Annotated in this window: 52 protein-coding genes, 3 tRNA genes, 2 rRNA genes and 1 other annotated feature (1 of these 58 running past the window's edge); of the genes, 6 read left to right on the top strand and 51 right to left on the bottom strand. The window is 47.0% G+C overall.

Translation table 11 applies throughout. From position 1 onward, the window contains the following. From BN3910_RS00285 to BN3910_RS00275, 3 genes are all read right to left on the bottom strand, one after another. Positions 1 to 1,106 carry the 5' portion of a glucose-6-phosphate isomerase gene (locus BN3910_RS00285; protein ID WP_066923036.1) on the bottom strand. It extends 169 nt beyond the left edge of the window, so only the first 1,106 of its 1,275 coding nucleotides appear in the window; it begins with the start codon at positions 1,104 to 1,106; its stop codon lies beyond the left edge, outside the window. Then, complete coding sequence (locus BN3910_RS00280; protein ID WP_066923033.1) at positions 1,103 to 2,194, bottom strand: PP2C family protein-serine/threonine phosphatase; 1,092 nt, start codon at positions 2,192 to 2,194, stop codon at positions 1,103 to 1,105. The genes BN3910_RS00285 and BN3910_RS00280 overlap by 4 nt, the downstream gene beginning before the upstream one ends. Before the next feature lie 75 nt (positions 2,195 to 2,269). After that, a complete protein-coding gene (locus BN3910_RS00275; RefSeq protein ID WP_066923030.1) occupies positions 2,270 to 3,421 on the bottom strand; it encodes a THUMP domain-containing class I SAM-dependent RNA methyltransferase in 1,152 nt (383 codons plus the stop codon). A gap of 295 nt (positions 3,422 to 3,716) precedes the next feature. Between BN3910_RS00275 and BN3910_RS00270 the strand changes: the two genes are divergently transcribed. Further along, positions 3,717 to 3,992 (top strand): FeoA family protein, encoded by a 276-nt coding sequence (locus BN3910_RS00270; protein WP_066923026.1) that lies wholly within the window; start codon positions 3,717 to 3,719, stop codon positions 3,990 to 3,992. Further along, positions 3,982 to 4,503 (top strand): methylated-DNA--[protein]-cysteine S-methyltransferase, encoded by a 522-nt coding sequence (locus tag BN3910_RS00265; protein ID WP_231862172.1) that lies wholly within the window; start codon positions 3,982 to 3,984, stop codon positions 4,501 to 4,503. Before BN3910_RS00270 ends, BN3910_RS00265 begins: the two co-directional genes overlap by 11 nt. 547 nt (positions 4,504 to 5,050) lie before the next feature. Here BN3910_RS00265 and BN3910_RS00260 read toward each other — a convergent pair. The 8 genes from BN3910_RS00260 to BN3910_RS00225 all read right to left on the bottom strand — a co-directional run bounded on the left by BN3910_RS00260 (position 5,051) and on the right by BN3910_RS00225 (position 13,163). Then, positions 5,051 to 6,079, bottom strand: a complete 1,029-nt coding sequence (locus BN3910_RS00260) for a sugar kinase (protein ID WP_066923024.1) — start codon at positions 6,077 to 6,079, stop codon at positions 5,051 to 5,053. 70 nt (positions 6,080 to 6,149) lie between these two features. Further along, entirely contained in the window at positions 6,150 to 7,112 is a 963-nt protein-coding gene (locus BN3910_RS00255) for a bifunctional 4-hydroxy-2-oxoglutarate aldolase/2-dehydro-3-deoxy-phosphogluconate aldolase (RefSeq protein ID WP_066923021.1), read from the bottom strand. A 91-nt stretch (positions 7,113 to 7,203) separates the two neighbouring features. Beyond that, positions 7,204 to 7,977 carry an enoyl-CoA hydratase/isomerase family protein gene (locus BN3910_RS00250; RefSeq protein ID WP_066923018.1) on the bottom strand — a complete coding sequence of 258 codons (774 nt, stop codon included), beginning with the start codon at positions 7,975 to 7,977 and terminating at the stop codon, positions 7,204 to 7,206. A gap of 13 nt (positions 7,978 to 7,990) precedes the next feature. Then, positions 7,991 to 9,508 (bottom strand): acyl CoA:acetate/3-ketoacid CoA transferase, encoded by a 1,518-nt coding sequence (locus tag BN3910_RS00245; RefSeq protein ID WP_066923015.1) that lies wholly within the window; start codon positions 9,506 to 9,508, stop codon positions 7,991 to 7,993. A gap of 19 nt (positions 9,509 to 9,527) precedes the next feature. Beyond that, positions 9,528 to 10,817: a TRAP transporter large permease gene (locus BN3910_RS00240; RefSeq protein WP_066923012.1), complete on the bottom strand. Its 1,290-nt coding sequence runs from the start codon at positions 10,815 to 10,817 to the stop codon at positions 9,528 to 9,530. Continuing rightward, positions 10,814 to 11,299: a TRAP transporter small permease gene (locus tag BN3910_RS00235; RefSeq protein WP_066923009.1), complete on the bottom strand. Its 486-nt coding sequence runs from the start codon at positions 11,297 to 11,299 to the stop codon at positions 10,814 to 10,816. Before BN3910_RS00235 ends, BN3910_RS00240 begins: the two co-directional genes overlap by 4 nt. An 18-nt stretch (positions 11,300 to 11,317) precedes the next feature. After that, complete coding sequence (locus BN3910_RS00230) at positions 11,318 to 12,397, bottom strand: TRAP transporter substrate-binding protein (protein ID WP_066923006.1); 1,080 nt, start codon at positions 12,395 to 12,397, stop codon at positions 11,318 to 11,320. A 61-nt stretch (positions 12,398 to 12,458) separates the two neighbouring features. Then, positions 12,459 to 13,163, bottom strand: a complete 705-nt coding sequence (locus BN3910_RS00225) for a FadR/GntR family transcriptional regulator (RefSeq protein WP_187367669.1) — start codon at positions 13,161 to 13,163, stop codon at positions 12,459 to 12,461. 283 nt (positions 13,164 to 13,446) lie between these two features. On the opposite strand from BN3910_RS00225, the gene BN3910_RS00220 reads away from it, so the two are divergent. Continuing rightward, positions 13,447 to 15,369, top strand: a complete 1,923-nt coding sequence (locus tag BN3910_RS00220; RefSeq protein WP_066922999.1) for an FAD-dependent oxidoreductase — start codon at positions 13,447 to 13,449, stop codon at positions 15,367 to 15,369. A gap of 1 nt (position 15,370) precedes the next feature. Here the strand turns inward: BN3910_RS00220 and BN3910_RS00215 are convergent, their stop codons facing one another. From BN3910_RS00215 to BN3910_RS00095, 25 genes are all read right to left on the bottom strand, one after another. Continuing rightward, positions 15,371 to 15,673 (bottom strand): DUF4143 domain-containing protein, encoded by a 303-nt coding sequence (locus BN3910_RS00215; RefSeq protein ID WP_066922996.1) that lies wholly within the window; start codon positions 15,671 to 15,673, stop codon positions 15,371 to 15,373. A 229-nt stretch (positions 15,674 to 15,902) separates the two neighbouring features. Next, positions 15,903 to 16,679 (bottom strand): dimethylarginine dimethylaminohydrolase family protein, encoded by a 777-nt coding sequence (locus BN3910_RS00210; RefSeq protein ID WP_066922993.1) that lies wholly within the window; start codon positions 16,677 to 16,679, stop codon positions 15,903 to 15,905. A 928-nt stretch (positions 16,680 to 17,607) separates the two neighbouring features. Next, complete coding sequence (locus BN3910_RS00205; RefSeq protein WP_066922990.1) at positions 17,608 to 18,570, bottom strand: LysR family transcriptional regulator; 963 nt, start codon at positions 18,568 to 18,570, stop codon at positions 17,608 to 17,610. A gap of 91 nt (positions 18,571 to 18,661) precedes the next feature. Then, positions 18,662 to 19,675, bottom strand: coding sequence for a M29 family metallopeptidase (locus tag BN3910_RS07945; RefSeq protein ID WP_066922987.1), 1,014 nt, complete (start codon positions 19,673 to 19,675; stop codon positions 18,662 to 18,664). An 84-nt stretch (positions 19,676 to 19,759) separates the two neighbouring features. Then, on the bottom strand, positions 19,760 to 21,037 hold the full coding sequence (locus BN3910_RS00195; RefSeq protein ID WP_197457207.1) for a dicarboxylate/amino acid:cation symporter: 1,278 nt from the start codon (positions 21,035 to 21,037) through the stop codon (positions 19,760 to 19,762). A gap of 269 nt (positions 21,038 to 21,306) precedes the next feature. Then, positions 21,307 to 22,581, bottom strand: a complete 1,275-nt coding sequence (locus BN3910_RS00190; RefSeq protein WP_066922982.1) for an ATP-binding protein — start codon at positions 22,579 to 22,581, stop codon at positions 21,307 to 21,309. 300 nt (positions 22,582 to 22,881) lie between these two features. Next, positions 22,882 to 24,216 carry a GntP family permease gene (locus BN3910_RS00185; RefSeq protein WP_066922978.1) on the bottom strand — a complete coding sequence of 445 codons (1,335 nt, stop codon included), beginning with the start codon at positions 24,214 to 24,216 and terminating at the stop codon, positions 22,882 to 22,884. Positions 24,217 to 24,273: 57 nt separating this feature from the next. Continuing rightward, positions 24,274 to 25,260 (bottom strand): ketol-acid reductoisomerase, encoded by a 987-nt coding sequence (gene ilvC / locus BN3910_RS00180; protein WP_066922975.1) that lies wholly within the window; start codon positions 25,258 to 25,260, stop codon positions 24,274 to 24,276. A 10-nt stretch (positions 25,261 to 25,270) separates the two neighbouring features. Beyond that, positions 25,271 to 26,521 (bottom strand): glycerate kinase type-2 family protein, encoded by a 1,251-nt coding sequence (locus BN3910_RS00175; protein WP_148417302.1) that lies wholly within the window; start codon positions 26,519 to 26,521, stop codon positions 25,271 to 25,273. Between the two features lie 217 nt (positions 26,522 to 26,738). Next, positions 26,739 to 27,881 (bottom strand): CdaR family transcriptional regulator, encoded by a 1,143-nt coding sequence (locus BN3910_RS00170; protein WP_066922972.1) that lies wholly within the window; start codon positions 27,879 to 27,881, stop codon positions 26,739 to 26,741. A 158-nt stretch (positions 27,882 to 28,039) separates the two neighbouring features. Continuing rightward, positions 28,040 to 29,059: an electron transfer flavoprotein subunit alpha/FixB family protein gene (locus BN3910_RS00165; RefSeq protein WP_066922969.1), complete on the bottom strand. Its 1,020-nt coding sequence runs from the start codon at positions 29,057 to 29,059 to the stop codon at positions 28,040 to 28,042. A 12-nt stretch (positions 29,060 to 29,071) separates the two neighbouring features. Continuing rightward, positions 29,072 to 29,857 carry an electron transfer flavoprotein subunit beta/FixA family protein gene (locus tag BN3910_RS00160; RefSeq protein WP_066922966.1) on the bottom strand — a complete coding sequence of 262 codons (786 nt, stop codon included), beginning with the start codon at positions 29,855 to 29,857 and terminating at the stop codon, positions 29,072 to 29,074. Between the two features lie 8 nt (positions 29,858 to 29,865). Beyond that, entirely contained in the window at positions 29,866 to 31,005 is a 1,140-nt protein-coding gene (locus tag BN3910_RS00155) for an acyl-CoA dehydrogenase (RefSeq protein ID WP_187367668.1), read from the bottom strand. Positions 31,006 to 31,126: 121 nt separating this feature from the next. Further along, entirely contained in the window at positions 31,127 to 31,906 is a 780-nt protein-coding gene (locus BN3910_RS00150; protein ID WP_066922959.1) for an enoyl-CoA hydratase-related protein, read from the bottom strand. A 2-nt stretch (positions 31,907 to 31,908) separates the two neighbouring features. Beyond that, a complete protein-coding gene (locus BN3910_RS00145; RefSeq protein WP_066922956.1) occupies positions 31,909 to 33,096 on the bottom strand; it encodes an acetyl-CoA C-acetyltransferase in 1,188 nt (395 codons plus the stop codon). Between the two features lie 229 nt (positions 33,097 to 33,325). After that, positions 33,326 to 34,678 carry an acetyl-CoA hydrolase/transferase family protein gene (locus BN3910_RS00140; RefSeq protein ID WP_066922953.1) on the bottom strand — a complete coding sequence of 451 codons (1,353 nt, stop codon included), beginning with the start codon at positions 34,676 to 34,678 and terminating at the stop codon, positions 33,326 to 33,328. A gap of 240 nt (positions 34,679 to 34,918) precedes the next feature. Then, positions 34,919 to 35,305, bottom strand: a complete 387-nt coding sequence (rplL, locus tag BN3910_RS00135; RefSeq protein WP_066922950.1) for a 50S ribosomal protein L7/L12 — start codon at positions 35,303 to 35,305, stop codon at positions 34,919 to 34,921. A gap of 49 nt (positions 35,306 to 35,354) precedes the next feature. Continuing rightward, complete coding sequence (rplJ, locus tag BN3910_RS00130) at positions 35,355 to 35,891, bottom strand: 50S ribosomal protein L10 (RefSeq protein WP_066922948.1); 537 nt, start codon at positions 35,889 to 35,891, stop codon at positions 35,355 to 35,357. 17 nt (positions 35,892 to 35,908) lie between these two features. After that, positions 35,909 to 36,047 (bottom strand) — a sequence feature (ribosomal protein L10 leader region). Positions 36,048 to 36,074: 27 nt separating this feature from the next. After that, a complete protein-coding gene (gene rplA / locus BN3910_RS00125; RefSeq protein WP_066922944.1) occupies positions 36,075 to 36,779 on the bottom strand; it encodes a 50S ribosomal protein L1 in 705 nt (234 codons plus the stop codon). Positions 36,780 to 36,824: 45 nt separating this feature from the next. Further along, a complete protein-coding gene (rplK, locus tag BN3910_RS00120; protein WP_066922941.1) occupies positions 36,825 to 37,250 on the bottom strand; it encodes a 50S ribosomal protein L11 in 426 nt (141 codons plus the stop codon). Positions 37,251 to 37,325: 75 nt separating this feature from the next. Next, positions 37,326 to 37,868 (bottom strand): transcription termination/antitermination protein NusG, encoded by a 543-nt coding sequence (gene nusG, locus BN3910_RS00115; protein WP_231862171.1) that lies wholly within the window; start codon positions 37,866 to 37,868, stop codon positions 37,326 to 37,328. Between the two features lie 17 nt (positions 37,869 to 37,885). Continuing rightward, positions 37,886 to 38,071, bottom strand: coding sequence for a preprotein translocase subunit SecE (gene secE, locus BN3910_RS00110; protein ID WP_066922935.1), 186 nt, complete (start codon positions 38,069 to 38,071; stop codon positions 37,886 to 37,888). Positions 38,072 to 38,080: 9 nt separating this feature from the next. After that, complete coding sequence (gene rpmG / locus BN3910_RS00105; RefSeq protein WP_066922933.1) at positions 38,081 to 38,230, bottom strand: 50S ribosomal protein L33; 150 nt, start codon at positions 38,228 to 38,230, stop codon at positions 38,081 to 38,083. A 249-nt stretch (positions 38,231 to 38,479) separates the two neighbouring features. After that, on the bottom strand, positions 38,480 to 41,206 hold the full coding sequence (locus tag BN3910_RS00100) for a cell wall-binding repeat-containing protein (RefSeq protein WP_066922931.1): 2,727 nt from the start codon (positions 41,204 to 41,206) through the stop codon (positions 38,480 to 38,482). Between the two features lie 749 nt (positions 41,207 to 41,955). Further along, positions 41,956 to 42,492, bottom strand: a complete 537-nt coding sequence (locus BN3910_RS00095) for an adenine phosphoribosyltransferase (protein WP_231862170.1) — start codon at positions 42,490 to 42,492, stop codon at positions 41,956 to 41,958. Positions 42,493 to 42,753: 261 nt separating this feature from the next. Here BN3910_RS00095 and BN3910_RS00090 point away from each other — a divergent pair. Continuing rightward, positions 42,754 to 42,827, top strand: a tRNA-Pro gene (locus BN3910_RS00090). 198 nt (positions 42,828 to 43,025) lie between these two features. Here BN3910_RS00090 and dtd read toward each other — a convergent pair. From dtd to BN3910_RS00030, 12 genes are all read right to left on the bottom strand, one after another. Then, on the bottom strand, positions 43,026 to 43,472 hold the full coding sequence (gene dtd / locus BN3910_RS00085; protein WP_066922929.1) for a D-aminoacyl-tRNA deacylase: 447 nt from the start codon (positions 43,470 to 43,472) through the stop codon (positions 43,026 to 43,028). 5 nt (positions 43,473 to 43,477) lie between these two features. Then, positions 43,478 to 44,194, bottom strand: a complete 717-nt coding sequence (locus BN3910_RS00080) for a transaldolase (RefSeq protein WP_066922927.1) — start codon at positions 44,192 to 44,194, stop codon at positions 43,478 to 43,480. A 100-nt stretch (positions 44,195 to 44,294) separates the two neighbouring features. Then, positions 44,295 to 44,368 (bottom strand) — tRNA-Pro (locus BN3910_RS00075). A 51-nt stretch (positions 44,369 to 44,419) separates the two neighbouring features. Further along, positions 44,420 to 45,670, bottom strand: a complete 1,251-nt coding sequence (locus tag BN3910_RS00070) for an NAD(P)H-dependent oxidoreductase (RefSeq protein WP_066922923.1) — start codon at positions 45,668 to 45,670, stop codon at positions 44,420 to 44,422. Between the two features lie 15 nt (positions 45,671 to 45,685). Beyond that, positions 45,686 to 46,744, bottom strand: a complete 1,059-nt coding sequence (gene mreB / locus BN3910_RS00065; protein WP_066922920.1) for a rod shape-determining protein — start codon at positions 46,742 to 46,744, stop codon at positions 45,686 to 45,688. Between the two features lie 3 nt (positions 46,745 to 46,747). Then, positions 46,748 to 47,944 carry a methionine adenosyltransferase gene (gene metK, locus BN3910_RS00060; protein WP_066922917.1) on the bottom strand — a complete coding sequence of 399 codons (1,197 nt, stop codon included), beginning with the start codon at positions 47,942 to 47,944 and terminating at the stop codon, positions 46,748 to 46,750. A 91-nt stretch (positions 47,945 to 48,035) separates the two neighbouring features. Then, complete coding sequence (ispF, locus tag BN3910_RS00055) at positions 48,036 to 48,527, bottom strand: 2-C-methyl-D-erythritol 2,4-cyclodiphosphate synthase (protein WP_066922913.1); 492 nt, start codon at positions 48,525 to 48,527, stop codon at positions 48,036 to 48,038. Then, positions 48,520 to 49,242 carry a 2-C-methyl-D-erythritol 4-phosphate cytidylyltransferase gene (gene ispD, locus BN3910_RS00050; protein WP_066922910.1) on the bottom strand — a complete coding sequence of 241 codons (723 nt, stop codon included), beginning with the start codon at positions 49,240 to 49,242 and terminating at the stop codon, positions 48,520 to 48,522. Before ispD ends, ispF begins: the two co-directional genes overlap by 8 nt. Positions 49,243 to 49,348: 106 nt before the next feature. Next, positions 49,349 to 50,734: an ABC transporter permease gene (locus tag BN3910_RS00045; protein ID WP_066922908.1), complete on the bottom strand. Its 1,386-nt coding sequence runs from the start codon at positions 50,732 to 50,734 to the stop codon at positions 49,349 to 49,351. Beyond that, positions 50,727 to 51,803, bottom strand: coding sequence for a COG1361 S-layer family protein (locus BN3910_RS00040; RefSeq protein ID WP_066922906.1), 1,077 nt, complete (start codon positions 51,801 to 51,803; stop codon positions 50,727 to 50,729). The genes BN3910_RS00045 and BN3910_RS00040 overlap by 8 nt, the downstream gene beginning before the upstream one ends. Before the next feature lie 15 nt (positions 51,804 to 51,818). Further along, positions 51,819 to 52,463: an ABC transporter ATP-binding protein gene (locus BN3910_RS00035; RefSeq protein ID WP_066923668.1), complete on the bottom strand. Its 645-nt coding sequence runs from the start codon at positions 52,461 to 52,463 to the stop codon at positions 51,819 to 51,821. A 181-nt stretch (positions 52,464 to 52,644) separates the two neighbouring features. After that, complete coding sequence (locus tag BN3910_RS00030) at positions 52,645 to 54,069, bottom strand: aspartate ammonia-lyase (protein ID WP_066923666.1); 1,425 nt, start codon at positions 54,067 to 54,069, stop codon at positions 52,645 to 52,647. Positions 54,070 to 54,356: 287 nt separating this feature from the next. Here BN3910_RS00030 and BN3910_RS00025 point away from each other — a divergent pair, with 287 nt between their 5' ends. Both BN3910_RS00025 and BN3910_RS00020 read left to right on the top strand, forming a co-directional pair. Further along, positions 54,357 to 54,758 carry a hypothetical protein gene (locus BN3910_RS00025; RefSeq protein ID WP_066922904.1) on the top strand — a complete coding sequence of 134 codons (402 nt, stop codon included), beginning with the start codon at positions 54,357 to 54,359 and terminating at the stop codon, positions 54,756 to 54,758. Between the two features lie 17 nt (positions 54,759 to 54,775). Then, entirely contained in the window at positions 54,776 to 56,683 is a 1,908-nt protein-coding gene (locus BN3910_RS00020) for an acyltransferase family protein (RefSeq protein ID WP_066922902.1), read from the top strand. A 367-nt stretch (positions 56,684 to 57,050) separates the two neighbouring features. Here the strand turns inward: BN3910_RS00020 and BN3910_RS00015 are convergent. From BN3910_RS00015 to BN3910_RS00005, 3 genes are all read right to left on the bottom strand, one after another. Beyond that, positions 57,051 to 57,122 (bottom strand) — tRNA-Met (locus tag BN3910_RS00015). A 38-nt stretch (positions 57,123 to 57,160) separates the two neighbouring features. Further along, a 5S ribosomal RNA gene (gene rrf, locus BN3910_RS00010) occupies positions 57,161 to 57,277 on the bottom strand. Between the two features lie 171 nt (positions 57,278 to 57,448). Beyond that, positions 57,449 to 57,671, bottom strand: a 23S ribosomal RNA gene (locus BN3910_RS00005); the annotation flags it as partial.

Here is a 57,671-nt window from a genome sequence, read left to right as displayed (position 1 = left end):
AGATGATTGGGCGCCGCGCCGTCATAATGCGCCTGACGCGTCGCTTCCATGGCCTGTTCATTCACCTCATGCATGGACTTGCCGGCAAGATAGTTCAGCCCGTCCAAATTATCCGCTGTACTCGGCACGGCCACATCCTTGTCGACTTCGGCAAACCACACTACCGTCTCAAAAAGGATGCGCGGACCTTCCTGAATCCACTGCCCCAAGGAATGCAGATCGGTTGTATTGCTGACGGATGCCGGAAAGAGACCTTTGCCCTCTTTGCCTTCACTCTCGCCCGCCAATTGTTTCCACCATTCCTGGATGTAGTGCATCTTCGGTTCATACGACACGAGAATTTCGATGTTTTTTCCTTCTTCCATGAGCGCCAAACGGGAGGCTGCATAGCGAAGCGCCGGATTCGTTTCAAAATTGGCCTCAAGTACCGTTTTTCGCATCGTTCTTGCGCCTTCAATCAATGCATCCACGTCGATGCCCGCCGCAGCAATCGGCAACAGACCTACAGCCGTCAGGACGGTAAAGCGTCCGCCGATGTCATCCGGAACAACAAAGGTTTCATAGCCTTCTGCATCGGCCAAAGTCTTGAGGGCACCGCGCTTCCGATCGGTTGTGGCAAAGATGAGAGACTTGGCTTTTTCTTTGCCGACATTTTCTTCAAGCAATGCCTTGAAATGACGAAACGCCACAGCCGGTTCAGTGGTGGTCCCGGATTTGGAGATGACGTTGATCGCAAAGGTCTTCCCCTTAAGATGCGCTAAAAGTTCCACGGTTTCCTCGGCGCTAAGCTGATTGCCCGCAAAAAGAATTTCCGGTTTTTCCTTTTCATACGATGGGGAAAGCGCCTCAATCACCGCACGGGCACCGAGATACGATCCGCCGATGCCGATGACCACCAGCGCCTCCGCTTCATTGCGAATACGTTTTGCCGCTTCACGGATGCGCGACAGTTCTTTTTGATCCACCTCTTCCGGCAGATCCACCCAACCTAAAAAGTCATTGCCCGCGCCGTTCTTTTGCACCAGCGTATTGAGGGCGGCCAACACCTGTTCTTTCTTTTCTTCCCGAGCCTTCGCCATTCCGGCCTGTGACAAGTCCAGCTTCATGCTTTCCTCCTTTGATTCTCAACATAGACAATCGCAATGTCATCCTTGAGTTGCTCTCCAGTATATTGGCGCAAATCGTGGACAATCGTCGGTAACGTGTTCTTTTTTGTACTGAGCAATAAACGGCGCAGATTTTCTTCGCCGTATTCGACGCCCAATGCATTCTTCGCTTCAACCGCCCCGTCGGTAAAGAAAAGAAAACGCTCTTCTTTATGCATGGGACGAACGTGCTGTTGATAGGTATACCCTTCCAGGGGGACCGGCGAAATGAGTTTGCCTGTGGCAAACAAAACATCCAAATCCCCATCGCTTTCCACCATTGGCAAACAATGATGCCCTGCATTCGCGTACGTCAAGGTGTTTTCAACGGTGTCAAAGACGGCATAAAACAGAGAAAAATATTGTCCGTCGTCCATTTGGATTTCGTAAAATCGATCGCGCAACGCATGCAAAACCTGTGCGGGCTCGCGAATTTTTTCTTCTTCCAGAATAGAACGCATGGTCTGTCGGACGAACATAGTCAAAATCGAAGCAGATACACCGTGGCCGACCACGTCGGAAATATAGAAGCCCAGGCGGCCTTTGCCCAGCGGCACAAAATCAAAGAAATCGCCGGAAAGCTCTTCACTGGGCATGTAGGCAAAGTCGAATTGCAAATGCCCGAATGACTTCATACGTGGCAGCATTTTTGTTTGGATGGTCCGCGCCAAGGCAATTTCTTTTTGCCATTTTCGGTCCCGGTTCATCAGCTGCATGGTAATGTTGTTCTGGATGGTGGTGTCGCGAAACACTTGTATGGCTGCAGCGACTTCGCCATCTTCATAAATAGGCGAATTCATCACGGAAAACACGTGTCCGGCAACACAAAACTCCGTTCTTGTGACGGTGTGCTCAAGAAACGGACCTGTTGCTGTGGACAGCGGAAAAATTGGCCTTCCCTTACTTTCTACCTGATTAAAACGTAAAAGCGCCTCGTTTTCAAAGAGAATACGTCCCCTACGATCGACGACGCGCACATAATCTTCCATCGCATTCAAAAGAGTGGTATCGGTAAGAAAGGTCTGCTCTTTTATTGTGGTATTTTTCATGCGCTCCTCCCTCGCCGTTCCCGTCATTATCTTATCATAGCGGAGGCCTTTGCGACGGAGAATCCGCACAGTTCATTAGCGAAACAATTTCGGATCGGGGCCTAAAAATTGATAATAGGTTGTTTCTTCTCCACCATTAAACAGTTTCCGTCGTCTGGTTGCTTCTCTTCCCGCTTCATGCAAGGTCAGCGTCTCGAAATCCGGCATAGCGGTGAGGACATACGTCGACCACGTGCGCAGGGTTAAAAATCGCCGTGCGAAGTCGCACATCAGCGCATCCACGCCTTCTACGGGAGAAAGACGCTTTCCGTACGGCGGGTTAGTCACAAGAACACCGAAGTTTTCATGGAATCCGACTTGGCGCATATCCCGATTCACAAAGCGAACCATATCGGAAACACCTGCCTCGTCGGCATTGTGCCGTGCGATGCGAACCATGGCCGGATCGATATCAAAGCCGAGCATATCGGCTTCAAGATCCGTCTTAACCGCAGCCAGCGCTTCGCGGCGCAATTCCCTATACCGTTGCGCATTGATCCACGGCCAATGCAAAAAGAGAAAAGAGCGATCAAGGCCCGGGGCAATGCCTCTTGCTTTGCGCGCCGCTTCGATCACGAGAGTACCCGATCCGCAAAAAACGTCGGCAAACGGGCGATCCGGTATCCAGACAGAAAGATCAATAAGCGCAGCCGCCATGGTTTCTTTCAGCGGCGCGCCACCTTTTTCCCGTCGATAGCCTCGCTTGAACAAGCCCTCGCCGGTCGTATCCAGACACACCACGCATTCGTCGTGGCGAATGGTCACGTCGATGGGAAACAGTGCGCCGTCTTCCGGAAAATGTTCCAACGCATCCCGACGCTGTAATGCGGTGACCACCGCTTTTTTGACCAGTTTCTGCACATCGGACGGCGAAGCCAATTGGGATTGTACGGTTTTCGCACGCACCGGAAAACGGGCGTCGCACGGCAAACAATCCGTCCAGCCCAGCGCCCTCGTCGCTTCGAACAACGCGTCGAAACTTTCGGCACGAAAACGTCCCACTTCCAACAGCACACGATCCGCACTGGCCAAATACAAGTTTGCCCGCATCACGTCCTCGACGTCACCGGCAAACAGTACATGCCCCTCTTCAATACGACAGGGGCCGAACCCGAGTGCTTCGCATTGTCTTTTTACCACCGCTTCCAGCCCGAAGGCCGCTGTAGCATGTATGGTCCATTGCGTCATCTGTCTTTCCTCCCGGTTCTATTCTGGCGTATTTGAGCGGTTTTTTCCAGTCAGACAGAGTCAAGTCACGAGGAAATGAAAAAATAAAGAGCAATTTCGACAATATAAGTTAACCGCTGTGAAAATCGCTCTTGACGTCAAGCACAACCCCGCGTAAAATCATGTTAGATAAAGCTAACTATCTCTTGGACAATGGACGAGTTTTTCGGTACCGTCCGGCACCTCTCGTCATGTACATAGAATGCTTTGCGTGAAGTTGTCGGCGAAACATAATCGCCATTAGAAAGGATGTATCATGAAACTGTTCTTAGCGAATCCGGGTGAAGCCTATGAAATAACACATATCGGAGGACGCGAAAAACTGCAAAAACAGCTGATGAATCTTGGATTTGTTCCCGGCAGTCAAATTCGATTGGTGAATGAAACGCAAGGAAACTATATTGTTGTGGTCAAGGAAACACGCCTCGGCATCAGTCGTGAGTTGGCGCAAAAGATAGATGTCGCTCCGGTCGCGGAAAGTGCACAGCCGTTTCTGCTCCAGGCGCGTCCATGCGCAGAACATGAAGGCTGAGGTTTTTCGGGTTTTCCCGACCACTCCCGTGATGACGGGATTTTATTCTTCTCCGCTCGGCACGATCCGAATCACATTCGATGAAAATGCTCTTCACGCACTGCGCTTCGAGGAGCATTTTTCCGTTTCTGGATCATCAAAATATTTGAACCAGCCCGTCTTTCAAGAGACAACACGCTGGCTGGATCTTTATTTTTCCGGTCATCAGCCGAATTTTCTTCCTCCTCTGACTAGCAACACTACGCCCTTTCGCCATATCATCTACGAAATTCTGCTTACAATTCCCTATGGACAAACTTTGACCTATGGTGATGTTGCCCTGCAGGCGGCAAAACGATTGAGCCGTCCGACCATGTCCGCCCAAGCCGTCGGTAACGCCGTTGCGCACAATCCCATTCTTCTCATCATCCCTTGTCACCGTGTGGTCGGTGCAAAGGGCGCGCTAACCGGTTATGCCGGTGGATTGAAACGAAAAGCACAGTTGTTGGCATGGGAGGAGCGCATGCGGTAATCATATTGATTTAAATAGATTCCTTGAATTACTTTTTCTTTTTATTCTCCAGCTTTCGGCCTTTTCTTTTCTCCGTCTGTCCCAATTGTTTTTTGTTAAGAAAAAGCAAAATACCCAATAATACAAAGGCTCCACAAGCAAGGCCTAAGAGAACGCCTGTCTTTCCCATTTTTTTCTTTCAATGTATTTGTGATAATAAGAAATAGTTTTTTTGATATTTCAGGTAGATAATGCTAAATAGTTGTTCAATGATATATTGGTAGATAATATCTGAAAATTTGGATGAAAAATATTTGAAGGAAAACCTTGCGGGTTGCATTATAGAATGAAATTAAGCCGTCCACCAATAACAATGAACGGCTTAAAATATAAATAAATCATGCATACTATTATTTTCAGACCTTCTTGAAATCAGTTTTTTGGTAAAAGGTAACAAATATGCTAAGAAGATCTCTATCCACCACCATTATATTTTTTCACCTGTAGATTTTCGATGAATTATGGAGAAAGCGCTAAAACCAAAAGCATCATAGGTCTACTTGTTGGCTTACCGTTGAATGCGTCCAGAACCATCGCCTTCAACAAGTTTTTGTACCTCTTCATACGTTACCATGTTGTAATCTCCTTCAATAGAGTGTTTAAGTGCCGATGCAGCTACAGCAAACTCTATTGAATCCTTAAGATTTTTTTTGCTTAGTAGAGCAAAGATTAATCCAGCACTAAAACTATCTCCACCGCCTACACGGTCAACTATTCTGAGCTCATGCTTCTTTGAAAAAATACATGCGTTAGAGTCCACATCATATAACATTGCCGACCAGCCATTATCACTCGCAGAATATGATTCTCTCAGAGTTATAGCAACCTTTTCAAAATCAAATCTCTCAGCAAGCTGTTTTGCAACACTTTTATATCCTTCCCTATTTATTTCACCTGCATAAACATCAGTTGCTACTGACTCAATTCCAAAAACATCTTTCGCATCCTCTTCATTTGCGATGCATAAATCAACATATTTACATAATTCCGACATTGCTTCACTAGCTTCAGCCCGGGACCAAAGCTTTTGGCGATAATTTAAGTCGCATGAAATCTTCACTCCATGTTTTTTTGCAGCTATACAAGCCCGCTTGCAGATTTCGACCAAATTGGAGCCTAGAGCAGGCGTAATGCCCGTAAAGTGAAACCAATCTGCTCCATCAAAAATATCATCCCAATCAAAATCATCAACTGTAGCTTCAGCAATAGCAGAATGTTCTCGATCATAGATACATAGACTTCCGCGCTGAGAGGCTCCTTTCTCATTAAAGTAAATTCCAACACGACTCCCACCTCGGGTAATTTTATCTGTATAAACCCCATAACGTCGTAAGGAGTTAACTGCACACTGCCCAATCGCATGAGAAGGAAGTTTTGTCACGAAAGTCGCATTAGCGCCATAATTTGCTAAGGAAACTGCGACATTGGCCTCTCCGCCGCCAAAAGTAAAAGAAAGACAATTTGCTTGTACAAATCGCTCATAATTATATGGTTGAAGACGAATCATTAGCTCGCCGAAGGTTACGATTTTAAACATTATTTTCTCCTTGTAATATGATGCAGTTTTTCCATAGTTAGAGTGAATATTAATGAATATCTTTCATACCTCATCGATTTACCAAATGAATGGCAAATCCTCCAAAGTTCCCCTTTATATATGCCAGCGTTGGGTCACCTTTAGAGTTGTAAGATATAGAACTAGAATCAAATTCTATCCCCTTACGAGATAAATGATACATTGCTCTTTTTACACTGTTCGTCTTAAAAGCTATATGTCCATTCTGACCAAATCCAGGTTGATTCATATACTCAATGTCATCACCTACAAACCAAGATTTTCTCATCTGTCTAGGTGAATATCCTAACAATGAACTAACATGTTCAGCCATTTCTTTTGCTTTCTTCTCACTATCGCAGTTTATACCAACATGAGCAAGTTCAATTCCTAACATTGTATGCACTGCTTCTTTACAAGTTTGTGTAATCTGCCTCCAGTCCTTTCTCTCGATTAAATCCTTTTTAACCATCCATGTTCCCCCACAGGCGATAATTCTATCAAACGATAAATAATCAATAAGATTTGTTAAATTGATCCCACCGGTGGGCAGCCACATTAAATCTGTGTACGGACCCGCCATAGCCATTAATTTTTTTACTCCTCCATTGTCTTCTGCTGGAAAGAATTTAACAACTTCTACTCCCATGGCCATAGCTTGTTCCATTTCGCCACCAGTCGCTGTCCCTGGAAGGATAAGTGCATTCTTTGATAATCCATATTTTACGATACTTGGGTTAAATCCTGGTGTAACGATAAATTCTGCTCCTGCAGTAAGTGCACGATCAAGCTGATCTCGTGACAAAATTGTACCTGCACCAACTAAAATTTCCGGTACTTCACGTTTTATTGCTCGAATAGCTTTTTCTGCCGAATCTGTGCGAAAAGTGATCTCCGCAACAGGTAATCCACCCTCCACAAGCGCTCTTGCTAATGGAACAGCATTTTCTTCTTCTTCAATAACAATAACCGGAACAATTCCTATTTTTGAAATCAATTGAAGCACTTCGTTCATGTTCAGCCCCCCCTACCTTTCGATGTTTACTATCATCTCTTTGTGCCTCCCATCGCGCATATATTATTTCAGATGATCTCCTCATCAATAGTTATTTTTTTCTTCTGTTCTTAAAAAACTCTTGGAGACGTGTCAATGTAGATTCTGAGGACATACAAACATATGAGGTATTTGCCTCTTCATATGCATTAACAGAAACATCCTTCTGATTGTGTGTGTTGATTATTTCCTTGACGAACTGTAGAACTTTTTCTTCATTGTTTAAAATTGCATCAAGAACCTCGTTGATCTTGGCATCTATCTCCTCTTTTTTACAAACGTGATTCACAATCCCCCATTCATAAGCTTGTTGTGCAGTAATTTGGTGACCTGTGAAAAACATTTCTTTTGCACGATTTTGCCCGATCAATTTAGCTAGACGATAACTTCCGCCCCAACCAGGCATAACTCCAAGCGATGCCTCAGGTTGGGCAAATTTTGCATTTTCAGTTGCGATAATCATATCGCACGCCATAGCAAGTTCCAGACCACCCCCAAGAGCATAACTTTCAACCTTAGCAATTACTGGAATAGGCAATTGTTGAATTTTGTTAAAAACACGATGCCCATTTTTAACCCAATACATGATATTATCCGCCTTTAATGTTTCTAGCGTATTGATGTTGGCGCCAACTACAAATGATTTTTCTGAGCCACTTTGCAAAACCGCCGCTCGAACTTCGCTATCCTTGCCTATTTCATCAATGACGTTCTCAAGCATACTCAGTGAATTCCAATCTAATGTACAAGGTCGATTATTGATTTCCTCAATGATAGTTATGTATGCGATATTTTCTCGCTTCGTCCATGTAATACGTGTAGCCATCTCATGACCTCCATTATTCAAAGATGGACTCTTCCATCTGTTTTAGATCCTTTGCAATTTCTGGACGAAATTGCATTTTGTTCAGGATGTCCTTTTCTAATTCGATACCTGGAGCAACTTCTGTCAACACCATTTTCCCATTAAGTAAGCGGAATACTGCCCGTTCTGTAACATACAATACAGGTTGCTCAATTTGATTTGCATATTTTCCGCTAAAAGTGATTTGATCAACCATTTCGACAAATTTATTAATCTGGCCTTCTTGCAAAATATTTAATTTATGGTCACTCACATTTACCTTCAATCCTTTTGCCGTAAATGTTCCACAAAACACTACTTTCTTAGCATTTTGAGAAATGTTGATAGCACCACCACATCCAGAAAGTAAATTGCCTGTTTTGCTGGAATTAATATTGCCCATCATATCTGCCTGAGCCATGCCAAGGAAGCAACAGTCTAGCCCGCCACCATCATAGAAATTAAATTGAGCCGTTTGGTCTATCATCGCACTAGCGTTGTGTGACACGCCGAATATAATCCCTCCCATTGGCATTCCGCCAATAATACCCTGTTCAACAGTAAAATTGAGTTGATCTAGATACCCTTCTTCTTGAGCAATAGATGAAATGCCATCCGGGATTCCTACGCCTAAATTTATAATGGCGTTCTTCGTTAGCTCCTTAGCAGCACGTCGAGCTATAATCTTTCTTGCTCCCATTGGTAATTTAGGCACTGAATCATACGGAGTAAAAATATTGCCGGCAAGCGAAGGATCATATGCTCGTTCACAAGTTTGTTGCTGTGAAGGATCTAAGACAATATAGTCCACATATATTCCTGGAATCACAACATCTTTCGCTTTGGCAGGATGTTCAGATAAATATTTTACTTGTGCAATCACTATTCCGCCACAATTATGCACCGCTTGAGCAAGAGATAATCCATCTAGAATAGCAGCCTCTTCTTCGTAGGTAATGTTCCCATTACAATCCGCCGTAGTTCCTCGAATCAACCCGATATCAAAATGTATTGATGGAAAATAAAGCCATTCTTCACCATCCAGTTCTAAAATTTTGACGTAGTCATCTTTTGTTGACTGGTTCATTTTTCCACCTTCAATACGTGGATCAATAAAAGTATATAAGCCCGTTTTTGTTATAACACCTGGCTTATTCGAAGCAACTGCTTGATACATTTGAGATAACACACCTTGAGGAAAATTGTATGCTTCAATTTTTTCTTCCTGTGCAAGTTTCGCCATTTTGGGTGCCATTGCCCAATGGCCAGCAACATCTCTCTTAATAAGACCTTCCTGAGCAAGGCAATCTGTGCCAATTCTCTCTTTATCCCCTATTCCGTTTGCATGATATAGGGTCAAATTTCTAGGGCTCCTCGTTTCCTTATAACGATTCGCTAATGCTAAAAGCGTAGCAGAAGGTTCACAAACCCCACCACCTGAGCCTAAAATTGCTATTGTCTGATTGTCTTTGATTAAAGAAACCGCTTCCTTAAGTGTGATTATTTTAGCCATTTTTACTTCCTTTTCTTTTTCAAAACCACTCTGGCCTTAGTAACTTTGGAAAAAACAATACAATATCCGGAAAAAAAGCCACTAATAATAGAACGAATAGAATGGCTATCAAATACGGCATAACCGCAGAAAAAGATCTCTCCACCGGAAGTTTCGCGATTGCCCCCGCAATCAAAAGACAAATTCCGTAAGGAGGAGTAATCAATCCAATCGCCAGAGTAATTACAACGACTAAGCCAAAATGAATCGGTGTAACGCCTATTGCTGTTGCCACTGGAAGAAGTACTGGTACAAACAGTGTCATAGCAGGAATGGCGTCCATAAAAGTTCCTAAAAACAGAAAGAACAGAATAGTAAGAATTAGAAACACTATCCAATTCATATGATAGGTAGAAAAAAATTGTTCGACCAATCTTGATACATTATAGTAACTCAGAAGCTGACCTAATGCAGTTGCAGTAGCAAGCGCAAATAAAGATTGTGCAGTCATGGTAATCGTTTCGATAAAAATCCCCGGCAAATCTCTAAGCTTAATTGTTTTAAAAACCACACATCCAAGAATCAAAGCATAAACACAGCCTACTGCAGCAGCTTCGGTTGGAGTAACTAACCCGAGAACAACGCCACCAATGATGATTACAGGGGTGATTAAGGATGGCAGATATTTGATCATCATTTTCAATACATCTAATAACGGGACACGTGTTGTACTAGGATAGTTATATTTCTTTGCGTGAAGATGGACAATAAACATTTGGGCAAGTCCAATTAAGATTCCCGGAATTATTCCACCTAAAAATAAAGCGCCAACAGATGCGCTAGCAAGACTACCATAAATCACCATCGGAATACTTGGTGGAATTATTACGCCAATGGTTGATGAAGCAGCAGTAACACCTACGGCCTCTTCTTTAGAGTATCCATTTTTCTCCATGCTTGGAATTAAAATTTTTCCAATTCCAGCGGTATCTGCTTGTGAAGATCCAGAAATGCCTGCAAAAATCATAGATACGAGAACATTGGCATGCCCAAGCCCCCCTTTAAAGTGCCCCACCATTGCAATCGCTACTTCAACCAATTGAGCAGAAATACCACCCCTGTTCATTAGATTTGCAGCGAGAATAAATAATGGAACGGCTAATAAAATAAAGGAGTTTAGTCCACTAAACATCTTCTGCGCTACAGTAACCAAAGGAACCCCACCAAGAAGGACTATACCTAAAAGCGATATTATTCCTAAATCATACGCAATCGGCATACCAATAAATAGGAGAAGCAAAAAGCAGAGAACTAATAAGATGACATTCATTTTTCTTTCTCCTTATTATAATTCTGGTACACTAGAACTAAATTACAGAGGCCATAAAAAGCCATTGTAGCACCGCAAACGATTAGAGATGACCAAATATATCTTTGGCTTATAAAGTTAAATGAAGTAAGATTCCAGTTCCAAAACTGTCTAGTTAATTGCACTCCACTTAACGCAATATATAGACTAAAGGCAATAACTAGTCCATAAATTGCCGTCTCCAATACAAGGTGTAAGGTCCCTTTTGCATTGGCACGTACGAACTCAAACGCAAAGTGTTCTTTGCGTTTGAGCTCAACCGCTGCGCCCATGAGGATTGCCCATATGAATGAATAGGTAGCTATTTCTTCCGTGCCTATCACTTTGATGAAAGGGATATAGCGTGAAAGAATTTGAAGAACAATACAGATCAGGAAAACAACGAAAAGAGCCATGCTAAACCAACTCTGAATTTTCTCAATGAAATCCGATGCTTTCTTCATTACAAATATCTATCTCCTTTACTTTTTTAGAGAATTGATGGTTTTTAACATCGCATCGAGCTCAAGCTTGTGAGCTGCATCTTCACGGATATGTTCAGTTTTTTCAATCAAAGGTTGCTTATCTAGTTGAATAAAATTAACTCCTGCGTCTATCATCATCTGTTTGCACTCATTGCTCATCTCAGCATCTTCTTCACGTTGCTTTTTAACAGCAATCTCTGCAGACTCATCTATAATAGCCTGGAGATCACTTGGCATAGAGTCATATTTTGACTTAGAGATGAGGAAAAAGCGCGTTGCAACATCATGTTCTGTCTCAGTGACATTCTTGCATACCTCATAGTGTTTTTGCTGATAAATCTGTGAGTATGAGTTTTCCGCGCCATCAATCACACCATTCTGTAACGCTTGATAGATCTCATTAAATGCCACAAATGTAGGTTGTACACCAAGCTCTGTCCAAAATGCAACCTGCGTTGGGCTATTTTGAATACGAAACTTAAGGTCTTTCATATCATCCATAGAGTGAACTGGTTTTATCGTATACATTGAGCGGACACCATCTTTGAAATACCCGAGGACATGAAACATTCCGGATTTTTCCTCGACAATTTTGCTCATTTCCTTGCCAACGTCGCCATCCATAACTTTTTCCCAGTGATCAACATCTTGGAAAAGATAAGGTACTGAAAGAAGGTCCACCTCGGAAACACTCTGGGCCATAAAGGATGGTGCGGAAATGATCACATCTACTGTGCCAGTGGCCATTTTCTGCACAAGTTCATCTTCATTTCCGCCTAATTCGCCATTAGGATGAACTTCAATTTCGATACGTCCATTAGACTTCTCTTCGACCTGCTTTTTAAATTCCATCATTCCAATGTGAAATGAATGTTTTTCAGTAGATACATGTGCTGCAATAAGTCGATATTCAGGCATTTTGGAGTCCAAATTGTCAGAAGCTTGTTGTGAATTTTCCGTCGTTTTAGTTCCACTTTCGCTGTCTATTTCTTGTCCTGTACTACTGCAGCCTGACATGATGAACAAGCATAGCACCATAATTAGCGACATCACCATTGTGCAAATGTTCTTTTTCATTTCAACTCCTCCATTTAATTTATTGTGTTTTTTGATGAAAGCTTATTTTATCTGTAAATAGTTAGCTCTCTTCATGTTTTTTCTTCTCGTTCTCAAGATTGTATGCAAGCATATCCTTTTTTGATCGCTGAATGTGCCTGCGCATCAATAATGATGCCAGCTCTTTGTCTTTTTGTTTTATCGCATTTAAAATGAGTCGGTGTTCTTCAAGTCCTGTACGTGAGCCGATGGTGTGTCGCGCTGTCAAATGGTACTGAATAATCGGCTCTTGAAGAATTTCCATAACTTTAGACATTAGAGGATTACCAGTTCCCATCGCAATCACAAGATGAAATTCCATATCAGCCTTATGAAAGCTTTCTATGTCACTTTGACATAATTCCATTGCGCGAAGCTGATCTTCCAGTATTTTTACGTTTTCTTGATCATAGCAATCGATGAACATCTGAACACAAGCTGGCTCTATTGCCTCGCGAAATTCAAGAATTGAAATTGTATCCTTTGGCCCAAGCAATAAATACGGAGTTAACTGATCCATTAATGTACCCGCATCAACATCATTAATATAAGTGCCATCTCCTTGACGTTTAGTTAAGATGTTTTTGGCGGCTAAATGTTCAACTGCCTCTCTAATACTCGCCTTACTTACGCCAGTTTTTTCTTGCAACTGATCTTCTGTGGAAATCTTCATGCCACTTTTCCATACGCCATTCCGAATATTTTTCTCAATGTACTCAATGACATGATCACTTGCACGCTTCTTCAAAATTATCCTCCTTTCTCCATTCATTGTCGGCAATCCTTTTCCTTTTGATAGCAAAAATTGATTTAACTACTATGTTCAGTTTAATCATCAGATGATTATTTGTAAAGGCCTTACAAAAGAAAAAAATAACACGCTCTTTTGACGTATATTTTGTATTTTTCGCTTGTTTTATTAATAATCCATTTACAAACATCTGATCATTTTGTATATTTGAATTAAGATGATAAAGCACTTTGTCTTATCTGTATATTGTCTTCTAAACATAAACGCCGAAGGAGAGAGAATGAAAATTCATTGTTTTGATACAATTATCGTAGGAAGTGGAGCCTCCGGATTTGCAGCTGCGGATAGATTATGGTCCTTTGGACAGAAAAACATTGCAATAATCACGGAAAGTATAAATCTCGGTACATCTCGAAATGCAGGTTCTGACAAACAAACATATTACAAATTGACATTATCGGGCGGTATGAAAGATAGTATCGATGACATGACGCAAACACTATTTGAAGGTGGATGCGTGGACGGAGATCATGCATTATGTGAAGCAGCACTGTCAACTCGTGCTTTTATGCATCTTGTAGATCTTGGTGTTGATTTTCCTTGCAACTATTATGGCGAATACGTTGGTTATAAAACTGACAATGATCCCAAAATGCGAGCTACAAGTGCTGGCCCTTACACTTCGAGGATGATGACTGAAGCATTACAAAACAACGTCGAAAAGAAACAGGTCCCAATTTTTAATCACTTGATGGCAATCAAAATTTTAAAAATAGAAGAACAAGCTTGTGGTCTCTTATGTCTTGATCTTTCTGCAGCGCATAAACATCATTGTGAGCCATACGTAGCATTTCATTGTAAAAATATTATCTGGGCAACAGGAGGTCCAGCGGCTATGTATGAGAATGTAGTATACCCCGTTGGGCAAAACGGTTCAACTGGAGTTGCTTTTGAGGCTGGTGCAGTCGGACAAAATCTCACTGAGTGGCAATATGGTCTCTCTTCAATAAAGCCGCGTTGGAATGTATCAGGAACATATATGCAAGCCCTTCCTCGCTTCTACTCGACAGATTCTAATTGTAACGAGCATGACTTTCTTTCAGATTATTTTTCGAATCGCTATGAGATGCTGTCATTGGTATTTTTAAAAGGTTATCAATGGCCTTTTGATAGTGCTAAAGTGCTTGATGGTTCCTCAATAATTGATATCCTGGTCTTTCTAGAAATAAAGAAAGGACGTCGTGTATGGTTAGATTATAAAAATAATCCATTTGAAAAAATAAATTATAGTAGCTTGTCAGAAGAAGCCTATCGATATTTAAAAAATGCTGGCGCATGCTTGGGTACACCTATTGATCGTCTAAAGCGCATGAACTCGCCTGCAATACAGTTTTATAAAAAGAAGGGTATTGATTTAGCAAAAGCTCCTCTTGAAATCACTTTGAGTGCTCAACATAATAATGGTGGACTTTCTGTAAATTGTTGGTGGGAGACCTCTGTTCCTGGTTTGTTCGCTATCGGAGAATGCAGCTCAACCCATGGTATATATCGGCCGGGTGGTTCTGCTTTAAACGCTGGTCAAGTCGGAGCTATTCGCGCTGCACAATGTATTAGCGCTCAAAAAAACATACTATTTTTGTCAGAGAAAGATTGGCTTGATTGCGTTTCCTCTCAAATTGCTGATGCTATTATGCCTGTTATGGTAACAGGCATAAAAAGGGATAAAAATTTTTATGATAACATTAAATATGCTCAGCATCGCATGACTAGATCTGCTTCCGCGTTTCGCAATCCTCAAGAAATGATTGTGGTGCTGGAAGAGGCGCAGAATGAACTAGCTCAGCTTCACCAAAATTATTACGTCAACAATAGTTCAGAACTTCATCTGGCATACAAGTATCGCGATATTTTAATCTCACAGATTGCATATTTAAGCGCAATGCTTAATTATTCTAATACGCAACATAAAAGCCGAGGAGGAGCACTTTACTATGATGCCAGTGGCTTTTTAGCATCAGAAAGGTTCCCTGAATATTTGCGCTATTCTGTAATAGACAATGTAATGTTTCAACAAATTCAAGAGATTAAATGGAATAGCGGAAATATCGAGATTTCTTGGAGAGATCCTCGACCCATCCCAAATAGAGATTTCTTCTTTGAAGATGTTTGGAGAGAGTTTCGCAATAGATTAGAAGCTCATTGATTCATTTCAAACACTGCTTAACATCTGAGTCACTCAAGTAATATGTAGTAGGAATGATCACAACGATCATCTCACCACACTTATCCCCATAGTGAAAAACATCGCCGTTGAGAGCATTGGCAAAGATACGCAAATCACGGACACACATCGTTTCAAACAGAAAGCCCAACATGTTGAGGTCCGCAATCAAATCCTTCGGACCGATACCAAGGGCAGCTACAGCGATGGAAGGAGCAACATAATAGCGCGTATCGGATGAACGAATCGCTTTTTTTGAGCGCAAATTGAGATTCCAAGCCGCCATTCTTCAATAAAATTACCACGATTGATGGGATTTTATTACCATACTTGGCGTAAAATTATTTCCACAATTGGCAATTCTTTATTGCCTTGGTTGGCTAACTTTAGTTGCCGTATTTAGCGATATTTTATTTCCATGATTGGCGAGTAGTCATTGCCATACATAGCGAATACGGACAACCATCGCAAAGAAAAAACCACGTCTTTTCATCGAAGACATGGTTTTCTTCCATCTAAAATCGTAGGGAAAGGCAGGTCAGACTGCCGTCAATTTTTTTGAATTCATCGGTATCCACCACTTTAACCGGATAACCGATGGTTTCAATATGCTTCTGCGTAACCGGATTGCCCTTGGGAACCAATACCGTACCATTCATCCATAAACTATTGATGGCGTATAGTTCCTCCCTGGGAACGACGAAGCGATCAAAGTCAGCAAAAGCTTCCTGGTCGTTCATTGCTTCGCTCACCAGAAGATCCCGATGATCCAAATAAACCGCAAAGTCCTTCAAATGCAGTCCTTCCGTTACGGGAACTGCGGTAACGGTATAGCCGTATGGTGCAACAATGTCGGAAAACTGACGTACACCTTCCGCATTGGTACGATCGGAAAGCCCAATGTAAAACTGCTTGCCCACTTGCAATACATCTCCCCCTTCCATGTTTGCTGGAGGAGTGAGCGCAAAAATTTGCTCAGAAGAATAATACTTTTGTAGGGCAGCGAGGATTTCCTGTTTTTCGCCGTGTCGCGATGCCGCCGGGGAATTCGTGACAATGGCGCATTCCTTCATGACCACTGCCGGATCTTCCACAAAGCATGAATCGGGATATTGTTCCAGCGGCTCTAACACCAACACTTCCACCCCCAGTTCCTGTAGTGCAGAAACATAGGCATCGTGCTGCAACAGTGCTTTTTCATATACCGGCGTTTCCGTACTGAACATACCGGTCGTAATGCCTTCAACCATGGATCGGGCAGGTTTGCGAACAATGGCGTGATGATACTTCATGTTGTCTCCTTTCGTGTTTTGCGTTCGTCTTACCTTATCAAACGAATAGAAACGTCGCAATCACAAAAACACCCTGCACACTGAAGTGCAGATCGTTTGCTTATCGGTCAGTTTCAGCACAATATGGAACAGATCGCCTACATCCGCGACGTTGGGATAAGAGGAAAGAAAAATGGGATGGATACAATTTCAATCTATGCACCCGTGAAGGGCGCGACTATACCACGCCGGAGAAGTTTTCACCGGAGGCGATATTTCAATCCACGCGCCCGTGAAGGGCGCGTGTAGAGATAAAATTGATGTGAGACCAAATATGGGAGAGAAAATCTCCTGTATGCTGCCCTATTGATGGCGGATAATCCGCCATCAATAGGGCACGTTTTTCCATGGGCGTTAATCACCCCGAAGGCAGCATATGCAGCCGATTCGATTTATATAAATAACGCTTCATCTGTACCAGCAAAGCCTCGTAGTTGTAAAAGACAAACGCGAATAGAAGCGTTCGTCGTCATTACGATGACTCCGTTCTGCTTTACCATGAGTTTCCATTTTATGCCCTGTCTATCCCCGTTGTGCGTGTGCATTCGGATGTGGCGTTTTTGGACGATGCGAGCGTCTCTAAGGGAATCGATAGTTCCGTCAAAACGGCGATTTCAGTGCATTAGGGGAGGCTTCTGAAATCTTATAGTGGCAAACAACAAATATCACCGAAAACCCCGAGCGATACGTTTTAATCGCATGAAATCTTGTATCCAAAGTATATGGAAGATACGGTACGTTTTTGCTATATTGGTTTACAGAGAGATAATTCGTTCTTTGTTTGATTGATATTTTCATTGTATAGGACTGTTTTCTATGTTTTTTCTTAAAATATCCCGTGACTAAACTCACTCACCACAATTCAATAAATAATATAATTCTCAGCTTTTTATGCACGTTCACGCGATCGATATCTATCTTGTGCCATTTTAATGAACATTCGAGCTGCTTTTGAGAGATAACGATCATTTTTTACCACAAAATTAACTGGACGAACCGATAGTGGATCCCCTACTTTATAATAGCAGAGATCTTGTGAAGGTAAATATTGAACAATTTCTGAACGTACGAAGTATGCACCAATAGCACTTTCTCGAAGTACATTCATAGATGTAAGTACTTGATCAAACATCATACTGACCTTCATTTCAAAACCAGCATTATAGCAAATCTGTTTCGCTCGATTAAATAAATCATTGCCTGGTTTCAACGTGATGAAAGGAGATTCCGCAAAAAACGATAAGGGAACAGCAGGAAAAGAAGGCGCTGAAAACATCTCACTTGTTATCTGTTTCGGAGTTATCTGATAAGAAACAAGTTTTTGGTTAACAGCAAAACTTGCAGGAACCGCTAAAATTAGTGTTTCATTGTGATAAAAAATCCGTTTTACTGATCCGTTCGTCTCATTGAAGCCTGTTTCCAAAACGAGATCTAAAGTTTCATCTTGCAACCCATTAGCCAGTTCATGGATATTCCCTTCCAACAAATCGATGGAGATCTTAGGATATCGACGATAAAAGTGCCCTATCATATTCGGAAAAATAAACGAACAATAATAAGCCGCACCTCCTAACGCCAAGTTTCCTGTTTTTAATTCTCTGAGATCAGAGAAATAGGACTTGATATTTCGCTCAACGAAAAGTATCTTTTCAACCTGCTCTATATATCGCAAACCCTCTTTCGTTATGGTAAGAGGAATTGTGCTTCGATCAAATATTTTTACGCCAAGTTCTCTTTCAGTTTTCATGACCATTTTACTCAATGCCGGCTGACTGATGAACATCTTCTTTGCTGCTCTTGAAAAACTGCGTTCCCGATAAACAGCATAAACATATTCCATTTCTTTTAGCATGTCTCTCTCCTCCTCCGACTTACAATAAAAGCATGACGATGGGAAGGTCCCACCGTCATGCTTCACTCTTATTATGAATATTGGTAGAGACTCAGTCTTCAAGGCAAACCATTTTTCCGTCTTTAACAATAATCACTTCTCTTTCTGTTCCTTCATCAAAAATGACGGTTGGATTATACTGCACCATATCAATATGCACGGTTGATCGCGCCGGTTGACCGTAATAGAATCCATTCCCCATAGCAATATGGCAAGTTCCGCGCGCTTTTTTCTCTTCTTCAAAATCACCATTAAACAGGCACGCAGGATTCAAACCAATTCCAATTTCTGCAATATTGTCGGAATCTTTTATCTCTTCTATCTGACGTCGGATCTCTCGGCAAATTTTAGCGTCACCGCCAACCACCTCTACAATTTTCCCTTCTCGAATTGTTAACTCCACAGGTGTAGAAGGACAGCCATAATAGCAGATGGGGCCATCCACTACTAATGTTCCACTGGTTGTACCAATAACCGGTCCGAGAGACACTTCTCCGTCTGACCAGGCCATCGCATCGCCGGGGTTTCGTGCAATTCCACATTCTACAATCGGTTCCATCTGATTCATCTCCATGTAGAGATCTGTTCCTGCTGGGGTAGTTATATGCGCTTTTTGATGACCTCGCCAAATGTTCTGTAGTTTTAATCCATCTGCATAAACACTTTCATAATCCGCTAAAGCACCGCCACGCGTAAAATTATCAATATTGCGTAAGCAAATTGATACTTCACGCAACTTTTTCTGGTTGATCAACTCTTTAAGATGGTTATTATAAATTGCAGCACCCGAAGCGGTTGTCATGCCAACAAAAACATCACATGAATCCATTCCTTTTTCTAAAGATTTCGGGAAAATCGTTGCTTTATCTTTTCCGCGAATCGGCATCATGTACACGCCATATTCCGCACCGCATTTTAATGCTGCCGCTGCCATAGCATTCGCCATACGCATATCTGTCTGGGGATCAATGACGATTAATACCTCTTCGCCCGGCTTAACCGCCATAAGATTGGACAAAATATAGCTTGCTCTCTCAACCGCTTCAATAATTCTATTGTCGTTCATTTCTACCCTCCTCTTTTCTTGCCTATCATTAACATCTCAATTTCCAAAAAGACTTATCGATGTTTCATCACGTACAAACAAGGTTTATTTTCTGGCAATTAATGCTGCATCATTAAATACGTCATGATCCAAAGCATTTTCCATTTCCGAAATACATACCGTCGCGACCAGATCTCCAACGGAGTTCGTCGCCGTGTGAATCTGATCAACAATACGATAGATGCCGGCAACCAAAGCATAGCCTTCTAAAGGCAATCCCATTTGCGTCATTAGAGTAAGACTAATAACAAGACCAATCTGTGGGGTTGCAGCACACCCTACGCTCAAAAACGTCGCCTGAATGCATAGGAGAACTTGCTGCTGTACGCTCAATTCCACACCAAACAATTGAGCGGAAAATAAAATCACCACAGCAAAATAACCGCATGTCCCATTCATTTGTGCTGTTGCTCCAAGCGGTAAAACAAAACTGGATATATCCTTTGGCGCACCCATTTTATTTGGAGCGATATCCATAGATATAGGAAGAGCGGCAGAGGATGTACAAGTACTAAACGCGACAATCCAAGACTCTAACGCTTTCCGCCAAAACATGATTGGACTTACCTTTCCGAACAGACGGAGTAACAAACTGTATAGAACCAGACTCACCGTGATTGCTGTCAGATAATCGGTAACAATGAATTTTAATACCGGGCCAAAAATGGCAACACCATAAGTCGCCATCGTCACCGACATCAAGCCGAAGACGCCAACAGGAATGATCTGGATGATGACATCCACAATCTTGAACATCACTTTAGAAAGGCTTGAGATAACGTTTGCCAGTGGTTCAGCAGTGGAACCAATGGCAATAATAGAGAAACCAACAAATAGCGCGAAAACAATAATGGGCATCATATCTCCGTTAGATAGAGCGGCAAATGGATTCGAAGGAAATAAATCCAATAGCGTCTGATAAACCCCTGGCAATTCCTTTGTCGTAATATCTGCTGCTGCTTCACCAAGCTGTATCCCTTTCCCCGGCTGAATAAGATTAACAAAGATTAATCCGATCATCGCGGAGAGCATTCCGGTAGCCAAAAACCACAAAACCGTTTTTACGCCTACGCTACGCAGTTTCCTGGTATCTCCCAACGATAGGGCAGCATCGATGATGCTGAAGAATACCAGAGGTACAACGACCATCCTGATGAGTCGAATAAATACGTCACCAAGGAACTGTAAGAACGGCAGAATATGGTCATTGATTATCGGTTGATTTACACCACCTAAAAAATTTAGAATATAACCAACAATAATCCCTGCAAACAGCGCGATGAAAATCTTAACATAAAGTGGTAATTTCTTCTTTTCCTTCATTCTCCTTCCTCCTTCCCGTGTCTTCCAACTTGTACAAGTTAAGATGAGTATAATTTTCATAAAATCCGACAGGCAACAGAGAGAATGAAATCGAATATCCCATAATATATGGTTATATGATTGAAAAAGAGCGGATATAATGACAGTATAGATGCATAAATATAGCAGAAATTAAGTATTATAAAAAATAAAAAGGGACGTATTTCACTATCTTCTTCCCATAAATGAAAAAGGCCTCCCGCCGATTTGTGGTCAGAAGGCCTTCCTGGTTAATTCTTCAAACACCCTAACGGCACGACATACACGCCGTCTTTACGTCGGTAAGCATAGTCACCGACGCCAATGAGCACCATACAAAACGTGGGTGCTTTCATTTTTTCTGTATCGATTTTCGAGCTGAGTTTCAGCAGACTTTCCGCTCCTTGTTCAATAAGGTGATCTCCCCCGAGTTTGATTTCAATAAGGCCATATGAGCCATCACGAAGATGAACCACAGCGTCACATTCCAGATCATCCTTATCACGATAGTGAAAAACATCTCCATGGAGGGCGTTCGCAAAGACACGTAAATCACGAACACACAGCGTTTCAAATAAAAGGCCAAACGTATTCAAATCCGCAAGCAAGTCTTTCGGCCCAATGCCAAGAGCCGCAACAGCGATGGAAGGATCGACGTAATAACGCGTATCCGACGAACGAATCGCTGTTTTCGAACGCAAGTTAGGATTCCAAGCCGCCATATCCTCAACGACAAAAATTTTTCGCAAGGCATCTAAATACGTCGCGACCGTCCTTTCATCAATAGGGTTCTCTCCTTTCGTCGAAACATCTTGAGCCAATCGCGTGTTAGGTATTTGTGATCCCTGATTTCGCGCATACGATCGCATAAGACGCCTCACGCGTTCCGTATTTTTCTGTATCGCATCGGCCCGATGAATGTCTGAGCGGACAACCGCATCGTAATAATCTATCGCCTGATCCAGAGCAAGATCCTCTCTCATGTCCACTGCCTGTGGCCATCCTCCTCGGCAAACAAGAAAAGCAAGACGGTCTAAATTGAGAGTGGATTCCCCATCAATGGATTTCGGGGCTTCAAAAAGTTCACCCAGACTCACATCGCCCGTTGCATCGCCAGATTCATAAAGGCTCATCGTTCGCATCGTAAGCCAAGCAAATCGTCCGGTTCCCGAATGCATGATTTTTTCTGTATCAACCGGTACGGTGGATCCGGTAAGGATAAATTGGCCAAGATCTTGACGGTGATCTACTTCATAACGAATGGCATCCCATAATTTCGGTGCCAGCTGCCACTCGTCGATCAAGCGCGGAGTTCTCCCTTTTAATAGCCGTTGCGGATTGATTTGCGCCATCACCTGGTTTTGCTCCATGCGACTCGGATCATCCATATAAAGAACGCTCTTCGACACTTGTTCAGCAGTTGTTGTCTTGCCACACCATTTCGGTCCTTCAATCAGTATGGCCCCTTTTCCCTCTAATTTTCTCGCTAAGAGGGCATCCGCCACTCGCCTGCGATACACGGTCATTTTCGCCACCTCGCAATCCGTCTTTCTGTTCTTTATTATATTGAAATTTGGTCATTTTTCAACTAAATTGCCATGATCGGCTGAATTCTATTGCTACGATTGGCGGAAATTTATTATCATTGTTGGTGGAATTCTATTGCTACGATTGACGGAATTTATTACCACAATTAGCAAATGTCGATCAATATAAAAAGCCACACAATTTTATAAAATACGGAAAGCATAGCAATCACAAAAAAGAAAGTCAAAGCAATATTGCTTCGACTTTCTTTTTAAATAATCGTTCGCCAGCATTTCCTTTTATGCAATAACAGCAGCAACAATGACCACAGCCATTGTCACGACCGCAAGGAATACACCGGCTATAGTGTATGATTTCAAGCCACCTTTAACCGTATAGCCGGACATATTCGTCACGACCCAGAATCCGCTGTCATTGATATGACCGATGCTGATACCGCCGGCAAGACAAGCCAAGGCGATAAAAACGGGATGTAATGTCGTCATCGCAGTAAAACCGGCCATGATGTTCATCGTAGTAATGGAAGCCACCGTTCCGGAACCTAAGGCGATACGGAACAGAACTGCCAGACCAAAGGCAAAGAGCACGAGAGCGAGAGGAGATGCACTGGTGCTGCTAAAGGACTGCGCAACTTCATCAGCAAAGCCGGTAGCGCTGATCACCGCACCAAACGAACCGCCTGCGCCGGTGATCAAGAGGACAATTCCGCTATCGCCGACTGCCGAATTTACAATACTTTCCATATCCTTGCCGAGCGCTTTTGCAGAAACGATATAAGCTGCAATCGTTCCTAACAGCATGGCAATAATACGGTTGCTGATAAAGTCAATGAACGTAGATTCAACTCCCATGGCTTTGGTCACGGTACTAAGCAAAATACAAATTACCGGTAAAACCAGCGGAATGAGCGCTGCAAAAAACGACGGAGCATGTTCAGGAATCGGATGACTGTCTTCCACTTCCAGAAGGCCCGTTTCATCCGTTTCCGGTTTCCAGAAACCGCGATCCAACATCATAAAATAGACCTTCCAGCCGATAAGGCAGGCCAAGAGACAGACACCAGCGCCGGCTGCGAGCATGATTCCAAGGTCAAATTGCAGTATGCTTGCCGCTGCTAACGGGTTTGGCGTTGGCGGCACAAGCGTGTGCGCACCGGCAGCACCAATGGTTACCGCACCAATCGCATAAGGGAGCGGCTTTTTAATCGACTTGGAAAGTTCCACGGCCAACGGAATAAGAATGATGAACGTGATGTCGAAAAAGACGGGAATCGAAAGCAAAAATGCGGCAAATCCCAGCGCATAAAGCGCATACTTCTCACCCGTCGCACGCACTAAGGTGTCTGCTATAACACGCGCACCTCCACTGGCTTCCAGCAATTTTCCGAGGATACATCCCAAACCGATGGGAATTCCGATGCCAGCCATCAGATTACCGAACCCCGTTCCCATACTTTCCGCTACCTCGACCATGGGAAGGCCGCAGCCTATGCCCATGATCAAGCTGCCCAAAAGCAGGCCGATAGTCGGATTTAATTTCAGTTTAATGATCGAGAAGAGTATGACCGCGATGGAAATCGCAAGCCATATGATTACTAACGCGATGCGTGGCATACGCCGCTCCTTTCCATTGTCATTTCGGACGATCGCGAAATGCTACAGACGCTTTGCTTATTTCAAAACGTCCAGTACGCGCTCCTCCGCTTCGGAAAGAGGACTGTGCATAGCCTGGTCCGAGAGCTTCTTGAAGTTTTCCAAATGATTTTCTTTTTGTTCTTTATCCCAAACCTGCGAGAATTCGCCACTGCGAATACGATCATAACGTTCCGCTAAAAATTCACGAATCGTCGTCGGATCATAGACTTCATAGCTGGAAAGCTGACCGTATTGACTTGTATGTGAATGGAACGGCAACTGTTTGAACATTCCCATTTCAGCAGCTTTTTCCATCATATACATCGGTTCTTTGGACATATATGCTTCCATCAGCACCGCTTCCTCAGGATGACCCTTGGCAACGTGCAGTTTGAATGCTTCGTCAAATACATGATAAATAATCGGCCAAATGCCTTGTTCTGTCATCAGATCCAACATGGTCTCATCGATGAAATCCACTTCGATCGCACCTTTTTTCGTCGCACCGATAGCTTTGCAAAGCGCTTTTCCGTATTCCAACGCCTTTCCGGAAGCATCCTGTGCAACACCGACAAAAGCAGGGGAGCCCTCTCCGCGTAAATAAAGCTGACGTACGCCGTCACCGATCATACGCGGTGCAGCCATAACCACGTCCACATAGGAAGGCGGAACGATATGTTTAAAAGTGATATTATAGGCTGAAGCAAAATTGACAATGTCTCCCTCGTGTAAACCCGGAGCAATTTGTTCCGTAAAGATTTCCGGCGCTACTTCATCCGGCAAAAGCATGAAAATGATGTCCGCTTTCTCACTAGCTTCCGCAATGGAATAGACCGGAAAGCCATCTTCATTCGCGGTGTCAAAAGAATCGTCATGGCGACTGCCCACGATAATGTGTTTCAATCCTGAATCACGCATATTTAATGCCTGTGCACGCCCCTGATTGCCATAACCTAAAATGGCTACCGTTTTATCGATAATCAGATCCAAATTCGCATCCTTGTCATAATAAATGTTTGTCATGTTTTCCTCCTTATTGGTTGGGATAAATCAATACACCGCTTAAATCGTTCACATTTGTGCCCGTAGATCCGGTTTTGATCAGCTGGTTGATCTTCGATAGTGCTGTATATGTGTCGTTTTCTTTGAGGACATCGCGATAGACAAGGCCGTTTGCGCGCAGCTTGTTCATCGTTTCGCCGGTAACGTATCCTCCGGCAGCATCAGTAGGTCCATCTGTGCCGTCGCTACCCACGCTAAATACGCACACATTATCCAATCCCTCAATTAACCTTGCTGCGCCAAAAACCAATTCCTGATTTCGACCTCCTTTCCCCTTTCCTTGTAAGTACACCACCGTTTCTCCTCCAAACAGGAAAGCGAGCGGTTTTTCGGTATGCTGAAACGTTTGAGCAATCGAAGCGATGAAAGCCCCCGCTTCGCGTGCTTCACAGGAGAGAAAAGTACTGAGAATTTGCGTTTGAAATCCGCGCTCTTGTAAAGATTTCGCTGCTGCCTGGCAGAGTTCGGAAACGCTACCGGAAATAACCGTGGTAATATTGTCCAGCGTAGACACCGCTTCTTGACGACAGAGCTCTTTCGCCTTGGAAGACAAAGTCAAAGGATACTTGGCCAAAATCTCCTCCACCTCTGCAACGGTAGAAACATCCGGCACCGTCGGTCCGGAGGCAATCATATCGGGATTATCCCCCAAAACATCGCTTAAAAGAATGTTATAAACTTTTGCCGGCGCACAATGTCTCGCAAATCGGCCACCTTTCACATCAGATAGACGCTTGCGGATGGTATTGATTTCAACAATATCGGCACCACAACCCAGTAACTGGTTCGTAATCTCTTTGAGCTCTTCCAAAGGAACCAAAGGTAATTCAAAGAGTGCAGACCCACCGCCGGATACAAGGAAAACAACCAAATCATCCTTATTGAGCGGTGTTACCAAATCAATGGCCTCTTTGGTTGCGCGAATAGTGTTTTCGTCGAGAATCGGATGCCCCGCCTCAAAGCACCGAATACCAGGAAGTTTCCCTTCAACATGGCGATACTTGGTGATGACAATGCCGTCATCAAAGGACACTCCGGTATCGATAGCAGCTTTTGCCATTTGATAAGCGGCTTTTCCGACAGCAATGAGAATACGTTTTCCTTTTTGCGACGGCAGATTGACTATTTCTCTTCGTACCGCAGCATCCGGCAAACAGGATTGTATAGCCTCATGCACTACTCCCGTGATAGTATTCCGCAGAGCAAATTCCTTTTCGTTCATGCTTCCTCCTTGTGATTGCCATTATTGTATCGACTTTATTAGTAAAGAAATATAGTACGCATCATATATTTAAACGTTTCTTTATGGTATGTAGAACAATTCTTCTGTGCGGTAGAGTTTTTTCATGAAAGGAAGCGCACCTTTTTCTCTTCGTTTGCCATAATGAATTGTCCGTGCAACAGTTCACATATACGCTGCACATCGCTATCGTCAAATCTTAATGAAAGTATTTTGTATAAAGTTCTTTGGCAATATAAAAATGCGCAGCTCCCGTCGGACGACGTATGTCCATGCCCGTCTGTAAAGCCAGCTTTTTCAGGCGATATTGTAGGGTGTTTTTGTGAATAAAACTTTCTTCGGCCATCTTAGTAATGGCTCCTCCATATTGAAAATAAAGGGCGATCAGCATCATCCACTCACGCCATTTCTGCGTGTCTTTCGTGCGAAAGAGTTTATGTAAATAATTTCCGGCTTGCACAGCAGAAACCTCGTTGAGCACCAATTCCAAAGATAGTTCACCATATCCTAAAATCGGTCGATCAAGGGTGCAGCAGGCCAACGCCTGCTTTGCTTCCTGATACGCATCTTGAATGCGTAGTGTACCCTTTTCATCACTGTCATAGGCAACAAAAAGTTCCTGATGAAACAAATGACGAATCTGGCGCTGCCAGAGATGGATACGGTCCAGGAGAAGATCGTCCGGGACAGCCGGAACAAAGCAATATTGGTCTATCGCCTGATGATAATAAACAGTGCCTTTGCTTCCCTTAAGTTGTGTACGAATAAAGTGATCCATTTTCCCCATACTTCGCTGTCCTTCCAGTGTGTGATTTAATTCTTCCGCCTGCTGATAACGAATGACAAAACAGCGACGCGGAAGGCGAACATCCATACCCAGTACTTTTCCTCGTTCTACCAGCGAAGCGTTATTCAACACCTCTTCCGTGCGAAGCCATTCATCCACAAAACGATAAACAATACGACGATTTAAAACCCCTGTGTTTTGTCTTAGGCTTTCCTCTAAGAGTACCTCTGTCATACGGCGCACAATTTTCCCAAATTGTTGCACTTCTTCTCTTGGTCCGGTGATACCGATAACTCCAACAATATTTTTTTGATAATGAATGGCGAGGTTGGTGCCTATGCGTGTTGTTTCGGTTGCATCATCTTCTTCAATAGGAAGTTCTTCAATACCTTCCCGTAAAATGCGTAACGCTCCTTCATGTTTCATCCCGATGCGTTTTTGATCCGTGCTGGCAATAATCACACCATGTTCATCCATTAAATTAATGTGATAGTCCATCTCCGAGCCAATTTCATGCACAACTGCTTGTGCAATTTCCTGTGTAATCAAACTCATAATTCTATTCCCTTCTTTTATTTCGAACGAAATATCTCCATACACCGTATCAAAATTTAGACGCTCTCGAAAGAAATAAAGCAAAAAAACCCTGCGCACCGATCGGCGTGCAGGGTTTCGTTTACAAAAGGCCATATCTCGATGACCTTTTTTGTTTGTTATTGCTGCGCGTTCTTCGCGCGGTCTTCTTTGACCTTCTCGGTCAGCTTCGGCACAATCTGGAAGAGATCGCCGACGATGCCGACGTCCGCCACGTTGAAGATCGGGGCGCCCGAATCTTTATTGATGGCGATGATGTAATCGGATTCTTCCATACCGGCCAAATGCTGGATCGCACCGGAGATGCCGCAAGCGATGTAAAGCGTCGGGCGGACGGTCTTTCCGGTCTGTCCAACCTGGATTTCCTTCGGCGTCCAACCGGCATCAACCGCAGCACGGGAGCTCGATACTTCGCCGCCGAGGGCATCCGCCAGATCCTGCAGAATTTTGAAGTTCTCCGGGCCGCCGACGCCACGACCGCCGGAAACCAGGATTTTGGCTTCCTGAATATCCACTTTCTTGTGGATGGCTTTTACGACGTCTTCGATCTCGACAAAGCAGTTGTTTTTCTCGATCGGCTTTGTGTAAGCAATGATCTCGCCCTTGCGGTTGTGATCGCGAATTTCCTTGACCATAACGCCCGGACGAACCGTCGCCATCTGCGGACGATGGTTGGAGCAAAGAATCGTCGCCATGAGGTTGCCGCCGAACGCCGGACGGGTCATGCGCAATTCTTTGTTTTCCGGGTCGATTTCCAGTTTCGTGCAGTCTGCCGTAAGACCGGTATGAATACGTCCGGCAAGACGCGGACCAAGGTCACGGCCGATGGCGGTTGCGCCGACCAGCATCGCTTCCGGTTTGTATTCGTTAATGATGTTCGCCAGCACCTGTGTGTAGGGCTCTGTGCGATAGTATTTGAGTTCTGGATCATCCGCAACGATAACGCGATCCGCGCCATATTCGATGAGCGTCTTGGCTAAATCCGCCATATTTTCCCCGACGAGAACGGCTGTAACGTTGGTGTTCAGATCTTTGGCCAATTCACGACCTTTGCCGATCAGTTCCAACGAAACATTGGTCAATTTGCCTTCCACCTGCTCGGCGAAGGTCATGACCCCTTTATAATCCTGTAAATTCATCCCTGACCTCCCTTACAGTACGTACTTGTCATGCAGACGGTCCATAATGAACTGGACCGATTCATCGACACCTTTTTCAATCTTCATGCCCGGCGCCTTAACCGGCTTCGGGAAAGACTGTGCCACGCGCGTCGGCGAACCGGCAAGACCGATGTTGGAATCGTCTACGGGTACGTCCTCACGGGTCCAGCGCGTGATTTCATAGTTGTCGAACGAATCGAAAATGGCACCCGGCGTCATATAACGCGGGGAGACCGCTTCCTGCAAAGCCGTCACGAGGCAGGGCATCTTGGCACGAACCATGTGGTAACCGTCATCGTATTGACGCTGAACGAGAACACTGTCTCCATCCACTTCCAGGCTTGCCGCGTAGGAGATGTTGGGGATACCGAGATGTTCGGACATTTCCGGACCAACCTGCGCCGTATCGCCGTCGATCGCCTGACGACCGCAGATAATCAGGTCGTAGTCAATTTTGGAAACGGCGGCAGCAATTGTCGAAGACGTTGCCCACGTATCGGCACCGCCAAATGCACGGTCGGTAACGAGATAGGCATCATCCGCGCCCATGGCGAGCGCTTCGTGCAGAATGGCTTCCGCTTGCGGCGGTCCCATAGAAATGACGTCAATGTGCGCATCCGGCGTTTTGTCCTTAATGGAAAGCGCAAATTCGAGCGCTGCTTTATCGTCCGGATTCATGATCGAGGGAACGCCATCGCGAATAAGGGTGCCCTTTACCGGATCGATGCGCACCTCATTGGTGTCCGGCACTTGTTTAATGCAAACTACAATTTTCATGATTCCTCCTATTTCAACAGGTCGCCACCGACCACCATGAGCATAACTTCCGAAGTGCCTTCGTAAATCTCCGTGATCTTGGCATCACGCATCATGCGTTCCACATCGTAATCCACCATGTAGCCGTAGCCGCCGAGCAACTGTACTGCGCGGTTGGCAACCCAGGAAGCCGTACGTGCCGCCTTCAGTTTTGCGGTAGCCGCTTCCACGCTGTAGCGTTTCTGCGTATCTTTCGCCATAGCTGCGCGATATACAAGCATACGGGCAGCCTGCACTTCAATTTCCATCTCCGCCAGTTTGAACTGTGTGTTCTGGAATTTGGCAAGCGGACGTCCGAACTGTTTACGCTCTTTGACGTACTCTTTCGCAACATCCAAGGCACCCTGTGCAATACCCAATGCCTGTGCGGCGATACCGATACGACCGCCGTCCAAGGTACCCATGGCAATGCCGAAGCCCTTGCCTTCTTTACCGACCAGGTTTTCCTTAGGTACGCGTACGTTATTGAAAATCAACTCGCGCGTGGAGGAGGCGTGAATACCCATCTTGTCTTCAGCAATACCGAAGGAGAAGCCTTCCATGCCTTTTTCCAGAATGAAGCAGGAAATGCCGTGGTTGCCCTTGGTGCGGTCTGTCATAGCAAAAATGCAGTAAACATCGGCATAACCGGCGTTTGTGATGAAAATTTTGGAACCGTTGATGACGTATTCGTCACCATCCAACACGGCGGTCGTCTGTTGGCCGGCTGCATCCGTACCGGCTTCCGGTTCGGTCAGACCGAAGGCACCAAGCTTCTCACCTTTTGCCAGCGGAATAAGATATTTCTGTTTTTGTTCTTCGGAGCCGAATTTTTCGATCAAGCTCGCGCAAAGCGAGGTATGTGCCGAAACGATAACACCCGTTGACGCGCAAAGACGAGACAATTCTTCGACACACAAAACGTATGTAAGCGTATCACAGCCCTGTCCACCGTACTCCTTCGCAAAGGGGATTCCTAAAAATCCGTATTTTGCCATCTTTGCAACCGTTTCTTCCGGGAAACGATGCTCTTTATCGATTTCCTGGGCAAGCGGCTTCACCTCTGCCAGAGAAAAGTCACGAAACAGCTGTTGCGCCATCTTGTGCTTTTCACTTAACGTAAAATCCATTCTTTCCTCCTCCATGTGTCGGGTTCTTGCTTTCCCCACGGAAAGCACGCCAATCCTGTTAAATTTTTATCCCATAAGCTCAAGAGGAAGAGACCCGAAGACGGGTCTCTTCGTCTTACGCCTATTGATTGGTGAAATGTTTTTCTTTTCGCTTTTCCAAAAAAGCGGTCATGCCCTCTACTTGATCGCGTGTGCTGAAGCAGTGTGCAAAGGCGTCCACCTCTTTTTTCAAGCCTTCTTCCAGCGGAAGATCCATTCCCTGCTGCAAAACTTCTTTTGCTTTCCGAACGGCAATGGGCGCGTTTTGGGCAATCGCCTTCGCCAATTTTTCTGCTGCCACCATCAGTTCCTCCTGAGGGAAGACTGCACTGACCAAGCCGATGCGTAGAGCCTCTTCGGCGTTGATGTTTCGAGCGCCCAAGATCATTTCATTGGCGATCGATCGTGAACCGATGAGACGGGTGAGACGCTGTGTGCCGCCAAATCCGGGCGTAATGCCGAGGCCGACTTCCGGTTGTCCGAAAACGGCGTTTTCGGAAGCGTAGCGAATGTCACAACTCATCGCCAGTTCATTTCCGCCACCTAACGCATAACCGTTGACCGCAGCAATTACCGGAATAGGTAACGTCTCTATTTTTCGCATGACGCGATGCCCCAGTTCCGCATAGGCTTTTGCTTCATCTTCCTGCAAATCCTTCATCTGCGCGATGTCGGCGCCGGCAACAAATGCCTTGTCGCCCGCACCGGTTAAAATTACCACGCGCACCTGGTCAAGGTCAATCGCATCAATTGCGTTTTCTAAATCCTTCAATTCGGCACTGTTTAAGGCATTCAGTGCCTCCGGCCGATGTAACGTGAGAATCTCAATCGTGCCTTTGCACTCACGTTCAACAATCTCCATAATTATTTCACTTTCTTGACAACAGCTGCACAGCCCATGCCACCGCCGATGCAAAGTGTCGCCAGACCCAAATCCGCTTCGTCACGGCGCAGCATCTCATAGATGAGTGTCGTCAAAATACGAGCGCCCGAGCAACCGACGGGATGACCCAGAGCAATAGCGCCGCCATTGACGTTCACTTTCTCTTCGTCCAGTTTCAGTTCCTTTACGACCGCAACGGACTGCGCTGCAAAGGCTTCATTGGATTCAACCAGATCAAAGTCTGTCGGTTTCAAATCCAGGCGTTTGCAGATCTTCTTGGTCGCTTCAATGGGACCGACACCCATGATTTCGGGTTCGACACCGGCGAGGGTTCCGCCCAGCCATTCCACTTGCGGTTTTAACCCCAATTCCTTCATTTTCTCTTCGGAAACAAGCACCATCGCCGAAGCACCGTTGTTGATACCTGAGCTGTTTCCGGCCGTCACAATGCCGTCCTTCTTAAAGGCCGGACGCAGTTTCGCCAAAATCTCCGGCGTCTGTCCATCACGGATGCCTTCATCCGTATCAAAGGTGATCGTTTCTTTCTTGAGTTTGATTTCCATCGGAACAATCTCATCCTTGAAACGACCGGCGTTGCGCGCGGCTTCTGCGCGGTTCTGGCTTCTTGCCGAGAAGGCATCCAATTCCTCACGCGTAATGCCGTATTTTTCCGCTACGTTTTCGGCTGTAATGCCCATATGGAAATCATTAAAGGCGTCCCACAACGCATCGTTGACCATGGTATCCACGATCGTAGCGTTGTTCATGCGATAGCCGAAACGGCCCTTCATCATGGCATACGGTGCCATCGCCATATTCTCTGTACCGCCGGCGATCACGATGTCCGCCTCTCCCGTTTGGATTAAACGGGCAGCCGTATTGACGGCTTCCAAACCGGAACCGCAAACGACGTTGAGCGTAACAGCGGGTGTCTCAACGGGAAGTCCTGAATTCAGGGCAACCTGTCTTGCCACGTTCTGCCCCTGACCGGCCTGCAGAACGTTACCCATGTAAACAAAATCGACCTGCTCCGGTTTTACGCCGGCGCGTTTCATTGCTTCCCGAACGACAACCTCGCCCAGTTTAACTGCCGATGTGTCCTTCAAGACACCGGCCATGGTTCCGATTGCTGTACGCGTAGCGCCTGTGATAAATACTTTGCGTGTCATGCTTCCCCCTTCACTCTCGTTTGAATGTTCTTCCTTTTCTTTGCAAATGGGCTCCAAAGCAGACGACCCACGGGTTATCATGCCTACCTTTTATTTTATCGCTTTCCTATATGTTGTCAAATCATTCACAATGGCATAACAGGCAACGTCGACCGTTGCTGCAAGGCATTACAGCCATCTTCGGCGATTGCTGAAGACGGCCTTTTTCCTTGCGTTTTCAGCCATGCACTCAACGTTTGTTGCTGTTGCGCCAAATGTGTAGACGCTCCGCTTCCTGAATCAGCTCGTCGCGCATATCCGGATGGGCAATGCTGATCAATGCTTCGGCGCGCTGCCACGTGGCCTTTCCTTTCAGGTTGACAATGCCGTATTCTGTGGCCACATAGTGTGTGGTTGTACGCGGATCCGTCACAATTGTTCCGGGGCTTAATGTCGGAACGATACGGCTCTGCATTTTGCCCTGTTTGTCGGTGCGTGAAGACTGGAAGGCCGTAATGGATTTTCCGCCTTTAGACATATACGCGCCCATAACGAAGTCCAGCTGTCCGCCCGTTCCGGAAATCTGATGAAAACCGCCCGATTCCGCGTTGACCTGACCGAAAAGATCAATCTCCACGCAGTTATTGATGGCAATGAAGTTGTCCATTTGGGAAACCACATACGGATCGTTGACATAGTCGACCGGTGCTGTCGCCAGAACCTGATTATGATCCATCCAGTCATACAGTTCCTGGGAGCCCAGGGAGAACGAAAAGACCTGTTTCCCGCGATGCAATTCTTTCTGCATACCGGTTACGACGCCGGATTTTGTCATGGCCATCATGGAATCGACGTACATTTCGGAGTGAATGCCGATGTCCTTTAAATCGGATTCGGCAATTTTATAGCCCAATGCATTCGGCATTCCGCCGATACCCAGCTGCAAGGTTGCGCCGTCTACGATTTCCTTAATCAGCATATCGGCAATCTTTTCATCGGTTGCATCCGGTTTAATCGTCGGGATGGTATCAATCGGTTCATCCGATTCCACCACGGCGTGAACTTCAGTGATATTGATGTAGTCGTCGCTTAATCCATAGACCACCGGCATATTCTTATTAGCTTCTACAATGACATATTTTGCGCGCTTAATTGCTTCCCTCGTGGAAGCAATGCACGGCCCGAGGTTGAAGTTTCCATTTTGATCCATGCCGCACGTCTGAATAAAGAGCACATCTACGGTCTCGACATCATCCGAACGGCGATACATCTCCGGCTGCTCGGCATAGCGCATTGGCACAAAGAACGCGCGCGCTTCTTTTGCCATTCGGCGATCCTGCCCCTGCATGAACCAGCTGTTCCAGACAAACACATCCCGATTCAGGCGCTTGTTGGCTTCCAAAATCTGAATGGGATGGTAAATCAGATAACCGCGTACAAATACTTCATTGAGTTCTTCCGCACGTTTGGCAAGCGCTTTATCCAACAGGTTCGGCACAGAAAGGGCATGGGCATAATCCAGCCACATACCGTCCTTGACAATTTTGACCGCCTCCTCAGGCGTGGTCAACTTCTCCTCATATTGCTTGCGATAATCGATCATACGTTCTCCTTCCCTCCGTCTTCATCGGAAACGTTGTCCCGAAAAACGTTATCCTCATAAACCATTTTGTATTTACCCTTTCGCGTACTTTCCACACCCTAAACGTCGCCAATAGCAGATAAAAATCCTCGACTTTTGTACGCTCGGCTGCACGTCTTGCACATAAAAATAGAGGTTGTGTCGAACACACATAGCGTTCGAGCACAACCTCTAAGAAAAACAATGTTTTTACTAAACTTCTTACTTAACCTCGACTTCAGCGCCGGCTTCTTCCAGCTTCGCTTTGATCGATTCCGCCTCATCCTTGGAGACTTTCTCTTTAAGCGGCTTCGGTGCTTCATCAACGAGCGCTTTCGCTTCTTTCAGGCCGAGACCCGAAATTTCTTTGACGACTTTGATGACGTTGATCTTCGAAGAGCCTGCGCTCTTCAGGATGACGTCAAATTCCGTCTGTTCCGCTTCCGCAGCACCGGCGGCAGCACCGGCAGCCGGCGCAGCAACGGCAGCAACCGGATCAGCGGCGGATACGCCGAATTCCTCTTCCAGCGTGGAAACCAATTCCGACAATTCCAGAACGGTCAATTCTTTTACTTGATCAACTAATGCAGTAACTTTCTCAGATGCCATGGTATTCCTCCTAATGGTCTAACAATAGGTTGCCGATAACGCTAAGCGATTAAGCGGCTTCTTCTTTTTTCTCTTTGATTGCATTGAACGCATAAACCGCTTTGCGCAGGACGCCCTGAGAGGCATTGGCGAGACCGGAAATGGGGCCTTGCAGACCGCGCAAAACCATGCTGAGCAACACTTCTTTCGCCGGCAGTTTCGAGAGTGCGACCATTTCTTCGCTGCTCATCGCATGGCCATCCATGTATCCGCCGAGGATCTGAAACTTCTCTTTGTTGTCTTGGGCAAACTTGGCCGCGATTTTCGGGCCGTCCACCATCTCTTTATTGGAGAAGATAAACGCATTCGGACCGTTCAGCAGATCATCCAGCTCGGTTACGCCCATATCATTGAACGCACGACGCACCATGGTATTTTTGTATACCTTGTACACTACGTCTTCCGCACGGAATTGATTACGCAACTCCGTGATGCTCTCAACCGTAATGCCTTTGTACGCCACAATCGTTACCGACTGCGCCTGCTCAATCGCCGATTTAATTTCGTCGACCACCGCTTGCTTTTTCTGCAGTGTCTGTTCTTTCATTCGTTTCACCTCCTTCGGCTACAAATTGAAAATCTCCCGGCACGACACACCGGGAGAGGAAAAACATATCATTCCCACCTCGACAGGAAATTAAGCCGGAAACATCACGCGACATTTCATGGCACCTGTGGTCTTCGGTAGCCGAATAGTAGATTAGCACAGGTTGTGCTTATTGGCAAGCTATTACTTTCCCAATTCCATCAACGCCGTGGTCTCCAGCGCAATACCGGGACCCATCGTGTTGGCAACTGTGACGGATTTGAGGTACTTGCCTTTTGCGGACGCCGGCTTCGCCTTAACGATCGCCGACATAACCGCCTTCAGGTTTTCGCTGATCTGTTGTGCATCAAACGAAGCCTTGCCGATAAGCACGTGAACGATGTTCTGCTTATCGGTACGATATTCAACTTTACCGGCTTTCACGTCTTTTACAGCCTGCGCCACATCCATCGTGACCGTGCCGGCCTTCGGGTTCGGCATTAAGCCGCGGGGACCGAGAACACGACCGATGCGACCAACCTGTCCCATCATATCCGGAGTAGCGATGGCGACGTCGAAATCCATCCAGTTTTCTTTTTGTACCTTCTCCACCAGGTCTTCTCCGGCGAAATCAGCGCCGGCGGCAATCGCCTCATCCGCCTTAGCGCCTTTTGCAAAGACGGCGACACGCACCGCTTTACCGGTGCCGTTCGGCAAAGCAACGGTACCGCGAACCTGTTGATCGGCATGACGGGAGTCAACACCCAAACGAGCATGCAACTCGATGGTCTCGTCAAACTTAGCCGTTGCCGTCTTCTTTAACAACTCGGATGCTTCATCAATGGAATAGGTCTTCGTCGCATCGATGAGCTTTGCTGCTTCGATATATTTTTTGCCTCTCTTCGGCATAAGATCCTCCTTGTGGTACGAGCGGAAATTCCTCCCACTGCTCCATTATTCCTCGACGGTAATCCCCATCGAACGCGCTGTTCCGGCAACCATGCTCATCGCTGCTTCCAAAGAAGCCGCGTTCAGATCCGGCTCCTTGAGCTCCGCGATCTTCTGTAACTGCGCTTTGGTAATCTTGCCGACTTTTTTCTTGTTGGGTTCACCCGAAGCAGCCTGCAGACCCAGTTCTTTCTTAATCAGAACCGCGGCCGGCGGTGTTTTGGTGATAAAGGTGAAGGAACGATCCTGATAGACCGTCATCACCACCGGGATAATCAAGCCTTGCTTATCCGCGGTTTGCGCATTAAATGCCTTGACAAATTCCATAATGTTGACGCCGTGAGGACCAAGCGCGGTACCGACCGGCGGTGCCGGGGGTGCTGCGCCGGCAGGAATTTGCAATTTGACAATCGCACTTACTTTTTTAGCCATAGTATCCTCCTGGGATTTCTATCGTGGTCAAAGCGGGGATATCCCCCTTCCACTAACGACTATTGCACCGACACGCTACAGCGTCTCGATGTCGTCATAGGACAACTCGACGGATGTTTCACGCCCGAACATATTGATGAGCGCTTTAATCGTCTGTTTATCCGGTTGCACTTCTTCGACTTCTGCGGAAAAACCGGCAAAAGGGCCGAAAATAATTTCGATCGCATCGCCTGGGGCAACGTGAATCTCACGTTGTGCCATCTGCTCGCGTACGCCAAACTGTGCGACTTCGCGCGCGGTGAGCGGAATGGGATCCGATCCGGGGCCGACAAACCCCGTAACGCCATTGGTATTGCGGATCAGGAACCAGGACTTCGGGGTGATGTTCATCTTCACCAGCACATAGCCCGGCAGAATTTTACGTTCCTTAATCACGCGTTCGTTATTACGAACCTCTGTGTACTTTTCCATCGGAACGCGCACGTCAAATACATCTTTATCCTGCTCGTTCTCGATAATCATTTCGATCTTATCTTTTACTTTGTTTTCGTATCCGGAATACGTATGAATGACATACCATTTTCCTTCCAGGGTGTCTTTTTCCTGTTCCGACATCATTTCCCCCATTCTACGAATCAAATGACAAGACCGACCAACCAACCATAAATCAGATCAAGTATCCAACCGAACGTTGCAACCACTGCGGCAATCACCAGCACGATAGTGGTGTACTGAACGACTTCCGAACTCGTGGGCCACTGGATCTTACGCATTTCCGCGCGCATACCGTCAATGCGGCTCGGCGCCTTCTTCTCTGCCATAGATCCTCCTTACTTCGTTTCGCGATGCAGGGTATGCTTCTTGCAGAACGGGCAGTACTTGTTCAGCTCAATACGCTCCGTGTTGTTCTTCTTGTTTTTGGTGGTATCGTAGTTTCTGTTCTTGCAAACGGTGCAAGCTAATTTCACTTTATCAGCCATTGTTTCCTCCTACTCCCAAAATCGTATCCCTCCTTCGCCTGCCAACGGAGGACACCTGTCGGTGCTTTTTTGCGCACTCAAAAAAGCCTATCCCGACGGATACGTTTCATCAGTGTATCACGACGTCGTTCTCTGCGCAAGTCGGGAATAAGAAAAAAAACGAGGAAAAATGCGGGTTCGCATTTTTCCTCGTTTGCCTTCTTTTCTCTTCACCGTAAACTTGCCTTAGCGTTATCGGCTTCTTTCCCCCTACTTCACCGGGAAAATCGCCTTCACCGCATTGCGCACACTCTCTCCCACCGAAGCCGGTCCGCCAACAATGAGAATCTGCTCAAGATCGGTATGCGTATTGAGATAGGCATCAATCGGCATCGGCAGATTCGCCTGTTTCGTTAGGAGTACCGGCGCATTCAGCTTCTGCGCTACCGGACCGGCGACCAACGCATCCGACCACTTCTCTCCACTCGTAATTATCGCGCGTGTCGGATTCATCACCATCTCCGCCATCTTTGCCGAGACCACATAACGATCCGCACCGTCCACACGAGATACGGTTTTACCAATCATGGCTTCAATCGCCTGTTTCGTCTCGGGAGCGATCGTTCCTTCGCCGCCGCTGATCACGGCATCGCGAATGCGTGCCTTTAGGACATCCGCCACAAACTCGGGAACACGATCCTCACGTACCAGAAGAATCGGCGCCTTCCACTGATGCGCATACGGTACCGACGAAAGGGCATCCGTATAGATCATACCGTTTGCAATCACCGCATTCGTGCTCTCCGGCAGATACGCTGCGGAATTCTTGTTCACCTCAAAGCGATCAATGCCGCCCACGCGCGTGATCTTTGCATTCGTCATGGCCTTAAGCTCGTCAATGACCTTTTCCGAGATGGTTCCCGGGCCACCCATGACGATAATCTCGTCACGCTCGGTACGAAGAATTTCCTGCTTCGTCACGGCGAAGAGTTCATCCTTCTGCGTATACAGAATCGGGATGTTTCCCTGGGAGACGTTCATGGCACTCATGGAATCGGCATAGGCCATATTCTGCACAAGGATCACTTTTCTGGCATCGCCGAAATACGTTTTGGAAATCGTAGCGGCGATATCCTGCCGTGTCGGGTCATCGATAGGTTTGATGACATCCGGTGTTTCCGGTTCTTCCGTCTTTTTGTCGTTCTTGACGTAGATGGTACGAACGATTTGATTCTCGTAGCGGACACGCCCATCCTTAACGGAGAAGGAGAGCGGCTTATCCAGTGGGATATAGCCTTCTGGGGTCTTAATTTCCTGTAAGGAATAATCGCCCGTTGAGAGGAATTCCACCCTTGCTTCTCCCGATTTGTCCGTCGTGACGACGCGGTTGATGGAGGAGATCATCTTGTCCGTAATCTTAAACGTTACGGGCAGCGGAATCCGGTTGCCGTCGCCGTCGATCTTTACGATGCGAAGGATCGGGGTGGAGGGCTTGGGATCCGGCTTTGGTGTCGGTGTATCGGGCTTCTTCCACTGTGCATAGACCACTAAATCATCTGAAACCACCGTATTCTCATCAAACGCGTCCCCGGTTCCATCTTTCTTGGTATTCCATCCTTGAAAAACGTAGGTCTGTCCATTGATCGTGACATCCGCGAGATCGTCCGCCATAGCATCGCCTAATACTCCGGTCGACGGTTTCTTTCCCTCATCAAAGCTGTCCGATACAAGCGTCCCGTTATAGGCGACAATGGAGGTGCCGAGAACCTGTTCTTCGCCCGGTTGAAAGTCGTCGCTGTTTCTTGCAAACCTTACTGTGGCCGGCGCAAACTGAATCGACAAAGGGAGAATTCCATCAATCGGAGGAATGGAACGCGATAAATCATGCGAACGACCAAGAATCTTCACTATAGGCATCTTGACATAGCCATCGACCATACCGCTTACCTTAACGGTTTTTCCCGTATCTAACACCGTCTTTTTTGCCTCGGCTTTAGGGATGGTAATTGAGGATTCTGCGGAAAGCAGCATTGCACTGTTTTCCACCGTTCTGGCATCGACATTTTTTATCCGTTTTCCACCAAACCCACTGTTCGTGCGCACAATCGTACGAATAGTAATATGACGAGAGTGATTCGGATTTTTTATGGTAAACGTCGTGACCGGATCGGTGTCAGAGACGAAGGATTCAATCTTCCACGGTTCAGTCGGTGCTCCTTCAATCTCAAATATTTCTCTTGAATCTGTATCACAAGCCAAATACGGCTGAAAATAGTAACTGCTAAAAGAAACGGTCAGCGTATCTTCCACTTTAACAGCATCATCCAGCGTAACATTCAAGTCTACATGCGTATATTGCGCGTTTTTCGCCGCACTTCCTTTATCACCTTGAATATTCGTCATGATGAATGAACCATTTCCGGTATAAAGCCAGTGGGCAGCTACTTTACTCATTCGAAAGCTGGCGTTCAAATGCATCGGATATTCATTTATTGTCTCATCAAACTTCTCTACGATATGATGATCGAAAGAATCATCATCTTTTCTGTGTAAATCACTATTCGGCAATGTATCTTCATCACCAATACCATCGTTGATGGTACAGCTATTATTCGTCATTATTCCTGTAACAGATAGCTCACTTAAGTGCGCCGGATATACGTCTGTTACGCCGTCATCCAACATCGCTGTTGGATCTTCGCCGGAATAATACAGCTTCGCCCCATCAGTGTTCGCGTAATCTTGCTGATCACTCCAGCCAAGGAAATACTTTTTATCGATTCCGCTTCCAGATTTCCATGCTTCACCGCGGTTATTCACCCCCCCAATAGTTGTTTCCGCTGAATCCGAAAAATCAACGGTTACCTCACCATTGGTTGTATGAAAAACAACCTCCTTTCCTGCAGCAGAGGAAGAAAAAGAACTGAGGCTAAGCACCGCAAAAAGAGCAATCACAAAGATTGCCAACTTTCGCCATCGAATCACTCGGTTTCTCATTATCATTTCCTTTCTTAATATTTGATCGTTTTTACAATAAAAATATGCATTTAATTGTATCATATCCCGGATAAATCCCACAATTATAAACACCTACGTAAACACCTGTGTTTTCTAAAAACTGTATTTGGAAAATACGTTATTTTATACGTTTCCAAATTTTCTTTGATCGGAATATGGGAATGGAGAAAGCTTCTGTACAAGGAAAGGCGCGATTATATTATTTAGAAACGATGGATACATTCAGTCGTCGGACGTTTCCTCTTTCAGTCAGGGTTCATAAGGGCTTGACCAGTCCTGGCTGTGGCGTGTTCATTTCGCTAGCCAGGGTTTCGTCGGAAAATTTAACCCTGGCTGGTGTGATCTTTTCTTCCCAGCCAGGGTTCATAAGGGCTTGACCGACCCTGGCTGGAGCGTGTTCATTTCGCTAGCCAGGGTTTCGTCGGAAAATTTAACCCTGGCTAGCAAAACTTTCCCTTCTAAGCCAGGGTTCCACGACGAAAGTTGACCCTGGCCGACAAAATTTTCTCCTCTCAGCCAGGGTAAAAGGGATGCTGTTCGACCCCGGCAGCGCTCATTTTCTTACGCTAACCAGGGTTACGCGACAAAAATTTAACCCTGGCCGACAAAGTTTTCTCTTTCCAGCCAGGGTTCCGCAAAAAATCGACCCTGGCCAATACGCTATCTTGCGCCCAGCCAGGGTTTCACACCTTCTATCACCAAAATCGCGCTGCCAACAGCCTTTCCGCTCAATTGGTCCAGGTCAACAGTGCCTTTACAGGATAGCCGACCTCTTCCAAGGCTTTCCTTCCGCCGAGATCGGTCAGTTCGGTCAGGAAAAGTGTTCCGGCGACCACGCCACCCGCATCTTCTACCAGTTCGCAGGCCGTTTTCGCTGTACCGCCGGTGGCCAGAAGATCGTCCATAACGAGTACACGTGCGCCTGCCGGGATCGAATCGCGATCTACCTCAATCGCCGCTTCCCCATATTCCAGCGTATAGGATTTTTTGATCAGGTTTCCCGGTAGTTTTCCCGGTTTTCGTGCCATAATAAATCCCTTATGTAAAAGGGCCGCAACGGGCACCCCCACGATAAAACCGCGGGATTCCGTTCCTAGCACATAATCAAAGTCCCATTGCTTTGCCGCGTCGGCAAGTTGTTCCACCATCGCCTGCAACGCATCAGCGTCAGACAAAATCGTCGTAATGTCCTTATAGCTGATGCCCGGGCCCGGAAAGCCTTCGATAACACGCATTTTCTTCTTCAAATCCACTTGCTTATTCATCCTATTCTCCCGGCTTTCGCCTCTTCTGTTCTTTTTCTTCCGTTGACGCCTTTCGTTCCATCCGTCTTCAGCTCGGTAAATAGGGCCATTCAACGGAGCAACTCTTCTCTACCCAAAATAGAGCACTCTCTCGACAAATTGGAACATTATCCCGTCCAACTGCCTATGGTATCCAACCGCACCGGGCGTCCAACCTATTATGCGTAGAAAAATTTGTTTCCTGCAGAAATCTGTGGTACAATGCCATGGTCAGCAATTCGACGGGGTGTAGCGCAGCTCGGTAGCGCGCCTGCTTCGGGAGCAGGAGGCCGGAGGTTCAAATCCTCTCACTCCGATTTTTCTTTTTCTAAACGTTGAAAACAAGCCATTCTCTCTTGATGAATGATACTCGTTTGATACTAAATTTTGAAACCGGGACGGTCGTCCCGGTTTTTTATTCCTCCCTAACCGATTACCTGCCGACCTTCTTTACCTGAAACTGCCTTGTCGATCTCTTATCGGTATTCGATTATTACTTCCGTTTCTTCCTCCGATCACAGCTCATCGGTATCAATCCAAAGGGTAAACGGTCCGTCGTTGATCGACGAGACAAGCATATCCGCACCAAAGCGACCGGTCTGTACGTCCGGCAAATCTTCCCTGATCAATGCGATCATCTCGTTATAAAGCGCCTCGGCCAAAGCCGGAGGCGCAGCCGTCGCAAAGCTTGGGCGATTACCTTTCTTGATGGAGGCAAAGAGTGTAAACTGGGAAACCAGCAACACATTACCCTGCACAGCGGCCAAATCGAGGTTGGTCTTGCCTTGGCTATCCATAAAGACGCGCAGCTTGCGGATTTTCGTCCACAAGCGCACGACTTCCTCTTTGGTATCATCGGGCCCAACACCCAGATAGATGAGATAACCGCGGTTGATGGCACCGACAATCTCGCCGTCGATGGTCACCGACGCCTCTTTAACGGTTTGTAATACGGCACGCATCGCAATTAACGAATGGTAAAGCCAAGGTCGGCAATATCGTGATTAAAACCGATTACCGTATCTACGGAAAGCTCTTCCGGCGTTTTGTCCCCGATTTTGGCGAGTTTCTGCAACACGCCGTCCGGGCAAGTGATGATGTCCACACCGAGACGTTCCGCTTCATAGACATTCCACACTTCGCGCGTAGATGCCCACAGCAGGCGTACATGATCGTATTTTTGGCAAATTTCGGAAGCTTCGGTCATGACGGGAATGGGATCCAGTCCGTTGTCGGCCAAGCGTCCAGCAAAAATGGAAACGTACGTGATGGCCTTATCGCTGACCGCTTCCACAATGGCCTTCGTCTGAGCAACCGAATAAACGGCTGTCACGTTCAAATTTACGCCTTCCGCTGAAAGACGAGCGATGAGAGGAATCATGCTCTCGCCCTTGGTATTCACAACGGGAATTTTTACAAAGACATTTTTCCCGAGGGCAGCAATTTTACGCGCTTCCTGTTCCATGGTTTTCATGTCATCAGCAAATACTTCAAACGAGAGAGACAGATCCGGAATCGCCTCAACCACCTTTTTGGCATACGGCGTATAATCCTCAACGCCCGCCTTCTTCATCAGCGACGGATTGGTCGTAAAGCCGTCCACCAGGCCGCTTTCATATTGCTTTTTCATCGTTTCCAGCACCGCGCCGTCCGCAAAAATCTGTACGCGAAAATCCTTAAACATCGTTTCCCCTTTCTCCTCAAGTAAAGGTTGCTCCTTGAAATTGCCTCTTCGAACACCTTTTTCCCAAACGTCTTCATTCCAACGTTTCCAGTATATCTACTCGGGGTGACAGGATTCGAACCTGCGACCTCATGGTCCCAAACCACGCGCGCTACCGAACTGCGCCACACCCCGAAAAGCAGGGTTATTCTACCATACTTCCGCCCTGCTGTCCTATGAACTTGCTTAGCCGATGAGAGAATCCTGGAGACTGCGCAAGCGATAAACCTGCGTGGACTGATCCAACTCAACGTCCTCTTCCGTCAACACACTGTCTTTGGCGATATTGCATTTTGCCATAGCGTTGCCCACCAAAAGGCCGATCGGAATGTGCCGTTCCTGTTGCTGCATTTCATGCGTTTCAATGCGCCCGCGCACACAAAAGCCGCCAATACCGTCGATGGGTTCTCCCTCCGCGATGTCCTTTTTCGCCACGGCCACCGTCTCGGAAACCGGTTTATCCAGCGGAACGATGGCTGCCTGTCCATGCAACGCCGCACGCGCAATGGTCAGCGGCGTTTCCAAACTGCCGAGGTGGAAAGGCCGGTAGAGAATATGATGATCGCGCTCTCCTTTTTTCAACATATAATTCATTTCGGCGGCAACTTGTTCATTTTGCCCTTTTACGATCACGAAAACACCGGGAGCGATGCCGTCCACATAATCCACTACACCGAAATTACTGAGAACTCCGCCGTTACGCACAAGATCGAACTGTTTTACCGTTTCATCCAAGTCACCCGCTATGCCGTGCATACCTTCCACATCGGGCACAAATCCCGTAGCATTGGAAAGCAACGTCATTTCGGCCATGGTCTTGGTACCGTCCTGAAACGCCGCCAGCATATGTGGATTCATCCCGCGCTCTTCAGCCTCTTGACGGGCTGTATCCGGGTTTGCATAGGGCTTTAACTTATTATTCTTGCCCTTGCCGGCAACAAGCACTTCCATCCCCATGGCACGAGCAAAATTGAAGAGACTGAACGTTGCCGCCGGTTCATCGCCGTCAGAGCCGGTATAAACCAGACCCGCCGCATCAAAAAGCTGTTTCATCAGCACGCCGATCGTAATGTCCACTTCGACATTCAACAAAACCAGATGTTTCTTGGCTAACAGCGTAGCCATGGATACCCGCGCGCCAATTTCTGTAATACCGGTCGCTTCGACAATCACGTCTACGTCTTTCGCGCGAATGACTTCCGCATAGTCCGTACTCGTAATGATGTTATGCGGGTCCTGCGAACCAGCAAGATAGATGCGCTTCGCTTCTTCTGCACGTTCCGCCACGATATCGCAAATACCGGTGACACACATTCCCGGAATGGTGGAAATCTGGGCAATCATACCCGTCCCCATCTGTCCCGCACCGATCACGCCTACGCGAATCGGGTGGCCTTCCTGCTCCCGCTGAACGAGTTCCTCAAATAAATTCGCCATGTTTTCCTCCTCGGATTACCGCTTGCGTAAAATTTCACGGTTCATCACTTGTTGTCTCGTTTTATCCGCTAATAGATCATCGCTCGCGCGCATACGACGAATCCAGGTTAAGGCTTTTCCGGTTCCGCGCACAACGGCACTGATCGGTTGCTCAACATAGTTTACGCGAATACCGCAACGTTTTTGAATGCACTCACCCAGGCCACGTACAAGTGATCCTCCTCCGGAAAGAAGAATACCCTGATCAAATAGATCCGAAGAAAGCTCCGGTGGCGTTTGTGCCAATACGCGATGCACCGTCTCAGCAATGTTCTGAAATTGCGGAGCCAAGGCTTCGTCCAAATCGTTTCGCGTCATATATACCCGAACCGGCAAACCATTGGCACGGTGGCGGCCTTTCACCTCAACCCGTTCCGGAGCATCAAGCGCCAAAACCGAACCCAGGCGAAGCTTAATCTCTTCCGCCGTCTGTTCCCCAATCATCACCTGATGTTGATCAAGAATATATCGCGCAACGGCTTCGTCGAACGCATTGCCCGCCGTCGTCGTCGATTCGGCAACGACAATACCGCCAAGGGAAATCAACGCGACATCCGTAAGTCCGCCACCCACGTCCACAATCAGCGTTCCGCGCGGATCGGAGACCTCAACGCCGGCGCCCAGTGCAGCCGCCAACGGGGCTTCAATGAGATAGGCTTCGTGTGCCCCACCGGCTGTTGCCGCTTGCGTGATTGCACGCTTCTGTACTTGCGTGGCACGGGAAGGCACGCTGATCATCACATCCGGATGCAGCAAACTTTTTTCGACCGCTCGATGAAGAAAGGCGCCCAGCATCTTTTCCGTTGCACGATAGTCGGCAACGACACCGCTGTGTAAAGGATGTCGTGCAACGATATTGCCGGGTGTGCGGCCGAGCATGTTCTTGGCCTCTTCTCCCACCGCAACCATCGCATCGGTGTATAAATCCAGAGCAACCACCGAAGGCTCCTGGAATTTAATGCCTTCCGCCCGGGTATACACCAGAATATTCGTGGTCCCTAAATCGATCGCTAAATTTTTCCGTAACCAGGCCATGGTCTACTCCAAATATTTCTTTAACGTGTCCACTTGATCCAATTCTTCCCAGGAATAGCGGTTGTCGGTTCGCCCAAAATGACCGTAGGTGGCCGTGTGGGCATAAATCGGACGGCGCAAATCCAGTTTCTTGATAATCGCTGCTGGGCGGAAATCAAAGACTTCGCGCATGATTTTCAAGAGTTGTGCATCCGAAAGTTTTCCCGTACCGAACGTATCAATGCTGATCGAAAACGGTTCCGCACGGCCTATAGCATAGGCAACGCAAATCTCCGCTTTATCCGCTAAGCCGGCGGCAACAATGTTCTTGGCAACATAGCGCGCATAGTAGGCTGCGGAACGATCCACCTTCGTCGGATCTTTTCCGGAGAAGGCACCACCACCGTGATGTCCCGCTCCGCCATACGTGTCAACAATAATCTTTCGTCCGGTCAGACCGGTATCCGCATTCGGACCGCCTTGCTCAAAACGTCCCGTCGGATTGACAAAAAATTTCGTGTGCGAATCAATCATCAACGGATCGATGCATTCTTTAACCACATGATCCCAGAGGGCTTCTTTAATCGCTTTTTGATCCGCCTGATCGTCGTGTTGTGTGGAAATCAGAATCGCATCAATGCGTTTCGGACGATCCTGCTCGTCGTACTCCACCGAAACCTGCGTTTTGCCATCCGGCCGCAGATGCGGAACGATCCCTTCTCGGCGCACCTTTGCCAGACGTTTCGCCAATTGGTGCGCAAGCATCAGAGGCATGGGCATATATTCCGGCGTTTCCTTCGTAGCATAGCCGAAGACCATGCCCTGATCCCCTGCTCCCTCGCCGGAAAGTTGTTCCTGTTCTCCTTCACGCGCCTCTTCGGAACGCAAAACGCCACAGGCAATATCCTGCGACTGTTCACGAATGGTCGTAATAATGGCGCAGTGTTCCGCATCAATGCCACTTTCGGCATCGGTATAGCCGATTTTGCGCAGTGTTTGCCGCACAATGGCATTGATATCCACATCCGCCTTCGTGCTCAATTCGCCCATAACGAAAATAATGCCCGTTGAGGCCATGACTTCGCAAGCGCAACGGGATTGGGGATCCTGTCGCAACACCTCATCCAAAATCGAATCTGCGATCTGGTCGCAGATTTTATCCGGATGCCCTTCGGTGACAGATTCCGACGTGCGGATGTGTCCTGTTTTGTTCTCTTCCATGATTTCCTCTTCTCTATTCCTTCCGACACGGTTGCCGGCTGTCTTCTTTCTCGTTTTGTTCGTCTATTATATCTTTATCGCCTTTTTCGCTTTATACGCAGCGCAGCAACAAAACCTGTGCCATGCAGCAGATACCCTCTTCACGTCCGACAAAGCCGAGCCGTTCCGTGGTCGTCGCTTTCACCGCCACTTGCGTAATTTCGCAGTCCAACGTGCGGGCAATCGCCTCGCGCATAGCCGGAATATACGGCGCCAGCTTCGGCCGTTGCGCCATAATCACACTGTCGATGTTACCAATGCGATAGCCTTGAGCAGAAACCAATGCCATCACCCGCTGCATCAAGAGCAATGACGAGATACCTTCATATTGCGGATCGGTGTCCGGAAAGTGCTGACCGATGTCGCCAAGAGCCAGCGCGCCAAGAAGCGCATCGTTGATGGCATGGATCAGGCAATCGGCATCGGAATGGCCGAGCAGCCCCTTTTCAAAGTGAATCTCTACTCCGCCGAGGATGAGTTTTCGTCCTTCGACCAGCTGATGCACGTCGTAGCCGAGCCCTGTGCGAAACGCGATATCATTCATCTAAATCCTCCCGTTCCGTCACGATACGTTCACCGAAGAGCAGATCCATGGGCGTGGTAATCTTGATGTTCGCCTCATCCCCTTCCACCGTCGCTACCTTTCCGCCGAAAATTTCCACCATCTGCGCATCGTCCGTAATGGGAATCTGTTCCCAAATCGCCTTTTCATAGGCATCAAGCAATACGGATTTCTTGAACATCTGTGGTGTCTGTGCGCTAAAGAGGTGTGCGCGGTTCGGCGTGTTTTCGATCACGCCCTTTTCATTCACAAATTTGATGGTATCCTTCATCGGCAAAACACAGATTGCACCGTCCACATCGCCCTTTTCGACACGAGAAAGACATCGGCGGATAACCGCCGTGGAAACAAAAGGTCTTGCCCCGTCATGAACGGCAATGATGTCGGTTTCTTCCGGCAGATGCGCAAGACCCATTTTTACCGAATCCTGTCTGGTCGGTCCTCCGAGACAAACGGTCACACGTGAAAAATTCTCCCCGAAAACCTGGGGGAGAATATCTTTCTTTACGGTTTGTAATATATCTTCTTTGACCACGACAACATAAGCGTCAAACGCTCCGGATCGGCGCAAGGCGCGCAAAGCGCGCTGCAGTACCCGACCGCCGTCGATTTCAATAAGCATCTTATTTGTCCCGCGACCCATGCGCGTGCCTAAGCCCGCGCCGATCACTACAGCTGTCACAAACGGTTGTTGCATTATCCCCTCCGCCGGTTCTCATCCCATCTTAACACACTGCGTGACGCATAAAAAGGCGAGATTGTGAGGAGAAATCCTTTTGCCCGTCGAGATCTCAACAATGCGCTTACTCTGTGCGAATCGCTTCAATTGCGGAAATTTGTGTTGCCCGTTTTGCCGGCAAGTACCCGGCAACTAAACCGATCAGTGCGGAAAAACCGAATGCGGCAAAGGGTAGCCAAAACGGAATCAAGCTGATCTTCTGTTCAATATCGTAGCCGTCGCCGAGCATAGACTGGGCGAAGAAATGATTGATGCCGAACGAAAACAGATAGGAGAAAAGGACGCCGATAATCCCGCCGATGATGCCGATAAGCATGGATTCCACCAGAAAAATTAGCCGTATATCTCCAATTTGCGCACCGATGACCTTCATGACGCCGATTTCCCGCGTGCGCTCATGAATGGACATGAGCATGGTGTTGGCGATGCCGATGGCGGAAATCAATAAGGAAATCGAGCCGATGCCTGCAAAAATCCAACGCACCACGCGCATGGCTTCTTCCTGTCCGCGAATGGAATCGGAATTTGCGTACGCATTCAATTGCATGTCATTGATCTCATCGATAACTTGCTGGGTGTAGCTGATGTCGTCCACCGTCACAATGGCGTTATCGTAATGGCGTGTTTTCTTCCCTCGTGTCAGCCTTTTCGTCGGTGTTGCGGAAGGATCATCCGGATTCGGATTATCTCCCCTACTGCGTTTTTCTTCTTCTTTTTGCATGCGCTCCAACGTGTCAAAGGAAATATAGATTCCTCTGGGCACGAGCAGATCGGACTTGGAAAACGTTCCGGCATAGGTCAACGGCAGCTTGGCCGCCTGGTCCTGATTGCCGATCATAATGTTGTTGTTGGGTGTATCGTCGGATTTGCCGTAATCAAACGAGCGCAACATCACTTTTTGATGGGTAAAGTCCAGATCCTTTACCGGCTTGGGCATCTCGCGGAAATTCTTTGTATTGTAACGAAATACTGTAATCGCGTTTCCCACGATAAACGGGTTTTTTTTGGTATCTCTCGGAAGACTCCCTTCTTTCATTTCCATCTGTGTTTTGCGCAGGGCATCAAAATCAATCGCCGCCATTTCTCCGAACATCGATAATGCGGGATCTTTGAAGACAATCTCATAGGACATGTACTTCATGCCCAGCGCGTCTTTCACGTGCGCGATCTGCTTGATCTTTTTGATCTCTTCGTCGCGCAAATAGCCCTCACGACTCCCCATCTGGCTATTGGTCGGATCCTGATAAGAAGTCGGTTCCACACGAATCGCATTGAGCTGTGCAAACTGTTCCATCTGGCGGCGGTTGCTGTCCTCTATACCATAGCCGAAGGAAAGCATCAAAATGATAGCCACCGCGCCGATCACGACGCTGATGACCGTAAGGATCGTCCGCGATTTTCGGCGCATCAGATTGCGCCAAGCCAACAGTAAGAGCTCGACGTTACGCATCGAGGTTCAACTCCTTTTCCTGTTTCTTTTTCTTGCGATGACGATGAATGAGAATTGCCGCCACAAGGATCACCAAAACACCGATACCCACCGGAATGAGGGGGAAATTACCTCCCTGTGGAGCAGGAACGGGTTCAAGGGTATTGGCATCATAATATTGGCTAGTTTCGTCATCGATGAGAAGGCCTGTTTTCTCATCATGCCGCAACTTTGACGGATCTACCGCCATGCCTTCATCAAACCCTTCGATCTTGGCCTCGAACGGTTGCTTCTGTTCATGTTTCTTTCCCGTAGAATCTTCAAACGTAATCACGATGTTGCCGGAAATTTCGTTTTCCTGCGGAATAATTTCTGCGGAAAAATGATCGGCCCCGCCGGGCGCAAAATTGCCGACAAAATAGCGCGGAGAGCCGTTGACTTTGAAGCCCTTTCCTTCAATAGTCACCATGTACGTCGTCAATTGATCTTTGCCGATGTTATACATATCCATATCGACATTGGTGGGATTGCCCATCATGAGCATTTCCTCCCCACCGCCGTTCATTTGCACATCACCCAACAGGATATCCGCCGTCTGTACAACCGGAATACCGATGGTTTCCGTGGCCGTAAACTCGTTGCCCAGCAAATCTTCATACTCAAACGATACATTGATGGAATAATTCTGCGCCGCCAACGTGGGCGCTGTTTTTAAGTGTATGGTCTTGTTATCCGTTTCCTGCGGACGAATGCGCGAAATATAGAAGGTGTTGGAGGATCCAACCGGCGTAAATACCGAACCGGCGCTTCCTGAAGGAGCGGATATCTGACCTTGTCCCGTCTGGGTCGCGGAAGGAATGGCTCCGGCTTCACCGCCGCCGATACTGATTTTAATATTGCGCACAGATTTCTCCGCATTCGTATTATAAAAAGTAAGATAGACCGCAAATTCTTGTCCTGCCTGCGGCATTTCCGGATCAAGGCTGTAATTGGAAATGATCAGTTTCGGTTTATTGGTGACATTTGTCATACCATTTCCGCCATCCGAAGGCACATCTGTTACGCCCGGAATATACGTCGCTCCGCCCATGTTCTCTCCTCTCCGCTACGCTCTCTCGTGAACGCGTTCATTCTGACCGTCACGCATATGAAACATACGATCGGCATAGCCGGTCATTTCCTCATCGTGCGTGACCATGATCACGGTAACCTTTTCTTCTTTCGCCACCTGCGAAATCAGATCCATCACTTCAAAACTCGTCTTCGTATCCAGGTTTCCTGTAGGCTCATCCGCAAATAGAATCTTGGGATTGCCGACCAGTGCACGGGCAATGGAGACGCGTTGTTGTTGTCCGCCGGAAAGTTGATTTGGTCGGTGATAAAGGCGCTCCCCTAACCCGACTAAATTCAACACCCGCTTTGCGGCCTCTTCATACTCTTTTTTCGGTACACCCTTAAGCATCAGCCCGAGTGTCACATTTTCCATGGCATTTAATGTCGGAATCAAGTTGTACGATTGAAACACAAAACCGACATTCAGGCTGCGAAATAAAGTAATCTGAGACTCGGACAGCTGTTCCATATGCACGCCGCCAATCACAATTTCTCCCTTGGTCGGCCGCTCAAGGCCGGCTAAAGCATTCAGCAGCGTGGATTTTCCGGATCCCGAAGGGCCGAGCAGACACACCATCTCTCCGCGCGCAATATCCAAGTTGACGTCACGCAAGGCATACACTTTTTCTTCGCCCATGCGAAATACTTTATAAAGATGGCGCACGGAAATAAATGCGTCTTCCACGGTGGCCTCCTTTCTCTCGATTAGCTTCCTATTGTTTTCCTCTATCAGTATAAGCTAACAGAAGGGTCTTTTGACAGTCCCCATTCTTAACAAATTCTTAAGATTTTCAACCGGACAATACTGTACACCATGTTCAGTGCGTGGACTCGTCCTCTTCCTTTCCCGCAATGCCGGGATGCGTCATTTCATAAGGGTTAAAAATGCGATCCAGTTTCTTTTCGCTCATCAGCTTTTCCTCCAACACCAAATCGCGTAACGACTTGTTGGTCGCAAGCGCCGTTTTCGCTAATCGGGAAGCGGTTTCGTAGCCGATGTGCGGAGCAAGTGCCGTCACAATGCCGACACTGCGCTGGACTTCTTCTTCCAAACTCTTTTTATTGGCCACCAGCCCTTCAATGCAATGTACGCGGAACGTATAAATTGCTCCTCGCAAGCCGCGAAGCGACTCGAAAATTTTGTAAAAGCAAACCGGTTCAAAAGCATTAAGTTCCAGTTGTCCTCCCTCAACACACATCGTGACCGTCATGTCGTTGCCGACGACGGCGAAGGCCATCTGATTGACCACTTCGGGAATAACGGGGTTTACTTTTCCCGGCATGATGGAGGAACCGGCCTGCCGTGCCGGCAAGGTGATTTCATGGATGCCGGAACGCGGCCCGGAGCTTAAAAAGCGCAGGTCATTAGCAATCTTGGAAAGGGAAATCGCATAATTTTTCAGTACCGAGGAGGCGAACAGAAAGCCATCCAAATTCTGTGTTCCGTCGATGAGGTCCGCGCTCTGAACAAGCGAAAGGCCGGTCACTTCATTCAGTTTAGGAACAATGTTCTTCACATAATTCACGTCGGCATTCAATCCCGTACCGATGGCGGTACCGCCCAGGTTGACCACAGAAAGCGCCTCAATCGCCGCATCAAAACGCGTGACGTCCCGTTCGAGTACCGCAGTATATGCGGCAAATTCCTGCCCCAAGCGAATAGGAACGGCATCCTGGTTCTGGGTGCGCCCCATTTTAATGTAGCCGTCAAACTCTCGACTTTTCTTCTCGAAAGCGGCATTCAGTTTTTTCGCTTCTTCTTTCAAATCCAGAAAATAGCGAATCATGGCAATTTTCCCGGCGGTCGGAATGACGTCATTCGTCGACTGTCCTTCATTCACGTGATCGTTAGGATGAACCGGGCGGTACGAGCCCAGCGCTCCGCCGAGCGATTCCGTCGCCATATTCGCGATCACCTCGTTCGCATTCATATTAAACGAGGTACCGGCACCGCCCTGAATGGGGTCCACGACGAATTGATCCATGTTCTCGCCAGCCAGGATTCGGTCACAGGAAGCAACAATCGCCTTAGTTCGCTTTTCATTGAGCTGATGCACTTCATAGTTCATCAGCGCCGCCGCTTTTTTAACCTCCACGATAGCACGAATAAATCGCCGATCAATCGGATTTCCTGTAATCGGAAAATTTTCCACTGCTCGCATCGTGTTTGCTCCGTAATAGGCATGCTTCGGCACGTTTACTTCCCCAAGGGAATCATGTTCCACGCGAAACGCTTCTGCCATTTTCTTCTCCTTTATCCTCGTTGTAGTGCGTTCCTGTTCAAACGGCAACAGGTCGCCGACAAAACCTTCTCCTTTTTTGCCGACGTGCCCGCTATGGCGCATGAAGAGACATCATTTCGTCATTTTTTCCTCCCCCTACGATACCATAAAGTGAAAGATATCGAGGTAAAACCAGCTCTGTACGTTCGCCATTCCCGCCTCGTTTAGGTATAATAGCGAAAGAATACGAGAAAATCGATCAACCGGCAGGACTCTATTTTGCCGGTGCTCTTAACGAAAGGAATACCATGAAAACGCAGGAAAAGCGATTTCAGCCAAATTCAAAATTTCTTTCCCTCGCTTTACTTCTCTTTGTTCTCCTCATGGCCGTGTTGTCGCTTCTTCCTCAAAAGCCACGCCTCTATACTTCCTATCCGCTGGAGGGAGGAATTCGGCTGGAAGGAAAAATTCTTATGCCGGGAAAAAATGGAGAGGGCGTAATTACCTTTCCGGATAAAACGATATACCGAGGGGCTTTTGCCGACGGCCATTTCGATGGAAAAGCAGAGGTGGAGCTGGAGCCTGCCTATCTTCTGAAGGGAACCTTCAAACAGGGAAATCTCGTATCCGGTGAAATGCAAGTGAAAGCGGAGGGAACCTATGTCCTGAGCGATGAGGGGTTCTGGACGAAAAAAGAAGAGAAAAAGTAGAACGAAAAGGAATTGTCATGAACAAGCGGCTACCATGGTTTGACTCTTTGCGCGTCTTCGCCTTTGCCATTGTTGTATTGTATCATCTGGAAAAGGCCAAGCTGCCCGCCGGCTTTTTCGGCGTGAATCTATTTTTTGCCTTGTCCGGTTTTCTGTTGACGGCAAAAGTATTGGATCAGATCGTGGATTCTGATCGGCAATGGTCCTTTTCATCCTATCTGAAAAGCCGCGCAAAACGCCTCCTTCCCGGCCTTCTTCTCATGTTGATGGTCAGTGCCCTGCTTCTCTTTTTCGGCTCTCCGGACTTGCGCGTGGACTATTCCCGCCAACTTGCCGGCGTTCTTGCCTTCACTACCAATATCTATGAGATTGTTTCCGGCGGCTCTTACGAAGCGCAATTTGCGCCGCATGTTTACGTGCATACCTGGACGCTCGCCATGGAGGTGCACTACTACCTCTTTTGGGGTGCTATTCTCTATTTTCTGCTTCACTATTCTGCCAAGCGGCATCCGAAAAATCCGGAAGATCGGCAAGAGTGGGTGCGTTTATGCATTTTCTTTCTTTCTCTTTTGCTCCTTGCCTTGCCGACCCTGATGATGCTTTTCGGTTCGTTCCGGGGATGGCCCACGGCTTTCTTGTATTTTTCGGATCTGACCCGCATGACGCCGTTTTTCGTCGGCACGCTGGTCGCGAGTATGACGGGCATGTCTTCTTTGGCTTACCCGACAAAAAAATGGGCAAAGGCTTCACCGCTTGTGACGCTTCTTGTTCTTATCGGTTCGCTCGCTCTGTACCTTCTTCTCGCCTTTAAGCTGAGTTATTCCCGTCCCGCAACGTATCGCTTAGGCTTTTTTGTGGTGGATGGACTCTGTTTTCTGCTCTTATTTTCAGCGCGCATTCTATCCTTGCAGAAAACAGGCGGAGAAGATCCTCGACCGATTCGCTTTCTATCACAAATCTCCTACGGATTTTACCTTTTGCACTGGCCGATTTACGTGGTGCTTTCTTCGACGAGTCTGCCCCATCTTGCTGTTCTTTTCCTTACGCTGACCTTGGCATTTCTTTTGTCCTGGTTTAATCTTGCTGTCTGGGAACCGCTGATTCTACATTGGAAAGAGATTCTACACCGGGAAGGAATGGAGAGTCGCTTGCCGACAATCCTTTCTGCACATCAGAAAAAAAGTAAAGTGCTGGCCCAATGGAGCATGGCTATTGCACTTGTCCTGACCCTAACTCAAGTGTTTACCGCTCCGTCTGCCCTCGCCCTGGAGAATCGTCTCTGGGCTTCTTCTCTGCAACAGGAAATCGACGGCGTAAAACAAGCCGGCACAACGGTGCGTGGTCTCATTGCAAGCGAAAAACAGGCCGTACAGCAACAAAAGACAGATGAAGAACTACAGGCCAAAGCTCGCGCCACGGGTTTTTCCATGGTTTGTGACTCCATCGCCCTTGGCGTGCGCGATCAAATATTGGCCTCATTTCCCTCCTCGCAGGTCGACGGAGAAGTTTCTCGTTTCCTCCATGAAGCGCCGGATATCATCCGTTCCATGATCAACAGCGGACAGCTGAAAGAGATGCTCATTGTTGCTCTGGGCAACAACGTTTATCCCAACTTTGCAGAGACCAGCGAAGAAATTGTGTCTCTCGTGCCGTCAGGCACTCGCATTATCTTTGTCAGTCCCTACGACAGCAGCGAACCGGCCGATTCCGATTTGAATAAATACGCGGATTATCTGCCATCTTTGGAGAAGAAATATCCCTTTGTGACTCTCGCCAACTGGCACAAAGTCTCGCAGGAACATTCCGCCATCTATGACGGCACGGACGGCGCGCACTTCTTTGCTCGCAAAGAAGGCGCCCCGCTCTATATCCAGACCTTAGCCGAGGCAATTACGCGCTCGTATCAGAAACCGGCAAAGAAATAAGAGAGTTTTGCTGTTTTGTTATTTCCCCTCTACCGATTCCGAGCTGGCGGTAGAGGTTTTTTTCTGTTTTTACCTTTTACCCTCTACCGATTCCTATCCGGCGGTAGAGGGGTTTTGCCGTTTTTGCCTTTTACCCTCTACCGATACCGAACCGGCGGTAGAGGGGTTTTGCCGTTTTTACTTTTTACCCTCTACCGATTCTGAACCGGCGGTAGAGGGGTTTTTCCATTTGTGTCATTTCCCCTCTACTTTCCGGCGCTTGGCCTTGCGGAAGCTCCGGCAATCTGAACTGACGGTTCTCCTCCTGCCCCTACCTCTACAACAAAAGGGAAGAGCGACCCATCGGGCCACTCTTCCCTTTTCAGTATTGCGGGGGCAGGATTCGAACCTGCGACCTCCGGGTTATGAGCCCGACGAGATGCCACTTCTCTACCCCGCGATAGAAAGAAAGGACACCTTCGTGCCCTTTCTCCTTTTATTTGGCGACTACCTACTCTCCCAGGCCGTTTCCAACCAAGTACCATCGGCGATGTGGGGCTTAACTTCTGTGTTCGGGATGGGAACAGGTGTATCCCCCGCGCTATCGTCACCATATTGAATTCTTAACAATTCCGCGTCTACGCCGTAGACTTCTCCGTCTCCGACGCAGTCGATTTCTTCCGCTCGCCTTCGCGCTTCGCGCTCGCCTTGCGGGAAATCTTTGCGTATGAAATGGCTGCCAACCGCTTCGCTTGTTGGGCCATTTCACAATCTTAATAGGTATTTCTGGTCAAATGTTCGAGAGATTAGTATCCGTTAGCTCCACGCATTACTGCGCTTCCACCTCGGACCTATCAACCGGGTTTTCTTCCCGGTCTCTTAGAAATCTCATCTTGAGGGGGGCTTCGCGCTTAGATGCCTTCAGCGCTTATCCCGTCCGAACGTAGCTACCCGGCTATGCCCTTGGCAGAACAACCGGTACACCATCGGTTCGTCCATCCCGGTCCTC

It is taken from the genome of Murdochiella massiliensis, from assembly GCF_900059565.1.
Taxonomy (GTDB): domain Bacteria; phylum Bacillota; class Clostridia; order Tissierellales; family Peptoniphilaceae; genus Murdochiella; species Murdochiella massiliensis.
The sequence above is the reverse complement of the archived record's forward strand: the minus strand, read 5'-3'. Positions and strand labels throughout refer to the sequence as shown.

What these genes read in the sequence shown, in the direction of transcription:
- BN3910_RS00280 (WP_066923033.1), bottom strand. Translation starts at nt 2,194, where the DNA reads ATGAAAAATACCACAATAAAAGAGCAGACCTTTCTTACCGATACCACT.
- BN3910_RS00275 (WP_066923030.1), bottom strand. Translation starts at nt 3,421, where the DNA reads ATGACGCAATGGACCATACATGCTACAGCGGCCTTCGGGCTGGAAGCG.
- BN3910_RS00270 (WP_066923026.1), top strand. Translation starts at nt 3,717, where the DNA reads ATGAAACTGTTCTTAGCGAATCCGGGTGAAGCCTATGAAATAACACAT.
- BN3910_RS00265 (WP_231862172.1), top strand. Translation starts at nt 3,982, where the DNA reads ATGAAGGCTGAGGTTTTTCGGGTTTTCCCGACCACTCCCGTGATGACG.
- BN3910_RS00260 (WP_066923024.1), bottom strand. Translation starts at nt 6,079, where the DNA reads ATGTTTAAAATCGTAACCTTCGGCGAGCTAATGATTCGTCTTCAACCA.
- BN3910_RS00255 (WP_066923021.1), bottom strand. Translation starts at nt 7,112, where the DNA reads ATGAACGAAGTGCTTCAATTGATTTCAAAAATAGGAATTGTTCCGGTT.
- BN3910_RS00250 (WP_066923018.1), bottom strand. Translation starts at nt 7,977, where the DNA reads ATGGCTACACGTATTACATGGACGAAGCGAGAAAATATCGCATACATA.
- BN3910_RS00245 (WP_066923015.1), bottom strand. Translation starts at nt 9,508, where the DNA reads ATGGCTAAAATAATCACACTTAAGGAAGCGGTTTCTTTAATCAAAGAC.
- BN3910_RS00240 (WP_066923012.1), bottom strand. Translation starts at nt 10,817, where the DNA reads ATGAATGTCATCTTATTAGTTCTCTGCTTTTTGCTTCTCCTATTTATT.
- BN3910_RS00235 (WP_066923009.1), bottom strand. Translation starts at nt 11,299, where the DNA reads ATGAAGAAAGCATCGGATTTCATTGAGAAAATTCAGAGTTGGTTTAGC.
- BN3910_RS00230 (WP_066923006.1), bottom strand. Translation starts at nt 12,397, where the DNA reads ATGAAAAAGAACATTTGCACAATGGTGATGTCGCTAATTATGGTGCTA.
- BN3910_RS00220 (WP_066922999.1), top strand. Translation starts at nt 13,447, where the DNA reads ATGAAAATTCATTGTTTTGATACAATTATCGTAGGAAGTGGAGCCTCC.
- BN3910_RS00215 (WP_066922996.1), bottom strand. Translation starts at nt 15,673, where the DNA reads ATGGCGGCTTGGAATCTCAATTTGCGCTCAAAAAAAGCGATTCGTTCA.
- BN3910_RS00210 (WP_066922993.1), bottom strand. Translation starts at nt 16,679, where the DNA reads ATGAAGTATCATCACGCCATTGTTCGCAAACCTGCCCGATCCATGGTT.
- BN3910_RS00205 (WP_066922990.1), bottom strand. Translation starts at nt 18,570, where the DNA reads ATGCTAAAAGAAATGGAATATGTTTATGCTGTTTATCGGGAACGCAGT.
- BN3910_RS07945 (WP_066922987.1), bottom strand. Translation starts at nt 19,675, where the DNA reads ATGAACGACAATAGAATTATTGAAGCGGTTGAGAGAGCAAGCTATATT.
- BN3910_RS00195 (WP_197457207.1), bottom strand. Translation starts at nt 21,037, where the DNA reads ATGAAGGAAAAGAAGAAATTACCACTTTATGTTAAGATTTTCATCGCG.
- BN3910_RS00190 (WP_066922982.1), bottom strand. Translation starts at nt 22,581, where the DNA reads ATGACCGTGTATCGCAGGCGAGTGGCGGATGCCCTCTTAGCGAGAAAA.
- BN3910_RS00185 (WP_066922978.1), bottom strand. Translation starts at nt 24,216, where the DNA reads ATGCCACGCATCGCGTTAGTAATCATATGGCTTGCGATTTCCATCGCG.
- ilvC (WP_066922975.1), bottom strand. Translation starts at nt 25,260, where the DNA reads ATGACAAACATTTATTATGACAAGGATGCGAATTTGGATCTGATTATC.
- BN3910_RS00175 (WP_148417302.1), bottom strand. Translation starts at nt 26,521, where the DNA reads ATGAACGAAAAGGAATTTGCTCTGCGGAATACTATCACGGGAGTAGTG.
- BN3910_RS00170 (WP_066922972.1), bottom strand. Translation starts at nt 27,881, where the DNA reads ATGAGTTTGATTACACAGGAAATTGCACAAGCAGTTGTGCATGAAATT.
- BN3910_RS00165 (WP_066922969.1), bottom strand. Translation starts at nt 29,059, where the DNA reads ATGAATTTACAGGATTATAAAGGGGTCATGACCTTCGCCGAGCAGGTG.
- BN3910_RS00160 (WP_066922966.1), bottom strand. Translation starts at nt 29,857, where the DNA reads ATGAAAATTGTAGTTTGCATTAAACAAGTGCCGGACACCAATGAGGTG.
- BN3910_RS00155 (WP_187367668.1), bottom strand. Translation starts at nt 31,005, where the DNA reads ATGGATTTTACGTTAAGTGAAAAGCACAAGATGGCGCAACAGCTGTTT.
- BN3910_RS00150 (WP_066922959.1), bottom strand. Translation starts at nt 31,906, where the DNA reads ATGGAGATTGTTGAACGTGAGTGCAAAGGCACGATTGAGATTCTCACG.
- BN3910_RS00145 (WP_066922956.1), bottom strand. Translation starts at nt 33,096, where the DNA reads ATGACACGCAAAGTATTTATCACAGGCGCTACGCGTACAGCAATCGGA.
- BN3910_RS00140 (WP_066922953.1), bottom strand. Translation starts at nt 34,678, where the DNA reads ATGATCGATTATCGCAAGCAATATGAGGAGAAGTTGACCACGCCTGAG.
- rplL (WP_066922950.1), bottom strand. Translation starts at nt 35,305, where the DNA reads ATGGCATCTGAGAAAGTTACTGCATTAGTTGATCAAGTAAAAGAATTG.
- rplJ (WP_066922948.1), bottom strand. Translation starts at nt 35,891, where the DNA reads ATGAAAGAACAGACACTGCAGAAAAAGCAAGCGGTGGTCGACGAAATT.
- rplA (WP_066922944.1), bottom strand. Translation starts at nt 36,779, where the DNA reads ATGCCGAAGAGAGGCAAAAAATATATCGAAGCAGCAAAGCTCATCGAT.
- rplK (WP_066922941.1), bottom strand. Translation starts at nt 37,250, where the DNA reads ATGGCTAAAAAAGTAAGTGCGATTGTCAAATTGCAAATTCCTGCCGGC.
- nusG (WP_231862171.1), bottom strand. Translation starts at nt 37,868, where the DNA reads ATGATGTCGGAACAGGAAAAAGACACCCTGGAAGGAAAATGGTATGTC.
- secE (WP_066922935.1), bottom strand. Translation starts at nt 38,071, where the DNA reads ATGGCAGAGAAGAAGGCGCCGAGCCGCATTGACGGTATGCGCGCGGAA.
- rpmG (WP_066922933.1), bottom strand. Translation starts at nt 38,230, where the DNA reads ATGGCTGATAAAGTGAAATTAGCTTGCACCGTTTGCAAGAACAGAAAC.
- BN3910_RS00100 (WP_066922931.1), bottom strand. Translation starts at nt 41,206, where the DNA reads ATGAGAAACCGAGTGATTCGATGGCGAAAGTTGGCAATCTTTGTGATT.
- BN3910_RS00095 (WP_231862170.1), bottom strand. Translation starts at nt 42,492, where the DNA reads ATGAATAAGCAAGTGGATTTGAAGAAGAAAATGCGTGTTATCGAAGGC.
- dtd (WP_066922929.1), bottom strand. Translation starts at nt 43,472, where the DNA reads ATGCGTGCCGTATTACAAACCGTTAAAGAGGCGTCGGTGACCATCGAC.
- BN3910_RS00080 (WP_066922927.1), bottom strand. Translation starts at nt 44,194, where the DNA reads ATGTTTAAGGATTTTCGCGTACAGATTTTTGCGGACGGCGCGGTGCTG.
- BN3910_RS00070 (WP_066922923.1), bottom strand. Translation starts at nt 45,670, where the DNA reads ATGGCGAATTTATTTGAGGAACTCGTTCAGCGGGAGCAGGAAGGCCAC.
- mreB (WP_066922920.1), bottom strand. Translation starts at nt 46,744, where the DNA reads ATGGCCTGGTTACGGAAAAATTTAGCGATCGATTTAGGGACCACGAAT.
- metK (WP_066922917.1), bottom strand. Translation starts at nt 47,944, where the DNA reads ATGGAAGAGAACAAAACAGGACACATCCGCACGTCGGAATCTGTCACC.
- ispF (WP_066922913.1), bottom strand. Translation starts at nt 48,527, where the DNA reads ATGAATGATATCGCGTTTCGCACAGGGCTCGGCTACGACGTGCATCAG.
- ispD (WP_066922910.1), bottom strand. Translation starts at nt 49,242, where the DNA reads ATGCAACAACCGTTTGTGACAGCTGTAGTGATCGGCGCGGGCTTAGGC.
- BN3910_RS00045 (WP_066922908.1), bottom strand. Translation starts at nt 50,734, where the DNA reads ATGCGTAACGTCGAGCTCTTACTGTTGGCTTGGCGCAATCTGATGCGC.
- BN3910_RS00040 (WP_066922906.1), bottom strand. Translation starts at nt 51,803, where the DNA reads ATGGGCGGAGCGACGTATATTCCGGGCGTAACAGATGTGCCTTCGGAT.
- BN3910_RS00035 (WP_066923668.1), bottom strand. Translation starts at nt 52,463, where the DNA reads ATGGGCGAAGAAAAAGTGTATGCCTTGCGTGACGTCAACTTGGATATT.
- BN3910_RS00030 (WP_066923666.1), bottom strand. Translation starts at nt 54,069, where the DNA reads ATGGCAGAAGCGTTTCGCGTGGAACATGATTCCCTTGGGGAAGTAAAC.
- BN3910_RS00025 (WP_066922904.1), top strand. Translation starts at nt 54,357, where the DNA reads ATGAAAACGCAGGAAAAGCGATTTCAGCCAAATTCAAAATTTCTTTCC.
- BN3910_RS00020 (WP_066922902.1), top strand. Translation starts at nt 54,776, where the DNA reads ATGAACAAGCGGCTACCATGGTTTGACTCTTTGCGCGTCTTCGCCTTT.